The following is a 41,140-nucleotide window of genomic DNA, read 5'->3' on the forward strand; positions in this document are numbered from 1 at the left end:
GCTGACCTCCGCAGTCAGGAGCGCGTTCTCTCGTCCCAGCCGGCTCACTTGGCTGTGGTCCGGTTCAAAGATCTTTCGGGGAAGTGATCTTGAGGAAGTTGAGCGGAGAGAAGTGGTGCGTGTCGCGCGGCGTGTTGCAACCATAAGACTCCGCTCAACTGCGGTGAGCAACCATTTCTCTCCCGTCAATGGGTCAGCAACCATTTCTCTCCGGTCAATGGACGTCAGCAACCACTCGACTACCGCTCGATGGCGGTTCGGGCCAGGCGCTACGAGGGTTGGGTGTTCCAGTCGGGTCATCGGGTGTGAGTCCGGTCCAAAGATCCCTTCGAAGCGATCTTGAGAAAGTTGGCGTGAGAGAAATGGTGCGTGTCGCGAGACGCGTCGCCACCACTTCACTCACGCCAATCAGGTTCAGCAACCATTTCTCTCACGCCAACGAGCCTCGGCAACCATTCGACTACCGCTCGGTGGCGGTTCGGGCCACGCGCCACTTCTCTCACGTCAACGAAGCACGGCAACCAATTCACTCAGGCCAATGTGGGCCAGTAAACCTTGCGCCCGAATCGAATTCACTGATCATCTGCCCCGGGCCGAACCCGTCGAAGCCATCCCTTCCCCTCCGTCCCGGGGAGCAGGCGACCGATCACGTTGTCCGCGTAGTCGATCCTGGACGTTCGCGATGGACCGGACCATGCGAGTCGTCGCAGTGTTCCTCCAGCACCGGGAGTAGGCGGTCGGCGGCCGAGGTGACCGCGTTGGTGACCGGCTGACTGTGGTCGACTTGCAAAGTGGTGTGGGTGATTTCGTAGTCGTGGTCGAGCAACCGCTCGATTTGTTGACGCAGGCCGTGGCAGTCGGCGCCCGGCTGGACCAGGACATGGGCGGACAGCGCAACGTTGCCGGAGGTGATCTGCCAGACGTGCAGGTCGTGCACCTCGTCGATGCCGGGCATTTCGACAAGTCGCCTGCCGAGCGCGTCCGGGTCGACGCCTGCGGGCGCCGCCTCCAGGAATATGCGGCCGGATTCGGAGACCAGGCCGAGGCCTGCCTTCACCATCAGCGCGACGACCACCAGGGTGGCGATGGCGTCGGCGCGGGCGAATCCGGTGAGCAGCACGACGATGCCTGCAACGGCGGTGGCGATGAAGCCGTACAGGTCGTTGAGGACGTGCTGGAATGCACCCTCGACGTTCAGGCTGGTCCGGTTCGCCTTGCTGATCGACCAGGCCGCGGCCACGTTCACCACGATGCCGACGAGCGCGGTGATCACCACGAGCCCACCGGTCACCTCGGGCGGGGACAGCAGGCGGCGGATCGCCTCATAGGTCAGCCAGCCTGCGAGCACCAGCAGCGTGATGCCGTTGGCCTGGGCGGACAGGATCTCGGCCCGCTTGAAGCCGTAGGTGTATTTGCCGCGGGCGGGCCGAGCGGCCAGCCGAATCGCGGTGAGCGCCAGCACGATCGAGGCCGCGTCGGTGAGCATGTGCGCGGCATCGGAGAGCAGCGCAAGCGAATTCGCCAACAGGCCGATCACGACCTCGACCGTCATGAAGCTGACGATCAGCCCAAGCGCGAGCGTCAGCCACCTGCGGTCGGCGTCACCGGACACACCATGCGAGTGCGCGTGCCCATTGCCGTGCCCATGTCCGTGCTCGTGTTCGTGTCCCATGCCGCCCGCTTTCATCACCGCCATGTATGCGCATGTCTGCATCAATCGTACCCACCTTAGCCCACCCTATGCCGCCCGCAACCCGCTACCCCGGATGACCTGAATCACAGCCCACAACCGGGCGCGTCCAAGCCGCGGGCGTCCACCGGCCAGGAGGTGCGCTCAGCCAATAGCCCAAAACGCGCCGATTGGCCCGACCACGAGACGCCTGTACGTCGGTCCGATGCCCAAACCACAGGCATGCACCGGCTATCAGACGCGTTCAGCCAGCAGCCCTGGAATGCGCCGACGGACCAACCATCAGATGTCCAGACCGCGGGCAAACACTAGCCACTAGGCAGGTCCAGCCAATAGCCCCCCGACGCACCGACGCACCGACGCACCGACGCACCGACCACGAGACACCCCGCACATCAGTCCGATGCCCGAACCACAGGCGCCCGCCCGCCGGAAGACGCGTTCAGCCAGCAGCCCTGGATGTGCAGGTGAACCGACGACGCCGAGATCTCCAGGCGCGGGCAAGCACCCCAGCCACTGAGCAGGTCCGGCAAACAGCCCCCAGGTGCGCCGACTACGAGACGCCCACACGTTGGTTAGGTGGCTGAACCGTAAGCGTGCATCAGGCGTGTTCGACCAGCCGAGGAGCGCACCGATCTATCGCGCGATGCCGCATGACCATCACTAGTGCCGCAGGTCAGATACCCGAGGCCATTACGGATACAACCTCACGGGTTGTCGTGGACGCGCCGGACCAGTTCGCGCATCTGCGCGGTGCTCAGCTCGCCGCGGGCCCACTGCTCGACTACTGCGGCTGCGGCGGCGTTCGGTGCGAACCCCTCTAGTCGCACCGTGGCGAATGCGTGTAGTCGTCCACGTCCGCGGTCACTCATCGCGCACCTTCGGCGCCTCGCCGGGCCACCGAATCGATGGCGACGGAGATGGCGAGGACGGCGCCGGTCACCATGAATCGGACCGACGAGTCGACGTTGAGCAGCAGCATGCCGTTGGTGATGGACTGGATGACCAGGATGCCGAGCAGGGCCGCATAGGCGCGGCCACGGCCGCCGAAGAGGCTTGTCCCGCCGATCACCGCGGCGGCGATGGCGTTGAGGAGGATGTCGCTGCCGCCGGAGCTCTGGTTCACCGCGACCAACCGGGACGCGGCCAGGATGCCGCCGAGGGTGGCCAGCGCCGAGCAGCCGACGAACGCGGCGATACGAATCCCGGTGACGTTGATGCCTGCCCGCCGCGCCGCTTCCGCATTGCCGCCGACCGCATAGATGCGGCGCCCGAAGACCGTTCGGCGCAGGATCAGGCCGACGACGAGTACAAGACCACCGAAGATCACCAGGGTCAGCGGCACTCCGCGATCGGTGTTCAGCACCAGCACGACACCGCCGAGCAGCGCGGCCAGGCTCCCCGAGCGCACCACGATCCACACCGGCGTCGAGGCATCGAGCCCCGCACCCACCCGTTGATGCCGGGTGACCAAGCTCGCGGCGAGGTGACCGCCGGCCAGCAGCGCCACGAGCAACCAGCCGAGCACGGCAGGCAGCCAGGTGTCGCTGATGGTGGCGATGCCCCGATCGAACGGCAGGTTGACCGTGCCTTCCTTGCCGAGCAGATACAGCATCAGCCCCTGCCAGCCGATCAGCCCGGCCAGCGTCACCACGAACGACGGCATGCTCAGCATCGTCCGCATGAGCCCGTGCAGCAGACCGATCGCGGCGCCGACAGCAATGGCGGCGAGCACCGCGAACACGGTGTTCCACCCGTGCCGCACATAGAGCAGCGTCATCACCACGGCCGTCAGACCGCTGACCGAGCCGGCCGAAAGGTCTATTTCCCCGAGCAGCAGCACCAGCACGATGCCGAGCGCGATGGTTCCGGTCGCGGCCATCTGCAGTGCCAGGTTGGTGAGGTTCTCCGCCGAGAGGAAGTGCGCGTTGAGCCGATAGAACACCACCGCGATGATGACGAGCCCGATCGCGACCGGCACCGAGCCGACCTCGCCGCGGCGCAGCCGGTCCAGCCCGGCATCGACCAGTCCGCGTGCCTGATTCGCTTGCCAGATAGGTCTTTTCACCACAATGTCACTCATGACGGCACCTCGCCACGGTCGATTCGGCCTGCTGCGGCGCACGCTGGGACATGAATCGATTCGCTACGCTCTCTCATCGCCGCACCTCGTCGCGCACTCTCCGGTGATGTCCGATGCCATCTGCGACATGGTTGGTTCGCTGCGCTTTGTCATGCGGCCGCTCCTGTAATCGCTGCCACGATATCTTCTTGAGTCGCTTTTGCGGTCTCGAACTCGCCTGCATTGCGACCGAGGCGCAGCACAACCACGCGATCACTCACCGAACGAACATCGACCAGATTGTGCGAAATCAGTAGCACCGCAAGACCTCGCTCACGCAACCTGCCGATCAAGGCAAGCACCTGAGCGGTCTGTTCGACGCCGAGCGCGGCCGTCGGTTCGTCGAGAATCACCATCCGCGGCCGCCCGAGCAGCGCCCTGGCAATGGCGACCGACTGCCGCTGCCCGCCGGAGAGCGCGGACACCGGCGCGCGCACATCCTTGATCCGTACGTCGAGCGAGGCGAGCAGGTCGCGCGCGCTACGCTCCATCTCGATCTCGTCGAGCACGCTCAGAATCGTGTTCTCGGCGCCGAGATGCAGGTTCGCGACGACATCGAGGTTGTCGCACAGCGCGAGGTCCTGGAACACCGTGGTGATGCCGAGCGCTTGCGCGTCCTGCGGGCGGGCGATCCGCACTTGCTCGCCCGCGAAGACGATCTCGCCCTCGTCGGCGACGGTCACTCCCGAAATCGCCTTCACCAGTGTCGATTTGCCCGCACCGTTGTCGCCGACCAGCGCGACCACCTCGCCTGCGCGCACCTCGAGGTCGGCACCGGCAAGCGCCTGCACCGCGCCGTACCGTTTGGTCAGCCCCTTCGCCGCGAGAACCGTTGTGGTAGCCGTCATTTGATGCCTGCGGCTTGGCACGCCGCCGCCACGTCCGGCGTGCAGATATCGGCGACCGAGTAGAGGCCGTCCTTGATGATGGTGTCCTTGATGTTGTTCTTGCCGACCGCGATGGCCTCGAGCAGATACGACGGGATGTCGGCGACACCGTTGTCGGTGCGCGCCGGCGCCGTCGGCTTCTCGCCCCTGGTGAGCGCCACGGCGAGCTCGGCCGCCTTCTCCGCCTGCGCACGGTAGTCGAGGTAGATGGTCATGGTCTGCTCGCCGGTCAGAATCCGTTGCACGCCTGCGAGTTCCGCGTCCTGGCCGGTCAGCGGCGGCAGCGTCGCGTAGCCCGCCCGCTTCAACGCGGCGATCGCGCCGCCGGCCATGCCGTCGTTGGCGGAGTAGACGCCGACGATCGCGTCCTTGCCGAGCGCGGTGATGGCCTGTTCCATCTGCTGCTGCGCCTTGTCCGGCGACCAGTCGGGAGTGTCGAATTCGCGCCCGACCTTCACCTTGCCGTCGAGCGCCTCGTGCGCGCCCTTCTTGTAGTCGCCCGCGCTCGGGTCGGTCGGCGAGCCGTTGATCACCACGACCTGCCCCTTCTCCGCGGTGCCGCGCTTGTACAGCTCCTCGAGCAGTGCCTGGCCCTGCACCTTGCCGACCTTCACGTTGTCGAACGACACGTAGTAGTCGTAGTCGATGCCGGAGATCAGCCGGTCGTAGGCGATGACCGGGATCTTCTTCTGCCGCGCCGTGTTCACTTGCGGCGCAACGGCATCCGCGTTGACCGCGTCGAAGACGATGACGTCGGCGCCCTGGGTGAGCGCGGATTCGAACTGGCCCTGCTGTTTTGCCGCATCCTGATCGGCATTGAAGTAGAGCACCCTGCACTTGTCGCAGAGTTGCTTGACTTTCGCCTCGAACAGCGGACGATCGAAGGCTTCGTAACGAGTTGTCTTGGATTCCGGGAGCAGGAGTGCGATCGTCGGGTTGTCGCCACCCGACTTCGCATCGTTCGCGCTGTCGCCGGAGCTACAGCCTGCCACCAGGACGAGTGCGGCCGTCGCCGCGCTGAAGAGCTGAATACGACGCATGAGGTCACCGTGCCGAGAGGAGAGCGAGAGCGCCCGGTTGAGCGTTGGTAAGAAAGGTAGTTTACTAACAACGACGTGTCCAGTGGTACGAGCAGGAGGATTGATGAGTAGGGTCGGCAATCCCCAGCTCCTTCGGACGATGAACGAGCGGCTGCTCCTCGACTACCTGCGCGTCAGCGGACCGGCATCGCGTGGCGAGCTGGCCAAAGCCAGCGGGCTCTCGAAACCTACCGTGTCAGCGGCACTTTCGGGTTTGGAACAGGCGGGGCTCGTGCAACTCGTCGGCTCGCTGAGCGGCAGGCCCGGCCCGACCACCGCGCTATACGACGTCAACGTGCGCGCGGGCGTGGTGGCAGGCATCGACATCGGCAGGCACTGGATCCGACTCGCCGTGGCCGACCTGCGCGGCGAGTTCATCGCCCGCCGCGACGTGCGCAACACCGCGCGTTCGGCCCCCGATCTGGTGCGGCGGGTGCGCACACTGGCCGACGAGGTGGCCGACTCGGCTGGAATCGATTGGACCGCAGTACATTACGCGGTGATCGGAAGCCCGGGCGTGCTCAATGCCGACACCGGCCGGTTGGACTACGCCCAGAATCTGCCGGGCTGGGGCCGCGCCGGACTGGTCGGCCAGCTGCGCGACGCACTCGGCGTCGAATCGACGATCGAGAACGACATCAACCTCGCCGCCGTCGGCGAACTGACCTTCGGCGCAGGAGCCGGACTGCGCAACTTCGTGCTCATCTCGATCGGCACCGGCGTCGGCATGGGCATCGTGATCAACGGCGAACTCTACGTCGGCAACAGCGGCGCGGCGGGCGAGGTGTCGTTCCTGCCCGCCACCGAGGTCGACGCTCCCCCGCTCGATGCCCGCGAACGCGGCATGACCGAAACCGTCGCCGCCGCAGGCGGAGTCGCGCGCACGGCCGAGCAAATCGGACTGCCCGCAGCCTCCGCGAAGGAGATCTTCGCCGCAGCGGCCGCAGGCGATCCGCGCGCCATGGCCGTCGTGGAGGCGGAGGGCCGCAGGATCGGCGCGCTCGTCACCGCGGTCGCCGCGATCCTCGATCCCGAACTCGTCGTGCTTTCCGGCGGCATCGGCAACAACCTGGAGCTGCTCGGGTCGGCCATCGCGCGGCGGATGGCGGAGCTCGGTCCGCTGCGGCCGCGCATCGTCGCCAGCACGCTCGGCGACGACGGTGTGCTCACCGGCGCGGTGTCGCGCGCGTTGTCGGTCGCCCGCGATCGACTCTTCGAAAGGCGTTCAGCGGGAGTCTGATTCAAGCGGTCAGCCGGCTGGCGCCGGTCGTGTTCAGCGGGAGTCTGATTCAAGCGATCGGTCGGCTCGCGCCGGTCGCATTCAACGGGAGTCTGATTCGCGCGGTCAATCGGCTGGCGCCGGTCGCGTTCAACGGGAGCCTGATTCGGGCGGACAGCCGACTCCCCACCGATCGGCCTCAGCGGGGGCGGCACTTACGCGAGCAGCCGACGCACGCCTGTTGATTCTGCGTGCGTCGGCTGACGGCGGTCGTCAACGGGCGGTGAGCGGTGGCCCGTATGCGGGCCCCTTCGGCTCTGCGAAGACGACGGGGCAGGCCCGCTTCATCCGCTCCATGGACCCGTTGAGCGAGGTCAGCGCCGCGCTCACGGCGTCAGCGACCGGTTGGGCCGGGCTGTTGTTGTCGATGGCGGTGTTGAAGTCCGCCAGCGCGGTGTTGAGTTGGCCGCCCGCGGCGGCGACATCGCGGTAAGCGCCGCCGATGAGCTTCGAATCCATCTTGTCGGCCACCGGATTGATGGTCGCCGCGACCTGATTCGACAGCGCCATCCCCTGGGACGCACGAGATTTCACTTCGGCGATATCGCCGCGCTGGGCGGCGGGGCCTAGCCCGTCGAGCTGTTCGGACAGCTGCCGGAACGTCTCGCGCAGACTGGCGACGGCTTGCCCGCCGCTGGTGCAATCCGCGGTCGCCGGGTCGGGCGGGCTGTTGCGGTCCGCGTCGGCGGATCCCTCGCTCGAACACGCGCCGAGCAGCGCGGCGCCGAGCAGGAACAGGAGCGCGAGGGAGGTCACGCCGAGGGAGGTCTTCCCTCGGCGTGCCGTCCGCTGACCTCGTGGGTTACCCATGAGTCAGCACCGTGAGGATCGCGTTCTGCACGGCAGGCAGGAAGACGAGCGTCAGCACGACCGCCATGCCCACCCCTGCCTGGATCTGCCGATGCCGGTTCCACCACCCGATCGGGGCGGTGCGGGACCGGGTATTCCATGCGACGCCCGCGGCGGTGGCCACCTCGTTGCTTTCGTAGTAACCGAACGCGACGGGCGCCGACCGGACGTCGAGCAGACCACCGAGCGCGTCAGCGGAGCCTACGCCGGAGCCGATAGTGCGCGAATCGAACATGCTGCCAACCCTTTCGGTGGTCCTGGATCTTCGGTAACCGGCGTCAGCCGATGATGTTGCTGCTCCACGGCTGCATCAGCTCGTCGTAGACGGCCTGGGTGAACTCACCCTGGCCGACCAGGTCGCTGAGCACCGCGGCGGTGACCGCCTGGCCGACAACCGTGACCGCGCCGATCGAGCCGAGCGACTCGAACAGGCTGGTCAGATCGCCGGGGGCGGCGGCAGCGCTCGGCGCGGTGGCGTGGCCGGCGATCATGCCCGCGACCTGGATGTTGCGCGAGCGGCCGAACGCCTTGGCGGTGGCGGCCGCGATGTTCATCGGCTGCGCCGCGGCGGCCTGCGAGTTCATGCCCTGGCCGAGTCCGGCGAGCAGTCCGGCGAGACCGCCCTCCAGCCCGGCGCCGAAGCCTGCGCCGTTCGACATGGCCGTGACCTTGTCCTGGGCCAGCTTCGACGCGGCGGCCTTGAGCTTGTCCTTCTCCTCGGCGGTCAGCTGGGCGGACCGCTCGATGATGCGGACCACGTCCTGCCACTGCGGGCCGTAGAGGTACTCCAGGTGCAGTGTCTCCATCGCGTGGGTCATGTCGATCTCCTCGTGTTCGGTGTATCAAGTGGAATGACTTGGAGCAGTTCAGGATTCGTCAAAGCTCAGTGGTCAAAGGAAACGCTGACCAGCTGCGGTGTTCGGTCGTGCGTCACCGCGTCGGTGGCCCCCTTTCCGGTGTAGGGCAGCTCCGAGTACGCGACCGGCTGCGGCGCGGACGCCTGCTGGCTCGGCAGCGGGGCGAGCAGTTGCTGCAGTGAGGCGGCCAGCTGCTCGAGGCTCGGATCGTCGGGAATGTCGTCGAGGAACTGCGTTCCGGTCGTCGCGGCGCCGCCGCCGACGCCACCGAGCGGACCGTTGCGATCCAGCGCGGCGCGAATGCCGGAGATGATGCCGACGCGGGCGCCTGGGGTCAGCAGCACCGCGATCGCGAGGGCGAGTGCCGCAAGCGCGGCCGCGCCCACCACGGCGAGCGGTGTGCCGATCAGTGCGGCGAGTGCGGCCAGTGGCGAGAGCGCCAGCGCGATCGCACCGACCGCGGCGAACGGCAGCGCGATGGCGAGCGCGGGCAGGACGACGGCGAGCACTGCGGCCAGCGCCGCTGCGGCCGCGGCGGCGATGGCACCGCCGAGCAGCAGCTTCGGGATCTCGATCAGCGCGAACAGGCCGAGCGCCGCCAGCGGCAGACCGACCAGCGCGGCCAACGCACCACCGGCGAGCAGCACCGGAAGGGCAAGCAGCGCAAGCGCACCCACCACGGCCAAGGCGCCGACGGCCAGCGCGCCCAGTGCCAGCGCACCGCCGACCAGGCCTGCCACGGCGAGCGCACCGAGCGCAAGCGCACCGCCCACCAGCAAGACCGGAAGGGCAAGCAGCGCAAGCGCACCCAGCGTCAGCGGCAGGCAGATCAGCAGCTTCACCGCGACGAACGCCGCGGCCGCCAAGGCAAGACCGCCACCGACCAGCAGGACCGGGAGTCCCACCGCCGCAAGGGCGAGCGCGCCGACGACCAGCACCGGCAACGCGAGCACCGCCAGTGCGCCGAGGGCGAGCGCACCGACCGCCGCCGCCGCGATGCCGCCGATCACCAGGACCGGAAGGGCAAGCAGCGCAAGCGCACCCACGGCGGCCAACGGCACACCGATCAGTGCAGCGAGCCCGGCCAGCGCACCGCCGATCAACACCACCGGCAGCGCGAGCAACGCGAGCGCACCGAGCACCGCCAACGGAACACCGACGGCCGCGGTCAACGCCCCGCCGATCAGCAGCACCGGAAGCGCAAGCAGCGCAAGCGCACCGACGGCGGCGAGGAGCAGCAGCGGCACGATCGCCAGGAACGCCACCGGAATGCCGATCGCCAGCGCACCGAGCAGGATCACCGCGCCGACAGCCACCACCGGTGCGGCGAGGACTGCGAGGACGGCGAGCGCACCCAGCGCGGCCAACGCCAGCAGCGGCACCACGACGAGAGCGAGCAGCGCAAGCACCGGCAACGCAAGCACGGCCACCGCGAGCGCACCGAGAGCGAGCACCGGCAACGCGACCACGGCGGCAACGGCCAGCACCGGAAGTGCCACCAGCGCAAGCGCACCGAGCCCGGCCAGCGCAAGCACCGGCACCGCCAGCAGCGCGAGCACCGGCAACGCAAGCAACGCCAGCGCACCGAGCCCGGCCAACGCGACCAGCGGTGCGAGCACCAACGCAACCACGCCGAGAGCGGCGAAGTCGAGCAACAGGCTTGCCGCGAACAGCGTCACCGCGAGTGCACCGGTCACCACGGCAAGCGCAACGCCGATCACCGCCGCGAGCGCGGGCAAGGCGAACAGACCGATCAGGCTGACGCCGACGCCGAGTGCCGCGACCACCAAACCGGCCACCAGCACCGGCGACCACACCGCGAGCAATGCCAGCGCGATGACCGGTGCGAGCGCGGTCGAGACCACCACCGCGAACGGTCCGAAGACCAGGAACGGCAGTGTCAGCACCGCGGCGAGCACGAACCCGACCACGGCCACCGCCGCCGTCGCGACCACCGCGACCAGGGCGAGCGCTGCGGCGATCACCCAGCCCGCGAGCACGATCGCGCCGAGGCCGAGGCCGCCGACCCCGATGGTCGCCAGCGCGAGCACCGCCATGATCCCGAAGGCCGCCGCCGCGAGCGGCACGGTGACCAACAGCAACGGCGGGAACACCGCGGACACGGCGACGAAGACACCGAGCGCCAGCACCCCGAAGAACACCCACGCGGCCACCAGGCCGAGGCCGATCGCCCCGACGAAGCCGGCGAGCAGCGTGCTCACCACGGCGACAACGCCGATGGTGCCGAGCACGCTCAGCAGCAGCCCACCGAAGATCAGCGGCAGCGCGATGAGCGCGAGCGGCGGGTTGATCACGATCAGCGCCAGCGCGGCGAGCGCGAGCATGACGAACGACAGCGCGGAGATCACCAGCCCGCCCGCGAACACAGTGGCGACGGCGGCAAGGCCGAGCGCGAGCAGGCCGAGCACGATGGCGCCGCCGCCGAGCCAGGTGACCACCACGAACGCCGCGGCGACCACCATCAACGCAGCCCCGGCGATGATCGAGAAGGCAAGGGCGCCGAGCAGAATCAGCGGGATCGCGTACGGCATGGTGACCATCAGGAACAGCGAGGCCACCAGTGCGGCGCCGACCAGGCCCGCGATCGCGAGCAGGACCGTGCCGGTCAGGGCGAACACCGAGAACGCGGCCAGCGCGAAGCCGCCGAACAGGACCGTCAGCCCCAGCGCCACTGGAATCGCGACCAGGCCGATGAACAGCAGCGGCGCCAACAGCGGGCCGAGGATCGGAATGCCGATCACCAGCGCCGCGGTGGCGAGCAGCCCGCCGACCACTGCGAGGGCGACACCGACCGCCGCGAAGGCGGCGAAGACGATGGCGCCCGCGGCAAGTCCGCCCCAGAACACGGCGGCTGCGACGAGCTGAATCGCGGTGGCCACCAACGCCAGCGCGAACAGTGCGATCACGGCAACGCCAGAGACGACCGAGAGCACGAGGAGCCCGGCGAGGGCGACCACCGCGAGGAGCACGCCACCCGCGAGGCCGACCGCACCGAACAGCACAGCGGCCACCACCGCGAGCGCGAGCACGATCGGCACCAGGACGAGCCCGAGCGGAGTGAGCAGCGACAGCAGCCCCGCGCCGACGATCAGCCCGGCGGTGACCAGTCCGGCGACACCGAGCACGCCGAAGAAGGCGGCCGCGGTGGCGATCAGCGCGACAACGCCGAAGGCCAGCGCGCCCGTGAAGAGCACCGGCGCGACGATCAGGCCGAGGAACGGCACGAACACCGTGGCAAGCAGGGCCGCAACGGTCAGCACGACGAATCCGACGACGCCGAGCACCAGTCCACCAGCCAGCACCGCGACGGCAAGGGCGATACCACCGACAGCGGCCACCGCGATCGCGGCGATCAGGCCGATGACGACGACCGGCGCCAGCACCGCGAGCGCGATCAGCACGACCGGAATCGCGATGAGCAGCACCGGAATCGCGATCAGCGCGAGCACGATCAGCACCGGGATCGCCAGCACCGCGAGCGCCAGCCCGCCGATCACGAGCGCGCCGAGTACCAAGGGCGCGAACAGGATTGCGCCGAGAACCACCGCGCCGAGCGCGAGCACCGCCGCGACGCCGAGCCCACCGACGAACAGCAGCGGCACCACCGCGAGCACCGCGACCACCGGAATGGCGAGCAGGCCGATCGCGGTGGGGTGGCGGGCGTCGGAGATCATCGCCCGCACCGATTCCCGGATCTGGGTGAAGACCGCGCCGATGGCGGCGGCCGGGTTCGACGCGAGGGCGAGCAGCGGCGCGAGGAACGCGAGCGCCCCCGCGTTGCCCGCAAGCTGCGGCGCGAACAGGCCGACCACCGGCGCCGCGAGCGCGAGCAGGCCGGGCGGCAGCTGTGCCACCGAATCCTGGTGTCCGGCAGCGGGTTCGGTGAGCATGTCCCGCAGCGCCTTGGCCGGGTCCGGTCCGTCCTTGGGGAAACCGAACAGCGTCCGCGCCTGATCGATGAGGTCGTCGATGGCCGGTGCGCCCGCGTCGCGGCGGGTGCCGGCGAGTTGGGTGGCCTGCTCGACGAAGTTCAGTAGGTCGTTGACCGGGCCACGCAGCGGGCCGTCGGGGAACGTCGTGTCCGCCCAGGTGGCCAGCTTGTCGAGCTGGATGCCGGAGCCGTTGATCTGCGCGACGTTCGCCGCGAGGTCGGCGAGCGGCGAGGGGGCAGCGGCCTGGCCCGCCGCGTTCGTCACGGCCGGTCCGCCCTGCCCGCCGAACCACGGGGCAGGCGGTGCGTCCGCGCCACGGAAGGTGTCGATCGCCGAGTTCACCTCGTCGCCGAAGGGCGTGTACTGGTTGGCCGCGCCCGCGGCGTTGTTGAGCGCGCCGTCGATCGCGTCCTGCTGCGCCGGATCGAGCAGCTGTCCGGCCACGTCGCCTGCGCCGGACAGTAGACCGTTCAGGTCGCTCGGCGGTGCCGGAAGTTCGAAGTCGGCGGAGGCGTTGCCTGCGCCGATCATGGCGGTCGCCATCGAGGCGAAGGTGGCTGCGGCGTACAGGCCGCGACGATTGCGTACAACCTCTTTGCGATGGCGGCCTGCCGCCTTGGTTTCTCTGGTTTGTTCCTTCGTGACTACGCGCATTAGCTCAAGCCTCTCCATACACCCGCCCGGTAGGACGTTCTGGTTAGGACGCGCGCTTGGCCCTGCTGGGATGTGAAGGCTCTCGGCGCGGAAGGGCATGCCCGGGGAAGTCCGGCGTCCGGATCTAGACCGGACCGTTTTCGGCCAGTGCACACACCGCGGTCGAACCGCCGCCATCGCGACCGATGGTCGGGCCGATGTGGGTGTGTGGCATGCCGAGAATGTCGCGGCAGCGGATGAAAGCGTGTGCGCCGTCGCCCGCGCCGGGTTCACATGTGAGCGTTAGTTGATTGGTAACAGAGGTATCGGTCGTGCATCCGGAAAGGGCGGGGTCCGCGGCAGCGTTGCCCGGTCCGACAAGCAGTCCGCCTGCCAGCACTGTGCACAGCATCAGCAGCACGGCCGTCAGGGCACGACTCGACGTGAGCCGCACCCTTTGCTGAACGTTTGCTAGATGTGCCATGGGGTCCATGGTTCGCGCCAAGCAGAATGACAGTCAACATAACGGAGATCACTATCGGTCATTTCGCCAGGTTGAATGGCAGTTTTTTCTTTAGACACGGTGTAGCGCATAAATGAAGCGTTAACGCCTCTGTACTCGACCCAGCAACCAGTCTATGATTCGACGCCCAAATTGGGCGAATGACCAGTTCATGAAGATGGCCGGTCAGAGCTATGAAGTCCGCACCCGTCGATGCCTCTATCTCTTGTGTCTGCGGACGCTACAGACCGCGCAACTGTTTGCTACGCCATTCTCCGGTCATCGTGCGCCATTCTCGGTCAGCGGCAGAAAGTGACCGGCGCCACGAACACCCGCATCGATTAGCTAGGCAACGGTGGCGGCCTGCTGTGCCGCGATGACTTCCTCGGCGGTCCGCTGACCGGACCGGATCGCGCCCTCGATGTACCCCGACCACTCCGTTGCGGTCTCGCTGCCCGCCCAGTGGATCGCACCGATCGGCTGCCGCAGCGCCGACCCGATGCTCGTCAGCACCCCCGGCGGGAAGAACGCGCCGTAACCACCCCTGGTGTAGGGGTCGTCGGCCCACACCTGCTCGCGCCAATCGATCGGCTCGCGGGCTGCGTGCCCGAACGCGCGGACGAGCGAGCCGACGATCATGGCCCTGCGCTCCGCGGCAGGCAGCGCGGCCAAACGATGGGCGGCACGGCCAGGCACGAGGACCCCGAGACACCCAGGACCGCCGGGACGGGTGGCGTCGAAGGTGACCGGGACCGGGTCGTAGAGATTCAGCGCCTGGCCGGTGAGCTTGTCGTCGCGCCAGAAGGGTCGCTCGTAGACGGCGAAGGCCTTCAGCACCGAACCCATCGGCATCCGCTGGGTCAGCTGATCGCGGGCGGCAGGCAACGGCGGGTCGTAGGAGATCCGCCCGGCCAGCGTCGGCGGCACCGCGACGATCACGTGCCCGGCCCGAATCTCACCGAACGATCCCGCCACCGAAAGACCCTGTGCCACTTCGCGAATCGCCGTCACCGCGGACTCGAGCCGCAGCGCATCACCGAGCTCCGCGGCCATCGCACGGGCCGGTCCGTCGGCGCCGTCGACGAACAGCCGGGTCACCGTTTCCGCCGTCACGCCCGCCTCGACGCCGCCGGTGCCCCTGATGGTGGTGAGCAGCGCGAGCATCGAGACGCTGCCGACGTCGACGCACAACTCCTCACCGATCATCACCTCGGCCAGGTGCCTGGACCTGCGCTCCGGCAGATTGCGGCGCAACCAGGTCGCCGCGGTCATCGCGTCGAGCCGATCGGCGCCGGGCGACGCCCACGGGCGCGTCAGATCAATGCGGGCCGCCATCCGCTCGATCCGCCACATGGCCTGCCCGAGCACGAGCAGCACGAGTGGCGACAGCGGCGGTGTCGTTCCGGCGAACGGCCGCCGGGCCGCGCCCTCGACCAGGAGATTCGCGCCGTCGGACGGCGAAGCATAGGTGTCGGCGCCATACGCCGCCGCGAGCGCGGCGAACTCGGTGTGGCCGCCCGAGATCCATTGCCCGCCTAGATCAATGGCCCAATCACCGGCGAGCCGATCGGACCGCACCCGGCCGCCGACGCGCCCGCTCGCCTCCAGCACGATGACCGTACGGCCCGCCGCTCGCAAGGCGCGTGCCGCGCACAGCCCCGCATATCCGGCACCGACCACAACCACGTCAGCGTGGTCCATGCCGGCCCTCCCGTCGCTCAGGGTTCGTTGCACACCACTGTTGATCACCCTCGGCCGATGCGCAACCGTTCGGACGTCGACCACCGAACCTGATGTCGCGGTATCGATCCGGCGGCCAGCTCCTCCGGACGATGGCCCGGTCAAGACGCGAAACTCCGGAGAATTTGCTCGCAAATTGCCCGGAAGTGACAAACTGGCGCAATGGCGGACACCTTGGCGATCGTTGAACCGGGCTCAGCCGAAAGAGGACGGCGGGCCAGGAAACGGGTCGGACGGCGAACGCTCGGCGTCTGGGAATCGCCCGCCGATCGTGGCGATCCGATCGCCGTTCTCGAACGCCAAGCCGCGACCAGGGTCCCCGAACTGGTCCCGATTCGCTACGCCAGAATGGCGGCGGGACAATTTCCGTTTCTGCGGGGCGCGCCCGCGATCATGGCGGCCGACCTCGCCGCCTCGCCGAACAGCGGCCTCACCGTCCAATTGTGCGGTGATGCGCACCTGTCGAACTTCGGCCTTTTCGCCTCGCCAGAGCGCACGCTGGTGTTCGATCTCAACGATTTCGACGAGACGCTGCCTGGCCCGTTCGAATGGGACGTCAAAAGGTTGGCGGCCAGCATCGCGGTCGCCGCACGGTCCAACGGCTACCCGGACGCCGAGGCCGAAGTGGCCGTCGCCGGCGCAGGCGCGGCCTACCGGGAGGCGATGAACCAGCTGGCAGGCCTCGGCGAGCTCGAGGTCTGGTACGAGAAGGTGGACGCCGACCAAATGATCGCGCCCATCCAGAAACCCAAGCGCCGCAAGAACGTTGAGCGAACCATCGCCGACGCACGGGCACACACCCACCTGCACGCCCTCGCCAAACTGACCGAACCGGACGCCGATGGTGTCCCGCGCATCCGGCACCGCCCGCCGCTGCTGATCCCGATCGAGCAGTTCCCGACCGGGCAGATCGACTCCGAGGTGATCCAGCAGGCGTTCGCGGATTACCGCGGCACGCTGCCCGAGGAACGCCGAGTGCTGATCGACCGGTACGAGCTGGTCGACTGGGCAGTGAAGGTGGTCGGCGTCGGCAGCGTCGGCACCCGCTGCTTCATCGCGCTGCTGGCTGGACGGCCGAGCGGCAGCCCGCTGTTCTTGCAGATGAAGCAGGCTGAGCATTCGGTGCTCGCGCCGCACACCGCGGCGAGCAGGTTCCGCAATCAAGGCCACCGAGTGGTGCACGGACAGCGGCTGATCCAAGCCACGAGCGATATCTTTCTCGGCTGGGGGACGGGCGCGGATGGTCTGCACTACTACTGGCGCCAGCTCCGGGATATGAAGGGCGGCGTAGTGATCGAGGAGATGTCGCGCTCCTATCTCCGTGCCTATGCGGCACTCTGCGGGCACACCCTCGCCCGCGCGCACGCCCGCTCCGGCGACCGCGTGGCTATCGCGGCCTACCTCGGCACCAGCGACACCTTCGACCGTGCGATGGCCGATTTCGCGATCGCGTACGCCGACCAGACCGCCGCTGACTACGAAACATTGCTTGCCGCAATCGAATCCGGACGCGTGGTGGCGGCAGCGAAGGCGTATTGAGCCTTCAACTCGCGCGGCGGGAGCGGTGCTCGGCCACGTGCACCCGGTTCGAGCAGCGCGTCGAACAGAAGCGGCGTCTGCCGTTACGGGAGGTGTCGATGAAGACGTCCTCGCACCCGTCCCTGGCGCAGCGGCCGATGCGATTCGGGTCGTCACAGAACAAAGTGGCGAGCCCGACAGCGGTGTAGGCCTTGACGCGTTCATGTACAGGTGCACTTTCATCTGCGAAGTGCAGGTGTGGGTTACGTCCGTCGTGTACTGAAATGTATGGCCTGCTCGTGGTTTTCGCGAGCAACGCGTTGAGCTGAGCGACCGTCGGGTTGTCGAACATCGCGTCGAGTTTTCGGATCCAGCGCCGGAGCTCCACAGTTTGCGCGTCGGATACCGGGCCGAGAGGTTTGTAATCCGAGGCCGCGAGCAGCGCCACGAGATCCGCGTCCCGATCGGCGTTGACCAGCCGAGCAGCCAGTTCCGCCGCCGCGCCGCCGTAAGGGTTGAAATGCATAAAGCCATTACACCAGGCTTGGCCTCATGAGCGTGAATTGCCCCTCCTGCGACTGGCCTGCACCGACAGTCGTCTCCGCGCACGGCACCGTCCGCTATCTGCGCTGCGTCTGCGGCCAGTGGCTGATCGTCGACGATGGTCTCGTTGTGGCCACAACCGGAAACAGCCTGTTCGGTAGGCGCGATACATCACAGAGGTGAAGATCCCGAAAGACTGTGGTGTGCCCGGTTGTTCGAGCTAGCCTCGATGGGCAGTCTCATGTGGAGGGATCGACATGACCACGGCTACCGCCATCCGGCCGTTGGCACCGAGCGAGGAGATTTTCGCGGGTAGCGAAGTTCTCGTCGGCTATTCGGTGCGGCTGTCTGGCCGGTTGAACCTATCCGCGTTGGCCGCGGCATTCGACGCCGTCCTCCGGGCCTACCCGGCGCTCGCGGCCCACCTGGAGCCTGCCGGACGCGGTCATATCCTCGTCGGCGCCCCCGGCGCCCCACCGGAAATCACCGTCGTCGATGGCGATCCTGAACAGTTGCTGGCCGGGGCACGCCTGGACCAACGCACCGCGCTCGCCGCGCTGTGCGTAGTCCGCGACGGCGACCACGTCGGGGTGACGCTGGTGACCCACCACAGCATCGCCGACGCGTGCCACTCGCTGGCCGTGCTCGCCGAGCTATGGTCCTGCTACACCGATATCTGCCAGGGACGTCCGCCGAATCCGGCGATGCACGGATATCCGGCCGCGGTCGAAGACCTGCTGGTTTCGCGTGGCGTCGAAAAGGTCATCGGCGCGCCTGCCGTCGTGCGACCGTTCGCGGTCGCCGAACCACTCACCGCCGCCCCGCCCGCAGTGCCGGACGCGGCCTATCTCCTGCCGCTGACGGCACGGTGCAGGCTGACGAAACCGGAAACCGCCGCACTGGCCGACCTCGCGCACCACGAAGGAACAACGATCAACGGCCTCGCGTCGGCCGCGATCCTGCTCACCGAGGCCGAACTGCGTGAACTACCGCTGACCGAACTCAGCTACACCTACTCCGTCGACCTGCGCAACCGGGTCACCCCCGTGATCGGCAGCACCGAAGGGACGAACATCCTCGGGTTCGCCGACTTCGTGCCCACCCGTGCGGTGGGTACCACACTGATCGGGCTGGCCCGCGGCATCAGCGAAGCCCTGCGGGACGGCCTCGCCACCGGAGCCGTGCAGCAGTCGCCACTGCACATCCCCGATATCGCGTCCACCCCGCCGCCGCGCGCCCCCGGCATCGTGCTCGCGACGAACTGGGGCAGGATCAGCCCGCCACGGATGCCGGACAACTTGCGCATCAACGACTTTCGCTCCGTGATGCTCGCCAAACCGGACAAGGCCGGGCATCGGCTGCAGCAGCCGAGCGGCACCATCATCATCAGCACGTTCGACGATCAGTTGAGCATCGAGATCCATCATCCCGAGGAGACCACGGCGCAACAGCGGCTGCGGGTGCGTTTGCTCGCGTCGCACTTGGACGCGGCCCGCGAGGTCGGGGCCGCGTAACCCCGTCCGGCCGGATGGTCCGTCGGCGCATATCCTGTGCTCGAGTCGGCAGCGAGGGGTTCGGGTGATGGTGGAGACGACGGTGATCGGCACGTCGGCGAGTACGCGTTGGGCTGAGCATGCGCGCTTGCGCGGAGCGGTGCGGAGAGCGGAAATTCCTGGTGGACATCAAGTTTGGGTTGTCGCCGGGTACGAAGAGGTGTCCGCACTACTCGCCGATCCACGGCTCAGCCTCGACAAGCGGCACTCGGACGGCCAGTACACCGGTTACGCACTTCCGCCGGCACTGGACCGGAACCTGTTGAACATGGACGGCGACGAGCACGGAAGGATCAGAAGGCTTGCTGCGCCTGCCTTTTCCCGACGCTCCGCCGACAGTCTGCGCGCGGCGGTCGACAGAATCGTCGGCGAGGTGTTCGCGGCGCTGGCCGAAAATGACGGCGCCACTGTCGATTTGCTCGATCAGCTGTGCGTTCCGGTGCCGGCGCTGGTCATCGGGGAACTGCTCGGCGTACCCGATGACCTGTACCCGGCGCTACGCGATGCCGCGAACACCATGTTCACCTTCGACGGATCGAAAGAGTCCGGCCGACAGCTTGTTCAGGCCATCGGCTGGCTGACCGAAACGTTCAGCACCCTGGTTGCCGCGAAACGCGCTGCCCCGGCCGATGATCTGCTCAGCGGCTGGGTTCGAGCCAGGGACGACGAGGAGGCACTCACCGAAGACGAGTTGGTGTCGCTGGCCTTCCTGATGATGATGGCCGGCCTGGAAAACGCGGTGTTCACCTGCGCCAACATCATCGTCGCGCTGATCGGTTCCGGTGCGGCCGCACAGGCAGTTTCGGCGTGGCCGCAGCAACGCGGCGGACTCATGGAGCAAGCGAACCCGCTGCCGTTCGCCTTCCGGCGATTCCCGGTCACCGACCTCACCGTCGGCGAGACCATCATCCCCAAGGGCGACACCGTCTTGCTGTCACTCATCGGCGCCGACTCGGACCCGGCCCGCGGCGACCGGCCGAGTCTGCTGTTCGGCCGTGGCCCGCACTACTGCCTCGGCGCCCAGGTCGCCGATCTGATCGTCGACGCCGTCGTGCCCGAACTGTTCGTCCGCCATCCCCGGGTGCAACTCGCGATTCCGGAAGCCGAACTCGTCTACCGCTCCTCGTGGCGCTCGCACGGCCTGCTCGCCCTCCCGGTGATCCTCACCCCCTGAGCACGAAACCGGTCTGAGATGGCGGTGAAACGCCGCTCCAGGAGGGTGGTTCCCGGCCGGAAAACCGTTTGCTCCGGCGTGCGTGCGGCACTTTGATCGTCCCTGGCACGCAACTCGTCACAGATGAAGGGGAGCTCTATGACCACGTCCACTGTTGTCCGCCCGCTCGCGCCGAGCGAGCAGATGTTCGCGATGATCGGCGTCTACGTCGGGTATGCCGTCGGGGTGTCGGGGCGCCTCGATCTCGGGGCACTGTCGGCGGCCTACGAGGCTGTTCTGCGTGCGTATCCGGTGCTGGCCGCGCGCCTCGAACCGTCGGAGGGCGGTGGCCATGCCATCGTCTCCTCGACCGGAATCACGCCGGACATCGTGGTCGTCGACGGTGATCCCGATCGTCTGGTCGGGGACCAGAAATTCGATCAGGGCACCGCGCTGAGTGCGGTGTGCGTGGTCCGCGACGGCGAGCGCACGAGTGTGACCTTGCTTACCCATCACAGCATCGCGGACGGCTACCACTCCTTGGAGGTGCTCGCCGAACTGTGGTCTTTCTACACCGATGCGGTGCACGGCCTTTCGCCGGAACGGGAGGTGCGCCCGTACCCGTTCCCAGTCGAGGAACTGCTCGCGGAACGCGGCATCGAGAAGATCGCGCTTCCAGTTCCGGACGCGCCACCGCCCGCTACGGAGACCGCCGAACCAGTGGTGCCGGCGTCGACCGCCGACGAGGACGACTGGCAGCTGGCACCCTTCAGCTCACGGTGCCGCTTCTCCGAGGCCGAGACGGCGGCGCTGGTCGACCTCGGGCATCGCGAGGGCGTCACGATCAACGGCCTGGTCTCCGCGGCTGTCGTGCTCAGTGAGGCCGAGCTCCGCGGCCTGCCGTTGACCGAGATCGTCTACACCTACCCGGTCGATCTCCGTACCCGCGTCACCCCGCAGGTCGGCAACACCGACGGCACCAATCTGATCGGCTTCGCCAACTACCTCCCCACCGGCCCCATCGAACTGGTCGACCTGGCCCGCAGCATCTGCGAGTCGCTGCGGGTCGGCCTGGAGACGGGCACCGTGCACCAGACGCCACTGCACATCCCGGACATGATGGCGGCTGGCGCGCCCGCCCCGGTTCCCGGCATGGTCATCGTGACCAACTGGGGCCGGGTACCGGAACTGCGCAGCCCGGAGGAGTTGCGGTTCACCGACTTCCGCTCCACTCTCGTCGCCACCCCGAATCCCGATATGCCGCAGCCGACCCCGCCGGGCGGCGGCGCCTGCATCCTCAGCACCTTCGACGGCCGTCTGAGCATCGAGGTCCACCACACGAAATCGGCTGCCGCACAGCAACAGCGGCGGGTAGACGCCTTCGCGGCGAAGCTGCGCGCCGCCATTTCATAGCCGGGACAACAGTTCCGGCGCGAGCAGGAGCTGGGCCAGGCTCTCGGCCACCCAGTTCTCCGCGTCCGCGCCGGACCAGCCCCGGTCTTCGATGAGCGAGCGGTAGACATCGTAGGTCGTCATCGCGTACAGCATGTCCGCCGCTCGCTCCGCCGAGAGACCTTGGCGCAATGCATTTTTCGCTGCCAGGTCGGGGGCGATGTGCCGAGGTCCCTCGTACCGGCCGCGTTCGGCCTCGGCCAGAAAATTGCCGACCTCGGGGTCCGCCGACGCGGTCATCCGCATGACATCGAGCAACCCCATGTAGCGCTCCGACACCTGCCGCATATGCCTGGCGTAGCGAGCCAGCTGCTGGACCGGATCGGGTTCGGCGAACAGTTCGCGCACCCACTCCCGCTCCGGCGGCGGGGTGCCCGCCTCCTCGTCGGGCCCTGCCACCAATACCGCGGCGGCCTCGGCTAGCACCGCGACCTTCGTACCGAATGCCTGATAGATCGTCTGCACGTGGACGCCTGCCGCGTCGGCGATCGCCTGCAGTGTTGTTGCGGCATAGCCGCGCTCGGCGAACAGCGCCGCGGCGGCCTCAGCTACCCGGCGGCGGGTGGCACGACGACGGCCACCGCGGGGCTGGATCGGTCTTGACATGCTCGCCATCATATCTATAGTTCACTATATAGTCAGCTATAGGTGAGGGGTCATCTGATGCGTGTTCTCTGCTCGACGACGCCGATGGAGGGCGTGTTCGCGCCCGTTCTTCCGTTGCTTACCGAGCTGGTGCGGGCGGGGCACGAGGTGTTGGTCGCGACCGCGCCGGACCTGGCCGATCGAGTGCGGTCGACCGGGCTGCCGACCGTCGTCGCCGGTCCGGCGGCGCCCGTCGCGGCCGGGCGCGCGGTGGCCGATCCGGTGTTCGCCGAGGGCGGGCAACCGTGGCGGATCGGCGCGGTGATGTTCGCGCGGATCATGGCGCCGGAGAAGCTGCCCGAACTGCACCAGATCGCGGCGGAGTTCCGGCCCGACCTGATCCTGCAACCACCGGTCGATCTCGCTGCGCCGATTGTCGCTGCGGCACTGGGGATTCCGTCGATCACGTACGGCACCGGCCTGCTGCTGGAGCCAGAGCTGATGACGGCGATGGCGGGGTGGGTTGCCCCGCTGTGGGAGGCCAGCGGCTTCGCGCCGGATCCGCACGCCGGGATGTACCGGAACGGTTACCTGGATCCGGTTCCCGCTGCGCTGCAACCGGATCGGGGACCGGCGACCGCGTGCACGCGGCCGATCCGACCGCATGTGCCCGGTGCGCCCGACGACACGCTGCCGGACTGGGCGCGGCGACTCGGCGATCGTCCGGTGGTGTACTTCTCGCTCGGCACCGTGCCGATCTTCAACCAGCCGAGCATGTTCGAGCCGGTGCTCGCGGCGCTGGCCGACCTGGACGTCGATGCGATCGTCACGGTCGGGCGCAGCAATGATCCGGCCGCCTTCGGCCCGCTGCCCGCCAATATCCATATGGCGCAGTGGTTGTCGCTCGGCGCGGTGCTGCCACGGTGTAGCGCGGTGGTCTGTCACGGCGGTGCGGGTACCACGCTGGCCGCGCTCGCGCACGGCCTGCCGCTGCTGCTACTCCCCCGTGGCGCGGATCAATTTCCCACCGCCGCGGCCTGTCGTTCCGTCGGCGCCGCCACGCTGCTCGGGCCGGATGCCAGCACGCCGGATGCGGTCCGAGCCGCGATCGACGAGATTCTCACCGACCCGGCGTTCACCACCGCGGCGCAGCGCCTGAAATCCGATATCGACGAGATGCCGCAGGCGACGGTTGTCGCGAGCGAGCTGATGAGTCCCCCTGTGCCTTCTCCATGATAACGGACCCAGCGCGGAAAGAAATCGGTCGAGAGGAGGATGTTTCCGCAGGTGGGACGTCCTTATTCTTTATGCCTCTATCCGGAGGAACCCTGTGCGGAGGAATCTTGGACATCGTGGGGAACACCGCCACCGCCCGGTCCGGGGTGGCGAGCGATATCAGCCGTTGGGCGTTCGACGTCCGCGGGAGTGCTACCGAGGCGGCGATCGTGTGCCGGGTCCTCGGACCGATCGAGGTCGAGATCGACGGGGCACCGCTCGAGCTGCGTGGCGCGCGGTTGCGGCAGCTGCTTGCCGCATTGTCACTGGCCGCAGGCGCTCCGGTATCCAATGACGCGCTTGCAGAACATCTTTGGGGACACTCGCCGCACGGCGAGTCGGGACCGAATGTCCGCGTTGTCGTGCATCGGCTGCGCGCTGCGCTCGGGCCGCACGCGGGCCGCATCTTCGAGCTCGACCGATGCGGGTATCGGCTCGTGCTCACCCCGGAGCAGACCGATCACGGCCGTTTCGCGGGCCTGGTCGGCACCGGCGTGCAAGCGCTGCTGGCCGGGCGTGCCGCCGAGGCGACGCACACCTTGCAGGCGGGCCTCGATCTGTGGCGCGGCAGACCGTGGGCCGAGCTCGGGGACGCACCCGATGTGCTCGGGGCACGTACGAAGCTGGTGGAGTTGCGCGAGCTGGCGATCGAGGAATTGCAGGCCGCCCGGCTGGCCTGTGGGGACACCGCGGGCGCCGTCGCCGCCTTGAGCGAGGCGGTCATTCGCGCGCCGTATCGCGAACGTCGGTGGGAGCTCCTGGTGGTAGGGCTGTTCCGCAGTGGAAGGCAGGCGGACGCGCTCGCGGCATTACGAAAGGTGCGGGCGCTGCTGATCGAAGAGATCGGCGTCGAGCCCGGTCCGGCACTACGCGCGCTGGAGCAGCGACTGCTCGACCACGATCCGGGGCTCTTCTTGTCGGACAACACGATCGACACTGCCGGCAGCCGAGCTACCGGGCCTGCGCGCGACTTCCTGACCTACCCGGGCGGTCAACGGGCCAGTTGATCAGGACGATCCGGCGGTGGCGCCGGACACCAGCATCGACATCACCCACGCGAAAGCCTGGCCGAGACCGGTCATCCAATCGCCGACGTTGAACGATCCCATGCGTATTTCCTTCTGGTTGTGGGCATTTCACCGCATGCCCGCGTCGGGGCGGACCTCGTCGCCGGTGGCGGTCAGGTCGCACGAGTGATCGTTGCTGAGGTTGCCGCCGGTGGACAGGATGTTGGCGAACACCTTCTTGCAGTTCTGTTCGCCGAGGCCTGCGGTGTTCTGCGCGATGGTGGTGCCGCGCAGGATCAGATGGGCCATGCCGGGATTGAAGACGTCGGTGAACTGATACGGCAGCGTGTCGAGGTAGGCGGGGGCGATATTGATGCCGCCGCCACCCTCGTCGGCGCTGTTGCGGAGCACGCGGCTGTCGATGAGGACCACCTCGCCGACGCCGCGGATGTCGAGTCCGCCACCGCGCCCGGCGAATCCGCCGAACCGGTACCACTTGACGCGCGGGTTGACGACGACGTTGTCGGTGATCTCGGTGCGGGTGAAGGTGCAGGTGTTGTCGCAGCGCACGCCCCCGGCTTCGCCTGCGGCGTTGGCGGTGATGATGCTGTCGGTGGCCTTCATGTCGGCGACCGGGATGTTGAAGATGCCGCCGCCGTAGTCCGCGGCGTTCCCGATGACCGTGACGTGATCGAGGATCAGCTTGCCGGAGTTGGCGATTCCGCCGCCACCGGTTTCGAACAGCGGGATCTCGTGCTGGCTCGCGTTGCCGCCGGTGATCGTCATCCCGGACAGCGCGACGCGCGCCGTGGTCAGCATGACCCGATCGCGGTGCCCCGCGTCGATGATGGTCAACTCCTGGCCTGCGCCCTCGATGGTGGTGTCGGTGTTGACGTCGAGGTCGCCGGTGGCGGCATCGATCAAAGGGCCGTTGGTATTCCAGAAGTTCGGCGGGATGGTCAGCTCGTAGCGGCCCGCTGGCACCCGAATGGTGCTGCCCGGCCGGATATTCGCGGCCTGAACGGCCGCGCGCAGCGTGCACTCGCCTGCGTCGGTGCGACAACGACCATCGAACGGGTTTGCCGCAGGCGCGTCGGCGGTGGTCGTCACGGTGAACACCTCGGGCCCTGCCGAGCCGGTTTGGGCGTCGGCGCGCAGCGGCGACACGCACAGCGCGCCGAGAACAACGGCGCCGATCATCGACATCGTCGAATTCTTCATCTGACCAACCACTCTCGGCGTGACTACTGGGTCTGAGTTCTAACAGACCGGAAACGCGAGCACCGGCGGGTCGGACAGTTCCTTCACTAATGCACAATTTGGCTGGGCATGTCGACAGGCCTACGGATCAGCGCAGCATGGAGCGCGCGGTGGGCGCCAGCAGTAGCTGCTCGGCCGGCGCCGACAGCCGCTTCGTCAGCTCCGGCAGCACCTGCTCGGTCCACGCCGGGTCGGCGGCAAGCCGATCGAGGTGCTCGCCGCGCCGTGCCGCGCTCTCGAAGTGAGCGAAGCAGACGAACACCGTCGCCGTCCGGACCGGCAACGGCGCAAAGGTATTCGGCGACGGATCGGTGACGTAACAACCGATCGGCGCGGCGCCGGTCCGCTCGAACAGCGGTCGGACCGTGCTCTCGAAGAACTCCGCGAATTCCGCTGTCGGCGTGTCGATGTAGTAAATCGTCGCCAGCACTCGCGACTCCGGCAGCTCCGTCGCGTCCACGTCGGGTCGGGTGCCGGACACCACGAACCCCGAGTCCGCCGAGGCCGGTTGCAGCAGCAACGCATTCGTGGTGTCCACCATGGTCGCCCGCGCCGCAGGGGCATGCGTACGCCACACCTCGCCGTCGATGTAGAACGCGGTCAGCGCGTCGCCTCGGGTGGCGAGGTCGGGGAAGGCGCGCATCCACACGAACCGATCCGGATCACCCTCGTCCCTGAACTGCGCGACGATGCGCATGCCGACGGCTTCCTGCGTTTCGACGAGCTCCCGATCGAAGAGCTCGATCATCACGTCGCGGGTGCCGGGGTGCAGCGTGTACTGCCTGAGTTCGACTATCGGCCAAATGTTTTCAGTCATGCGCCTACGGTGCCAGCACCCACCGACAAACCACCGTCCACCACTTCAGTGGATCGGATACGGCGGCGTGCTCTTGCCCATGATCCGGTAGCGGTTCCACAGGTCGCGGTCGCCGACGACCGCGGGCTTTGCGGCCGTTTCGGTCCGGACCACGCATGGCGTGCGTTGCTCGTCCCCGAGCACCTCGGTGAGCGCGGCGTTGGCCTCGACCCGGCCGACCCACCGGTACACGCCGTCCGTCGGCTCGGGATAGCCCCGGAGTTCCACGCGCACCGGCACTTCCACGCCGCGCACGACGAGGGTCGCCGTGCCGTAGTAGTCGGCGCCGTCGTGCGGGCTACCGCCACCTCGCTCGGTCATGGCGTCCTCTTTCCCGCACTGACGAAACCGTGTCTCAGACAATCTTGACAATACTGATCCTTGGTTCCAGACTCAAGGTATCGGTACCAGCGGTACCGGATACACCCTTTCGCGATCGTGCGCCGTGGCGGATCGACACCGGCGACGTGCGTGCGCGACCCGGAAGAGAGCCCGATCACGATGGGAACGCCGAGCCCCGACCCGATCGAATTCCACTCGCCAACGACCACTTCGGGCACACCGGTGCGGCGCAGACGCACCGTCGCCGACCGCGCGCTCAGCGCACGGCGGCTGCTGCTCGACGCCGCCGCCGAGACCTACGACGGCGACCTCGACATCGACTGGTCGGCACCGATCGATCCCGAAAAGCACTGGCTGCCCGACCAGCTCAGCACCATCCACGGCACCTGGCTGTGGCACCGGATGGGCACCGAACAGCGCGCCACCCTCGCCAAACACGAACTCGCGAACCTGCTCACGCTGGCCATCTATGCCGACGCCGCCCGGTCCATGCTGCTGTTCCGCGACATCATCGAGGCCTCCGGCCCGGCCGACGACGAGACGCGCGCCGCGCTCGCGGCCATCCACGCGGACAGCCGCACGATGGCCATGTTCGGCAGGATGGTGCACAAGAGCGGCCTCGCACCATACCGGCGGCCGCTACTCGCCCAGGCGGTTTCGCGGCTGGTGTTGCTGACGCCGAGGAATACCGCGACCTCGGCAGTGACCCTGCTGATCCAGCAGGCCATCCACGACATCGCCGCCGTGATCGCCGACGACCCGCAGGTCCAGCCGCACCTGCGCCAGCTGATGAAGATCCACTGCGTCGGCGCCCGGCGCAACCTGGCCTACGCCCACGATCAACTGCTCGCCGAAATCGACGAGCACGGAACGATATCCAACCGACTTGCCGCCCTGTGGGCGGCGCTCGCCACCGTCGCGCTGTATCCCGCGATCATCGCTGCACGCCCCTATCGCGCGGCCGGGGTCAGCCCCAAGCACGCACTACCCACCGCATACGCGAGCGGCCACTACACCGAGGCCGCCGGCGCAATCACCGAATCCTTTGTACGCCAAGGCATTGCCGCCGGACTGTTCGACGGACCGCTGACCACCACCATTCTCCGGCTGGGTCGCGTCTGGCCCGGTTCCATCCCGAGGAGGCATCGATGACCACACCAGCCAGGCACACGGTCAGCACGGCAGGAATGTCGACAACTCGCGCCAGGAACGTCGGTGACCGGCAGAAGACCGCACAGCGCCTGCTGCGCTCGGCCGCCGATCGCGCCTATGACGGTGAGGTGGACATCAATTGGGATGCCCCGCTCGAGCCGGACAAGCGCTGGATGCTCGACCATCGCCAGACCCTGTACGGAACCTACCTGTGGGACAGGCTGACCGACGAGCAGCGCCGGACCCTCGGCATGCACGAGGCGGTCAGTGCGCTGAGCTTCGGCATCCTCGCCGAGACGGCGCTGTCCACCTTCCTGCTGCGCCAGGTGATCGAATATCAGAACCCCGGCGACGACCACAGTCGCTACGCACTGGCCGAGGTCGGCGAGGAGACCAGGCATTCCACGATGTTCAGCAGGCTGATCAACAAGTCAGGCCTGCCCGCGTACCAGCCGTTCATCCCCAAGGCCGCGTTCAAGGCGGTGCGGCTGGTCGGCCTCGTGCCGATGGGCCCTGCCATCATGGCTGGCCTGCTACTGGTCGAGGAGACGCTGGACCGATTGCAGCGGGAGAACATGGACGACCCGCAGATTCAGCCACATATGCGTCAGCTCAACAAGATTCACGTGCTGGAGGAGGCCAGGCACATCACCTACGCGCGCGAGGAGCTGGTGCGCCAGATCGCCAAGCGCGGCAAGGTGGTCAACGCGGCGCATCGACTCGCGTTCGCGGTCATGGTGTTCGGTATCCAGCCCGCCGTGGTGACCCCGCGGGTTTACCGATCGGTCGGCATCCATCCGCTCCATGGTCTTGCCGTCGTACTGCTGAACCCGAACTACCGGGACAACGCCAAGTTCGCCGGAGAGGTGTTGCTGCGCTACGCCTATGAGGTCGGCATGGTCCGCGGCGCCGTAAGCACCCGCATCCTGCGGCTGGCCAGGGCACTGCCCGACGACGTCATCGCCGAACTGTCTCGGACGGCTTGATCATGACCGAGCCGGACACCGCCGCGACGCTGCCTGCCGCGACGGCGAACACCCACGTGCACGAGCTGCAGATCGTCGAGGTGATCCGCGAGACGACCGAGGCCGTCTCGCTGGTCTTCGAGGTGCCCGACCTGCTCGTCCCCCGATTCCGCCATCGCCCTGGGCAATTCCTCACGTTGCGCATCCCGAGCGACCGGACCGGCTCGGTGGCCCGCTGCTATTCGCTGTCGAGCTCACCGCATCTGGACGACGACCTGATCATCACGGTCAAGCGCACCGAGGGCGGCTATGCCTCGAACTGGTTGTGCGACAACGCCGTTCCCGGCCTGCGACTGACCACCCTGTCGCCGTCCGGCGTCTTCACGCCGAAATCGCTCGACGCCGACCTGCTCATGATCGCCGCGGGCAGCGGCATCACCCCGGTCATGTCGATCATCAAGTCCGCCTTGATCGCGGGCACCGGCGCCGTCTACCTGTTCTATGCCAACCGCGACGCGTCCTCCGTCATCTTCGGCACCGAACTCGCGGACATGATGGCCGAGTACCCGGACCGGCTCATCGTCGACCACTGGCTGGAGTCGACCATGGGCCTGCCCACCGCCGAGGCAATGACCGAACGGCTCTGGCCCTACACCGGATTCGATGCGTTCCTCTGCGGCCCAACAGCATTCATGCACATGGCACGGTCGGCCATGATCGCGGCAGGCATGGCCGAACGCCACGTGCACACCGAGATCTACCAATCACTGACCGGCGATCCGTTCGCCGACATCGTGATCGCCAGGGACGACTCCGAAACCCCCGCTACCGCAACGGTGGATCTCGACGGCCGCCGCCTGGAGCTGCGGTGGCCGCGGCACACCCCACTGCTCGATGTGCTGCTTGCCGGTGGCCACGACGCCCCCTATTCCTGCCGTGAGGGGGCGTGCAGCGCCTGCGCCTGCAGCGTCCGATCGGGCGAAGTCCGCATGCTGCGCAACGACACCCTGGTCGAGGCCGATCTCGCCCTCGGACTCACCCTGGCCTGCCAGGCGGTGCCGCTCACCGACCACGTCGACATCGCCTTCGACCAGTAGGAATCGACCATGTCCGACCCCGCCGACGACCACGACTATCAGGGCCAGGCGGTCATCACCGTCGACGGCACCGAGATCCCGGTCGAGCTCACGCTGCGTGGCCATTTCCAGGGCATCGACGGAATCTATCGCTGGTACGGGCGAATTCAGCCGAACCTGGAGCTCGCGGCCGCCGTGGGCGACGCCGCGATCGCGGAGGTCACGACCTCTTTCGGCAGCGCGCCCGCTGCCATCGGCGAGCTCGACTTCTGGGGCCGCTACCGGGTGTCCGGACACAGCACGCCACCGTTCTTCGTGCCGAACAGCTTGGCGGAGATCGAGGACGCACGCTCAGCGCAGTGAACTCCCTTGCGGCCGAACCGCTTCGGAGCTCAGCGCGGCCCGGTGCCGCACGACGTGCTCGCGGAACGACCGGGCGACCCGGCCGGTCACGTCGGGCACCACGGTGGTGACCCGGTCTTCGGCGCCGTGCCGGATGCCGTCGTCGAGATCGGCGAGCATCGCGGCGAACTCGGCGGGCACGCCGGATTCGTTGACCAGCGCAGCGAATTCGATGCGGCCGACACTGCGATGCCGTACCGCGCGGCCGGTGACCTCGGCGATGACGGCCGCGGCCGCCGAGTAGCTCAACGCCTCGGGTCCGGTGAGCACGTGCTCGGTGTTGTGCGGCACCGGATCCAGCAGGGCACGCACCGCGACGGCGGCGATGTCGTCCGCGTCGACGAAGGCGACCCGGCCGGATCCGGTCGCGGTGACGATCTCCCCCGCCTCCCGAATACCGGCCGCCACCGGATGAGCGCCGGTGAAGTTCTGCATGAACCAAGACGGCCGCAGCACAGCCCATTCCGGCACCGCCCCGCGCACGAGCCCATACAGCTCGCCGACCCCCGGCGTCTCGGCAGTGATCGCAGACGAACCGAGCAGCACCACTCGACGTACACCGGCACGCACTGCCGCAGCCAGGAATGGCGCCACGAGCGGAGCCGGATCGATCGCCCCGATCGGCGGGACCAGATAACAACCATCCACACCTGTCAGCGCGGCCGCATGCGTGTCCGGCTCGGTCCAGTCGAACCGAATCTGCCCGAAGCCCTGTGGCTTTCGGCTGGCGACACGCACCTCGGCGCCTTCGGCGCGCAACTGGGTCGCCACTCGACTGCCCGTCGTCCCGGTGCCGCCGGTGACCAGGATGTTCATCCGCGCACCACCGACGAGCCGAAGTCAGCCAGCCCATCGGCACCGCCGAGCGCCTCGGCCGCGGCAAGCGGGCTCCAATAGTCGCGATAGTGCGCGATCTCGCCGTCGCGCACGGTGATCACCGCGATGTAGCGCATCCGATACGGCCGCCCGGTCCGCACCGCGACGCCGTCCACCGAGAACTCGACGACAACGATGTCCGGATCGGCGGTGACGTGCACCGTCGGCGGATCGATCGCCTGGATATCGGCCATCTCGGGATAGCCACGCATGTAGTCGGCGACAGCGGCGCGCCCGATCACTTCAGTCGGATAGCCGGGCGGCGCGAACGGGAACTCGATGCTCCCCTGTTCTGCCCACAACCCAGCGAAGCCTGCCATGTCCTTGGCCAGCAGGAGCCGGAGTGCCTCGTGGACCACGTCACTCGGGGTCCTTACCGATTCGGGCATGAGCCCTCCCATTCCATTTGGACGATACGGTACCGTCCCGTTCAAAGATAGACGGGACGGCACCGTCCCGTCCACCCGTATACTTCGGCCCATGGTCGAGAAGCCTCGCCGCGCACCCACCGGCGCCGCGGTCCTGCAACCACGCATCACCGCCGCCGTCGCCGAGGCAGTCATGGACGAGCTCGCCGAGCACGGGTACGTCCGGCTGTCGATGGAGGCGATTGCCAAACGGGCCGGCGTCGGCAAGAGCGCGCTGTACCGGCGCTGGCCGTCCAAGCAGGACATGGTGATCGCGGTGCTGTCCGAGTTCAGCGTCGAACTCGCCGACGTCGAGGACACCGGCACACTGCGCACCGACCTCATGGCGACGTTGCAGGCAACGCACGCCTGGTTCACCCACCCGAGAATGTCCACGATCCTGCCGGATCTCACGGCCGAGGCTGGCCGCAATCCGGTACTGGCAGAAGCGGTCCGGGCCACCATCGGCGCACCACGGCGCGCGCTCGGCACCCGAATGCTGCACCGTGCCATCGAGCGCGGCGAGCTCCCCGGCGACACCGATATCGAGCTGGCGCTGGATCTGCTTGCCGCACCGATGTTCTGGCGTTTGAACGTCAGGCACGCCGCGGCCGAACCCGGCTATCTGGACCGCCTGGCCGATCATCTGCTGCGCGCGCTGGCCGCCCGCTGAGTCCGGCTACCGCTGGCGAAACCTGGTGCCCGTCGCCTTGTTTCGGTACATCGCGGTGTCGGCGGCATGCATGAGCTGATCCGGCGCGGTCGGGACCTCGTCGAGGAAGACCGTTCCGATGCTGGCCGCCACGCTCACCAGGTGATGCTCGACCTCCATCGGCTCGGTGAGCGCCCGGGCCAACCACTCGGAGATCTCGGTCAATTTGCCTGCGCACGGGCACTTTTCGACTAGCACGATGAACTCGTCACCACCGAGACGCGCGACCAGCCCGTCGACCGTCTCGACTGCGGACTGCAGCCGCTGGCCGACCACGCGCAGCACCCGGTCGCCGACCGTGTGCCCCCACACGTCGTTGATCTCCTTGAAACCGTCGAGATCGAGGTAGCACACGCCGATCGGCGGAACCGCGTTCGCCAGCCGATCGAAGAACAGGCCGCGATTGGGCAGGCCGGTGAGGCTGTCGTGATTGGCGTCGTGCCACAGCCGGTCGGCCAGCTGCTTGCGCTCGGTCACGTCGACGGCGACCCCGATCAGGAACGCGATCTGCCCGGCGCTGTCACGCACCGACGACATCGAGAGGTCGATCGTGGTGGTGGTGCCGTCCGGGCGCAGATGCTCGGTCTCCATCCGGAAGCGATCGGACTCGCCGGCCAGCATCCGCTGCAACTCCTCGAACGCGTACCCGATATTCGCCTCGCCGATCAGCTCGGCCACCGACCGGCCCGGCATGACTTCGACTGGCAGACCAAGCATTTCGGCCATCGCCGCGTTCGCGTCGAGCACATTGCCCGCCACGTCGATGGTGCCGATGCCCACCGACGCGCCCGCGAAGACCGCCGCGAACCTGGCCTCCGACAGCTGGCGCCTGGCCTCGGCCTCTTGCGCCGCCGCCAACGAAGCAACCAGCGTCGCTTCCTGTTCGGCCAGCGCCGCCATCCGCAATGCGGCGGTGAAGCCTGCCGCGAACTCGGCCGCGGCGAGCACCGCACGATCGCGGATGCGCTCGTATTCCTGGCCTTCCCTGGTCGGACAGAGTTCGTCGACCAGGTCTCGGCAGATCACCACCACCGAACGGCTGACCGCCACCGCGTCCCGATAGTTGGCCGCCACCAGCACGGTGGCGGCGTCGCGGGCCACCGCGAGATCGGTGCTGCCGCGCACCACGTTCATCAGCGCTGCGCCGAGGTCGGCGAGCATGGCCTCGATCTGGGTCCGCGTGAGGGTGGGGGCCACCGCGCCGTCGAGCGCGTCGGCCCACCGCATCGCTAGCTCATGCGACCCCACTCAGGGACCCCCTGCTGGCTCGTGTTCGCGCTTCAGACCTTTCGGCCGACCCCGGCCAGACCGAGCGAACGGCCCGGTGCCTCGTGCAGATCCCGCTCGGACTCCGGGCGCCAGACCGGCAACTCGACTACGCCGGGCTCGACCAGCTCCCATCCATCGAACATAGCGACGATTCCGTCGCGATTACGGAAATGGATGCCAATTCGATCCTGTTTGGTCGCATTATCACCCAATTTATTCGCATCTTCCGGACGCATTTCCGATGTCAGGTGCGAGATGGCGACATAGCTGCCCGGTTGCACGGCGGCGCGCAGATCGGCCACCTTCGCGACGGGCTCGTCGCTGTCGGCGAGCAGGTGCAGCACCGCGACGAGCAAGAGACCAACCGGTTGATCGAAGTCGATCAGTCCGGTCGCGGCTGCCTTCGCCCGAAGTTCAGCGGGCTTGCGCAGATCGGCCTCGATAGCGCCGGCCTTGGTGTTGCCCTGCAGGATCGCCCGCGAATGCGCCACCGCCACCGGATCGATGTCGGCGTACAGCACCCGGATCTCCGGATCGATGGCCTGGACCACCTCGTGCACGTTTCCTGCCGTCGGAATCCCCGACCCGATATCGAGGAACTGGCGGATACCGGACTCGGCGAGGAAGCGCACCGCCCTGCGCAGGAACGCCCGGTTACTCAGCGCCAACCGGGGCAGATCGGGCACCAGCATCTTGCCCATTTCCGCTGCCTTGCGGTCGATCTCGAAATTGTGCGAGCCACCGAGCAACGCGTCGTACATCCGCGCCGGGCTCGCCTGCTCGGTATCCACGCCTTCGGGCGCCCACGCCGGCCTCTCCATCACAACCCCTTATTGCTCACGCTCGAACTACCGCAGACCGGCCAAGCACCCCGGTGTGGTGTGTTCGATCACCCGAACGGTGCTGAGCGCATAGTAGTCGGGTTAGGTGATCAGCGGGAAGCTCACCGCCGACGAGGGTTGGCCCACACGCGGTTTCACGTGCGGTAGGTCACTCGAGTCCGGCGGAGATCCTGGCCAGCGTCTGCAGCGGATCGGTCAGCACGTCGGCGAAGGCCAGCTCGGCCGCGCCGATCAAGGTCGCGTCGCCGCCGAGGGTCGAGGTGCGCAGCCGGACCCGCTCGCGGACCGCCTGCAGGCCGTCGACCGCGACCCTGCTGCGCACCTGCGCCGCCGAGGCCAGGTAGATGTCGCGCAGCACACCGCCGAAGACGACCATCGACGGGTTGAAGATGTTGACCAGGTTGGCGACGCCGTAACCGAGCCAATCGCCGACATTGTGCAGCGCGTCCCGCGCGGTGGCGTCGCCGCGCGCGGCGGCCTCGACGATGGCTTCCACCGCGGCCCGGCCTGCCCGGTCGGTGCGGCCTGCCGCGGCGATCAGGCCGAGCTCGCCCGCCTCGGCTTCCAGACACCCGCGCGATCCGCACGCGCACGGTCGGCCGTCCCGGTTGACGATCATGTGGCCGACCTCGCCCGCGTAGCCGCCCTCGCCGCCGAGCAGCTGGCCGCCCATGATGATGCCGCCGCCGATGCCGACGTCGCCGTGCAGGTAGATCAGGTCGGACAGGCCGACGCCGACACCGCGTTCGCGTTCGGCGAGCGCACCGAGGTTGGCGTTGTTGCCGACCGCGACCCGCAAGCCGAGGTCGAGTTCCCGAGTCAGGCTGGCGCCGAACGGCACATCGACCCAGCCGATATTGGGCCCGTAGCGGACGACGCCGTCCTCCTCGCGCACCATCCCGCAGAAGGCGACGCCGACACCGACGCACACGGCATCGGCGGCCTTGCCGATCATCCCGCGCGCCATCGAGGCCAGCGCGCTTATCACGTCCTCGGGATCGAAAGTGCCCATGGGCCTTGCGGTTTCGATCTGATCGAGGACAAGGCCGCCGAGCCCGACCCTGGCCGCAGCGAGCCGGTCGGCGCCGACGTCGAGCGCGACGACGTAGACGCGCTCCGACTCGGCCCGCACCACCAGCGACGGACGGCCCGCCTTGCCGGTCTGACCAGGCAGCTCCTCGCGCACCAGGCCGGCAGCGGCCAGGTCAGCGGTCAAGGCCAGAATGGTGCTGCGGTTCAGCCCCATTCGCTCGGCGAGCGTGGCGCGCGAGGCCGCGCCGTCCCGATGCACATGCCGGAGCAGCGCGGCCAGGTTCCGCTTGCGAATCTCCTCGGGCGAGGGAGCAGCGCGCACGGTCACCTGCCTCTCCAGATCTCTGGCCTCGCTGACGTCGGGCTCCTTCGAAGTCGCTGATCCTCCGCTGTCTTATCCGCTCAGTCGCGTGCGTTTGCGCGACAAGGCGTCCACGCCGGCCGCCAAGAGCAGCACAAATCCTGTCACAACGAATTTCGTGCCCGCGCTGTAGCCCATCAAGCCCATGCCGTTGTCGATCACCGCGACCACCGCGGCGCCGAGCACCGCGTCGAGCATGCGGCCGCGCCCGCCGAACAGGCTGGTGCCGCCGATGACTGCCGCGCCGACCGCGAGCAGCAGCACGCTGCTGCCGCCGGTGTTGGGGTCGACGGAGTTGGCGCGCGAGGCCGCGATCAGGCCACCCACCGCCGCCATCGTCGAACACAGCACGAACGCGGTGATTTTCACCCGATCCACCGCGATGCCGGCGCGACGGGCCGCCTCGGCATTGCCGCCGACGGCGTAGATGTGCCTGCCGAAGGAGGTGCGGTTGAGCACAAAGGTCCACAGCAGCAACAGGATCGCGATCAGCGGCACCACGATCGGCATGCCCTTGAGCGAGTGCAGGTCCGGGTTGCGGCTGCGTTCACCGTTGAGCACGAGCACGGCGATGCCGAGCACCACCGCGACCGCGGCGATCCGCAGCGCGATCACCGGCGCCGTCTCCCCGGTGAGCCCGAGTTTGGTGCGGGCCCGCAGTTTTCGGTATTGCACGAACGCGAACCCGGCGATGAGCACCGCGTACAGCACCCAGCCGAGCATGGGCGGCACGTTCTTGTTCGCGATGGCGAGGATGGTGTCGTCGCGAATCGAGATGTTGCGGCCGTTGTCCATGATCTTCAACGCGACACCTTGCAGCGCAAGGAAAGCCGCGAGCGTCACCACGAACGACGGAATACCGACCTTCACCACGATGGTGCCGATCGTCAACCCGATCAGTACGCCGGTGAGCAGCGAAACCAGCACCGCCGCATACCAGGGCCAGCCGCGGTCGGTGAGCAGCACCGCGAGCACCGCGGCACAGACGCCGCTGGTGAAGCCAGCCGACAGGTCGATCTCGCCGAGCAGCAGCACGAAGATCAGGCCCATCGCGATCACCGCGATCGCCGCGCCCTGCGTGAACAGGTTCGCGAAGTTGGCCTCGGACATGAAGACCGGGCGGGCAATCCAGAAGACAACGGACAGCAGGACCAGCGCGAGCACCGAAGGCAGCGCGCCCATGTCCCCGCTGCGCACGCGGCCCACGTAACTGTGCACCATCTCGGAAACTGGTGCAGTGTCGGGTTTTTCGGTCAAGGTGGCGCTCATCCTTTGGCTCCGTTCGCGTCCAGGCCCAGTGCGCCGCTGCGACCTGCCGTAATCAACTCGACGACCTGCCCGTGGGTCACGTCGGAGGTGCGTACCTGCGCCGCCATCCGGCCCAGATACAGTGCCGCGATCCGATCCGAGACCGCGAAGACGTCATTCATGTTGTGCGAGATCAGGACCACCGCGAGGCCGCGGTCGGCCAGCCTGCGCACCAGCTCCAGCACCTGCTGGGTCTGGGCGACGCCGAGCGCGGCGGTCGGCTCGTCCAGGATCACCACCTTGCTGTTCCACAGCACGGCTTTCGCGATCGCCACCGTCTGGCGCTGGCCGCCGGACAGGCTGGACACCTGCTGCCGGACGCTCTTGACCGTGCGAACGGACAAGCTGGCCAAGGTCTTTCCGGCCAACTCCTCCATCGCGTACTCGTCGAGCACGATCCCGGTCTTCTTCTCGCGGCCGAGGAACATGTTCTGGACGATGTCGAGGTTGTCGCAGAGCGCGAGATCCTGGTAGACGATCTCGATGCCGAGCGCCGCCGCATCGCGCGGGCTGTGCACCTGAACGGGCGTGCCCTCGAACAGGAACTCGCCCGCATCGATGGGGTGGGTGCCGCCGATGCATTTGACCAGCGTGGACTTTCCGGCGCCGTTGTCGCCGACCAATGCCGTCACCTCACCGGCATAGGCGGCGAAGGCGACGTCGTGCAGGACATGGACCGGCCCGAAACTCTTTTCCAGGCCGCGTAATTCGACTACCGGCGTATCACTACGCGATGCTTCACTCATTTGCTGCTCCTGAGAAGGCACCCCCTTCCGCCGTCCCCTCATCGAGTCGGCGGAAGGGGTTTGGGCGATCAGATGCCGTTGGACGCGCAGAGTGCGGCGATCTCACCGGTGCACAGCTCGGCCTTGGTGACATAGCCGTCCGCGACAACGTCTTTCACGTTCGCCGCGTAGATCGGCTTGGGCTCCAACAGCACCGAAGGCACGTCGGTCTTGCCCTCGGGGTCGCGCACGGTGCCGTTCGCCTGGCCCTGCTGGCCCTTGGTCAGCGCGATGGCCAGCTCCGCAGCGGCCTGCGCTTCCTTCTTGATCGCCTTGTACACGGTCAGGCACTGGTCGCCCTTGAGCACGTTCTGCAGACCCTGCACCGTGGCGTCCTGGCCGCTCACCGGGACCTGCCCGTTGAGCTTCTGCTTCTTCAGCACCGCGATCGCGGCATTGGCGAGGCCGTCGTTCGCGGCGACAACGCCGCCGATGTTCGGCTGGCTGGTGAGCATCTGCTCGAAGATGGTGCCCGCCTGGGTGTTATCCCATTCCGGCACGGCCTGATCCGGGCCCTTCGTGTACTGACCCGCGTCGAACTTCGGCTTGAGCACTCCGTCGTAGCCGGTCTTCAGCAGGGTGGCGTTGTTGTCCGTCGGCCCGCCATTGAGGTAGGCGACAACAGGATTGGCCGCGTTCTTGTCGGTCAGGCATTTCGCGACGCCCTCGCCGAGCAGGCTGCCGACCTTCACGTTGTCGAAGGACACGTAGAACTGGGCGCCGCCGCCGAGCGTCAGGCGGTCGTAGTCGATCACCGTGACGCCTTGGGACTTCGCCTTCTGGATCACCGCCTTGCCGGTGCCGCTGTCCAGGTTGGTCATCAGCAGCACCGAGGCGCCGTTGGTCATCATCTGATCCGCGATGGTCTGGAAGGCGTTCTTGTCGCCCTGCGCGTTCTGGATGTCGGCCTTGACCCCGGCACCGTCGAACGCCTCCTGCAGGTACTTCCGGTCCGCCGTCTCCCAGCGTGCGGAGGTCTTGCTGTCCGGCAAGATCACCCCGATCTTGGCCCCACCACCCCCTGAACCCTTCGAGTCGTCACCACAAGCAGTCAACGAACCGAGCAACGCGATCGAGACGGCCGCGATGCCGAGAATGCCCTTACGCATGAGGGGGCCTTTCGTGGAACCACCGCCCCGGGAGTGCCCCGGGCGGTCGAGGTCGAGCGAATGTTGTTCGCTGCAACATATTCGACTGTGACTCAGCGCACAACCTGTTCGGGCGACCAATTTGTTGTTCCAGATAACAATCAGGACACGCGCCGACCGACTCACCGCCCAAACGCGCCCGTTCTAACGATCGATGACCAGTGCCGCAGCCAGCTCCCGCGCCTCCTTCAGCCAGGTCTCGCGCTGGTCGGCGGTCGAATTCGTGACCATTCGGAACACCTTGCGGCGAATGTCCTCGACGCCGACGTAGGGCAGCACGCAGGCCGCCCAGATCTGCGCGAGCGGATCGCCGAACACGTCGCGTTCCCGCTCTACGGTCGTGTCGGACGTGTTGAGCACCAGAGCCCGCCGCACCCGGAGCAGTCCGGCAGGTTCGCCAGAGGCTTCGTCCAGCTTGTAGGCGACGGCCGGAGTGAGCACCCGCTGCACCCAACCGACCAGGATCGCCGGCGGCATTCCCCACCAGTTCGGATGCACGAATGCCGACGCGTGCACCGAGATGTGCTGGAAGCAGCGTGATTCAGGCGTCGCGGGAATCAGGCATAGCAAGAATTTGAGGGGCACGGGTTTGTGAACAAGGCTATTCGTGGAGGTGCGGGGTGTTTTAGATTCGCCGCGGGGACCAGCAGCACGGGAGGAGTCCCCGGAGGAAAGGATCGACCGTTGTCCAGACTCAGTCGGCTCATCGCCGCCGCAGCCACCGTAATCGCAAGTCTTGCTATTCCTTTCGCGGTCGAGGCACCCGCCGACGCCGCAGCGGGCACCGTCCGCTGGGAGACCAGGGTCAGCGATCGCATCCTCGACATCGGCGTCTCGTCGACCAACCTCGAAGGGCCGGACTGGTCCGTCAAGGTCGTCCGGCTCCTGCTGCCACCCGGCTGGACCAAGGAGACCTCGCAATCCTGGCCGACCGTCTGGGTACTGCACGGCGGCTTCGACGACCACAAGTCGTGGACCGACAAAGGCAACCTCGAGGCGCTCACCGCAGGTAAGAACGCGATCTTCGTGCTGCCCGAAACCAGCTGGTGCAGCGCCTATTCCAACTGGTACAACGGCGGCAGCTACGGACCACCCGCCTGGGAGAAGTACCTGCTCGACGACGTCCGCGGCCTGCTGGAAGCCCGCTATCACGCCAACGGCACCCGCGCCATCGCAGGCAATTCCATGGGCGGCCTCGGCGCCATGAAATTCGCTGCCGCCCACCAGGGTTGGTTCAACTCCGCCGCCTCGTTCAGCGGCAACGTCGACCCGCTGCACGCCTCCGGCGCACCCGGCGACCCCGACAAGCCAGGCCAGGGTTGCGCCGCCGAATGGGAAAGGGTGTGGGGCGACTACCGAAACGCCGAGGAACGCAAGATCTGGGTCGCCAACAACCCCTACAGCCAAGCCGGAAAACTCACCGGCATCCCCCTGTTCGTCTCCTACGGCAAATCAGGGGCCGTCGAATCCAAAGTCTACGAACAGAACTACCGCTTCGTCGACGAACTGCAACGCCTCGGCGCGCAGGTCGACGAGCGCTACGTAGCCACCCAAGGTCACGACTGGACCGCCTGGAAGGCGCAAATGCAGAACGCCCTTCCGATGCTGCTCTCCTCAGTCGGCGCCTGAACACCACCCACCATCGAGACCCACAAGCCCTGCTCACTATT

39 protein-coding genes are annotated in these 41,140 nt (G+C 67.7%); 14 read left to right on the top strand and 25 right to left on the bottom strand.

The features are described from left to right. Positions 1–646 precede the first annotated feature (646 nt). The 3 genes from NA11_RS38330 to NA11_RS38335 all read right to left on the bottom strand — a co-directional run bounded on the left by NA11_RS38330 (position 647) and on the right by NA11_RS38335 (position 3,773). The gene (locus NA11_RS38330; protein ID WP_141718084.1) at positions 647–1,672 is read right to left on the bottom strand and encodes a cation diffusion facilitator family transporter; all 1,026 of its coding nucleotides are present in this window, start codon (positions 1,670–1,672) and stop codon (positions 647–649) included. A gap of 725 nt (positions 1,673–2,397) precedes the next feature. Next, a complete protein-coding gene (locus NA11_RS46020) occupies positions 2,398–2,562 on the bottom strand; it encodes an antitoxin VbhA family protein (protein ID WP_167837821.1) in 165 nt (54 codons plus the stop codon). Beyond that, a complete protein-coding gene (locus tag NA11_RS38335; protein ID WP_141718080.1) occupies positions 2,559–3,773 on the bottom strand; it encodes a sugar ABC transporter permease in 1,215 nt (404 codons plus the stop codon). Before NA11_RS38335 ends, NA11_RS46020 begins: the two co-directional genes overlap by 4 nt. Between NA11_RS38335 and NA11_RS46025 the strand changes: the two genes are divergently transcribed. Then, entirely contained in the window at positions 3,772–3,942 is a 171-nt protein-coding gene (locus tag NA11_RS46025) for a hypothetical protein (protein WP_167837822.1), read from the top strand. The two genes, NA11_RS38335 and NA11_RS46025, sit on opposite strands and share 2 nt — an antisense overlap. Here the strand turns inward: NA11_RS46025 and NA11_RS38340 are convergent. Together NA11_RS38340 and NA11_RS38345 are read right to left on the bottom strand one after the other, a co-directional pair. Beyond that, positions 3,923–4,660: an ATP-binding cassette domain-containing protein gene (locus tag NA11_RS38340; RefSeq protein ID WP_069166998.1), complete on the bottom strand. Its 738-nt coding sequence runs from the start codon at positions 4,658–4,660 to the stop codon at positions 3,923–3,925. The two genes, NA11_RS46025 and NA11_RS38340, sit on opposite strands and share 20 nt — an antisense overlap. Beyond that, the gene (locus NA11_RS38345) at positions 4,657–5,739 is read right to left on the bottom strand and encodes a sugar ABC transporter substrate-binding protein (RefSeq protein ID WP_069166999.1); all 1,083 of its coding nucleotides are present in this window, start codon (positions 5,737–5,739) and stop codon (positions 4,657–4,659) included. Before NA11_RS38345 ends, NA11_RS38340 begins: the two co-directional genes overlap by 4 nt. 103 nt (positions 5,740–5,842) lie before the next feature. Between NA11_RS38345 and NA11_RS38350 the strand changes: the two genes are divergently transcribed. Further along, on the top strand, positions 5,843–7,018 hold the full coding sequence (locus NA11_RS38350) for an ROK family transcriptional regulator (RefSeq protein WP_069167000.1): 1,176 nt from the start codon (positions 5,843–5,845) through the stop codon (positions 7,016–7,018). Positions 7,019–7,270: 252 nt separating this feature from the next. Here NA11_RS38350 and NA11_RS38360 read toward each other — a convergent pair whose 3' ends face one another. From NA11_RS38360 to NA11_RS38385, 6 genes are all read right to left on the bottom strand, one after another. After that, entirely contained in the window at positions 7,271–7,867 is a 597-nt protein-coding gene (locus NA11_RS38360; RefSeq protein WP_141718081.1) for a hypothetical protein, read from the bottom strand. Then, complete coding sequence (locus tag NA11_RS38365) at positions 7,860–8,141, bottom strand: hypothetical protein (RefSeq protein WP_069167003.1); 282 nt, start codon at positions 8,139–8,141, stop codon at positions 7,860–7,862. Before NA11_RS38365 ends, NA11_RS38360 begins: the two co-directional genes overlap by 8 nt. Before the next feature lie 43 nt (positions 8,142–8,184). After that, positions 8,185–8,724 carry a hypothetical protein gene (locus tag NA11_RS38370; RefSeq protein ID WP_069167004.1) on the bottom strand — a complete coding sequence of 180 codons (540 nt, stop codon included), beginning with the start codon at positions 8,722–8,724 and terminating at the stop codon, positions 8,185–8,187. 65 nt (positions 8,725–8,789) lie between these two features. Beyond that, positions 8,790–13,370 carry an MnhB domain-containing protein gene (locus NA11_RS38375; RefSeq protein ID WP_069167005.1) on the bottom strand — a complete coding sequence of 1,527 codons (4,581 nt, stop codon included), beginning with the start codon at positions 13,368–13,370 and terminating at the stop codon, positions 8,790–8,792. A gap of 124 nt (positions 13,371–13,494) precedes the next feature. Then, the gene (locus NA11_RS38380) at positions 13,495–13,833 is read right to left on the bottom strand and encodes a hypothetical protein (RefSeq protein ID WP_245746516.1); all 339 of its coding nucleotides are present in this window, start codon (positions 13,831–13,833) and stop codon (positions 13,495–13,497) included. Between the two features lie 363 nt (positions 13,834–14,196). After that, on the bottom strand, positions 14,197–15,552 hold the full coding sequence (locus NA11_RS38385) for a flavin monoamine oxidase family protein (RefSeq protein WP_069167029.1): 1,356 nt from the start codon (positions 15,550–15,552) through the stop codon (positions 14,197–14,199). A gap of 201 nt (positions 15,553–15,753) precedes the next feature. On the opposite strand from NA11_RS38385, the gene NA11_RS38390 reads away from it, so the two are divergent. Next, positions 15,754–17,130, top strand: a complete 1,377-nt coding sequence (locus NA11_RS38390; protein WP_069167007.1) for a DUF2252 domain-containing protein — start codon at positions 15,754–15,756, stop codon at positions 17,128–17,130. Between the two features lie 4 nt (positions 17,131–17,134). On the opposite strand, the gene NA11_RS38395 is transcribed toward NA11_RS38390, so the two are convergent. Beyond that, complete coding sequence (locus NA11_RS38395) at positions 17,135–17,635, bottom strand: CGNR zinc finger domain-containing protein (RefSeq protein ID WP_069167008.1); 501 nt, start codon at positions 17,633–17,635, stop codon at positions 17,135–17,137. A 274-nt stretch (positions 17,636–17,909) separates the two neighbouring features. On the opposite strand from NA11_RS38395, the gene NA11_RS38400 reads away from it, so the two are divergent. The 3 genes from NA11_RS38400 (at position 17,910) to NA11_RS38410 (ending at position 21,771) form a co-directional block, all read left to right on the top strand. Beyond that, a complete protein-coding gene (locus tag NA11_RS38400) occupies positions 17,910–19,166 on the top strand; it encodes a phthiocerol/phthiodiolone dimycocerosyl transferase family protein (protein WP_069167009.1) in 1,257 nt (418 codons plus the stop codon). 199 nt (positions 19,167–19,365) lie between these two features. Further along, a complete protein-coding gene (locus tag NA11_RS38405) occupies positions 19,366–20,379 on the top strand; it encodes a cytochrome P450 family protein (RefSeq protein WP_084655441.1) in 1,014 nt (337 codons plus the stop codon). 138 nt (positions 20,380–20,517) lie between these two features. Continuing rightward, complete coding sequence (locus NA11_RS38410; protein ID WP_069167011.1) at positions 20,518–21,771, top strand: phthiocerol/phthiodiolone dimycocerosyl transferase family protein; 1,254 nt, start codon at positions 20,518–20,520, stop codon at positions 21,769–21,771. On the opposite strand, the gene NA11_RS38415 is transcribed toward NA11_RS38410, so the two are convergent. Further along, on the bottom strand, positions 21,766–22,416 hold the full coding sequence (locus tag NA11_RS38415; RefSeq protein WP_167837823.1) for a TetR/AcrR family transcriptional regulator: 651 nt from the start codon (positions 22,414–22,416) through the stop codon (positions 21,766–21,768). The genes NA11_RS38410 and NA11_RS38415 overlap by 6 nt on opposite strands. Before the next feature lie 57 nt (positions 22,417–22,473). Between NA11_RS38415 and NA11_RS38420 the strand changes: the two genes are divergently transcribed. Further along, positions 22,474–23,631: a glycosyltransferase gene (locus tag NA11_RS38420; RefSeq protein WP_141718083.1), complete on the top strand. Its 1,158-nt coding sequence runs from the start codon at positions 22,474–22,476 to the stop codon at positions 23,629–23,631. A gap of 116 nt (positions 23,632–23,747) precedes the next feature. Continuing rightward, positions 23,748–24,677 carry an AfsR/SARP family transcriptional regulator gene (locus NA11_RS38425; RefSeq protein ID WP_245746518.1) on the top strand — a complete coding sequence of 310 codons (930 nt, stop codon included), beginning with the start codon at positions 23,748–23,750 and terminating at the stop codon, positions 24,675–24,677. Positions 24,678–24,806: 129 nt separating this feature from the next. On the opposite strand, the gene NA11_RS38430 is transcribed toward NA11_RS38425, so the two are convergent. The 3 genes from NA11_RS38430 to NA11_RS38440 form a co-directional block, all read right to left on the bottom strand. After that, the gene (locus NA11_RS38430) at positions 24,807–25,898 is read right to left on the bottom strand and encodes a CSLREA domain-containing protein (protein WP_084655444.1); all 1,092 of its coding nucleotides are present in this window, start codon (positions 25,896–25,898) and stop codon (positions 24,807–24,809) included. Positions 25,899–26,025: 127 nt separating this feature from the next. Beyond that, complete coding sequence (locus NA11_RS38435) at positions 26,026–26,754, bottom strand: NIPSNAP family protein (protein ID WP_069167015.1); 729 nt, start codon at positions 26,752–26,754, stop codon at positions 26,026–26,028. A 45-nt stretch (positions 26,755–26,799) separates the two neighbouring features. Further along, the gene (locus NA11_RS38440; RefSeq protein ID WP_069167016.1) at positions 26,800–27,114 is read right to left on the bottom strand and encodes a DUF4873 domain-containing protein; all 315 of its coding nucleotides are present in this window, start codon (positions 27,112–27,114) and stop codon (positions 26,800–26,802) included. 150 nt (positions 27,115–27,264) lie between these two features. On the opposite strand from NA11_RS38440, the gene NA11_RS38445 reads away from it, so the two are divergent. From NA11_RS38445 to NA11_RS38460, 4 genes are read left to right on the top strand one after another with little or no spacing between them, the layout of a single operon-like run. Next, positions 27,265–28,287 (top strand): diiron oxygenase, encoded by a 1,023-nt coding sequence (locus NA11_RS38445; RefSeq protein WP_084655445.1) that lies wholly within the window; start codon positions 27,265–27,267, stop codon positions 28,285–28,287. Then, positions 28,284–29,273, top strand: a complete 990-nt coding sequence (locus NA11_RS38450; protein WP_069167017.1) for an AurF N-oxygenase family protein — start codon at positions 28,284–28,286, stop codon at positions 29,271–29,273. Before NA11_RS38445 ends, NA11_RS38450 begins: the two co-directional genes overlap by 4 nt. Before the next feature lie 2 nt (positions 29,274–29,275). Then, positions 29,276–30,349, top strand: a complete 1,074-nt coding sequence (locus tag NA11_RS38455; protein WP_069167018.1) for a ferredoxin--NADP reductase — start codon at positions 29,276–29,278, stop codon at positions 30,347–30,349. Positions 30,350–30,358: 9 nt separating this feature from the next. Continuing rightward, the gene (locus tag NA11_RS38460; RefSeq protein ID WP_069167019.1) at positions 30,359–30,691 is read left to right on the top strand and encodes a DUF4873 domain-containing protein; all 333 of its coding nucleotides are present in this window, start codon (positions 30,359–30,361) and stop codon (positions 30,689–30,691) included. On the opposite strand, the gene NA11_RS38465 is transcribed toward NA11_RS38460, so the two are convergent. After that, complete coding sequence (locus NA11_RS38465; RefSeq protein WP_069167020.1) at positions 30,680–31,546, bottom strand: NAD(P)H-binding protein; 867 nt, start codon at positions 31,544–31,546, stop codon at positions 30,680–30,682. The two genes, NA11_RS38460 and NA11_RS38465, sit on opposite strands and share 12 nt — an antisense overlap. Beyond that, complete coding sequence (locus NA11_RS38470; RefSeq protein WP_069167021.1) at positions 31,543–31,995, bottom strand: nuclear transport factor 2 family protein; 453 nt, start codon at positions 31,993–31,995, stop codon at positions 31,543–31,545. The genes NA11_RS38465 and NA11_RS38470 overlap by 4 nt, the downstream gene beginning before the upstream one ends. 91 nt (positions 31,996–32,086) lie before the next feature. On the opposite strand from NA11_RS38470, the gene NA11_RS38475 reads away from it, so the two are divergent. Further along, positions 32,087–32,686 carry a TetR/AcrR family transcriptional regulator gene (locus NA11_RS38475; RefSeq protein ID WP_069167022.1) on the top strand — a complete coding sequence of 200 codons (600 nt, stop codon included), beginning with the start codon at positions 32,087–32,089 and terminating at the stop codon, positions 32,684–32,686. 6 nt (positions 32,687–32,692) lie between these two features. Here NA11_RS38475 and NA11_RS38480 read toward each other — a convergent pair whose 3' ends face one another. The 7 genes from NA11_RS38480 to NA11_RS38510 all read right to left on the bottom strand — a co-directional run bounded on the left by NA11_RS38480 (position 32,693) and on the right by NA11_RS38510 (position 40,055). Further along, positions 32,693–33,952, bottom strand: a complete 1,260-nt coding sequence (locus NA11_RS38480; RefSeq protein ID WP_084655446.1) for a sensor domain-containing diguanylate cyclase — start codon at positions 33,950–33,952, stop codon at positions 32,693–32,695. Positions 33,953–34,005: 53 nt separating this feature from the next. Beyond that, positions 34,006–34,815: an SAM-dependent methyltransferase gene (locus NA11_RS38485; protein WP_069167024.1), complete on the bottom strand. Its 810-nt coding sequence runs from the start codon at positions 34,813–34,815 to the stop codon at positions 34,006–34,008. A gap of 169 nt (positions 34,816–34,984) precedes the next feature. Further along, positions 34,985–36,196, bottom strand: a complete 1,212-nt coding sequence (locus tag NA11_RS38490; RefSeq protein WP_084655447.1) for an ROK family protein — start codon at positions 36,194–36,196, stop codon at positions 34,985–34,987. 66 nt (positions 36,197–36,262) lie between these two features. Beyond that, entirely contained in the window at positions 36,263–37,498 is a 1,236-nt protein-coding gene (locus tag NA11_RS38495; RefSeq protein WP_069167025.1) for a sugar ABC transporter permease, read from the bottom strand. Next, complete coding sequence (locus NA11_RS38500) at positions 37,495–38,283, bottom strand: ATP-binding cassette domain-containing protein (RefSeq protein WP_069167033.1); 789 nt, start codon at positions 38,281–38,283, stop codon at positions 37,495–37,497. Before NA11_RS38500 ends, NA11_RS38495 begins: the two co-directional genes overlap by 4 nt. A 68-nt stretch (positions 38,284–38,351) precedes the next feature. Beyond that, positions 38,352–39,431, bottom strand: a complete 1,080-nt coding sequence (locus NA11_RS38505) for a sugar ABC transporter substrate-binding protein (protein WP_069167026.1) — start codon at positions 39,429–39,431, stop codon at positions 38,352–38,354. Positions 39,432–39,614: 183 nt separating this feature from the next. Next, positions 39,615–40,055 carry an NAD(P)H-dependent oxidoreductase gene (locus NA11_RS38510; RefSeq protein WP_245746517.1) on the bottom strand — a complete coding sequence of 147 codons (441 nt, stop codon included), beginning with the start codon at positions 40,053–40,055 and terminating at the stop codon, positions 39,615–39,617. Between the two features lie 99 nt (positions 40,056–40,154). On the opposite strand from NA11_RS38510, the gene NA11_RS38515 reads away from it, so the two are divergent. Further along, positions 40,155–41,099 carry an alpha/beta hydrolase gene (locus NA11_RS38515; protein WP_069167027.1) on the top strand — a complete coding sequence of 315 codons (945 nt, stop codon included), beginning with the start codon at positions 40,155–40,157 and terminating at the stop codon, positions 41,097–41,099. Positions 41,100–41,140: the final 41 nt, after the last annotated feature.

This window comes from Nocardia altamirensis NBRC 108246, assembly GCF_001612685.1.
Lineage (GTDB): Bacteria > Actinomycetota > Actinomycetes > Mycobacteriales > Mycobacteriaceae > Nocardia > Nocardia altamirensis.

What these genes read in the sequence shown, in the direction of transcription:
- NA11_RS38460 (WP_069167019.1), top strand. Translation starts at nt 30,359, where the DNA reads ATGTCCGACCCCGCCGACGACCACGACTATCAGGGCCAGGCGGTCATC.
- NA11_RS38495 (WP_069167025.1), bottom strand. Translation starts at nt 37,498, where the DNA reads ATGAGCGCCACCTTGACCGAAAAACCCGACACTGCACCAGTTTCCGAG.
- NA11_RS38365 (WP_069167003.1), bottom strand. Translation starts at nt 8,141, where the DNA reads ATGTTCGATTCGCGCACTATCGGCTCCGGCGTAGGCTCCGCTGACGCG.
- NA11_RS38480 (WP_084655446.1), bottom strand. Translation starts at nt 33,952, where the DNA reads ATGCGGTGGGCCGACGCGCTCGACGGCGCGGTGGCCCCCACCCTCACG.
- NA11_RS38430 (WP_084655444.1), bottom strand. Translation starts at nt 25,898, where the DNA reads ATGAAGAATTCGACGATGTCGATGATCGGCGCCGTTGTTCTCGGCGCG.
- NA11_RS46025 (WP_167837822.1), top strand. Translation starts at nt 3,772, where the DNA reads ATGACGGCACCTCGCCACGGTCGATTCGGCCTGCTGCGGCGCACGCTG.
- NA11_RS38375 (WP_069167005.1), bottom strand. Translation starts at nt 13,370, where the DNA reads ATGCGCGTAGTCACGAAGGAACAAACCAGAGAAACCAAGGCGGCAGGC.
- NA11_RS38415 (WP_167837823.1), bottom strand. Translation starts at nt 22,416, where the DNA reads ATGTCAAGACCGATCCAGCCCCGCGGTGGCCGTCGTCGTGCCACCCGC.
- NA11_RS38475 (WP_069167022.1), top strand. Translation starts at nt 32,087, where the DNA reads ATGGTCGAGAAGCCTCGCCGCGCACCCACCGGCGCCGCGGTCCTGCAA.
- NA11_RS38485 (WP_069167024.1), bottom strand. Translation starts at nt 34,815, where the DNA reads ATGGAGAGGCCGGCGTGGGCGCCCGAAGGCGTGGATACCGAGCAGGCG.
- NA11_RS38440 (WP_069167016.1), bottom strand. Translation starts at nt 27,114, where the DNA reads ATGACCGAGCGAGGTGGCGGTAGCCCGCACGACGGCGCCGACTACTAC.
- NA11_RS38470 (WP_069167021.1), bottom strand. Translation starts at nt 31,995, where the DNA reads ATGCCCGAATCGGTAAGGACCCCGAGTGACGTGGTCCACGAGGCACTC.
- NA11_RS38400 (WP_069167009.1), top strand. Translation starts at nt 17,910, where the DNA reads ATGACCACGGCTACCGCCATCCGGCCGTTGGCACCGAGCGAGGAGATT.
- NA11_RS38340 (WP_069166998.1), bottom strand. Translation starts at nt 4,660, where the DNA reads ATGACGGCTACCACAACGGTTCTCGCGGCGAAGGGGCTGACCAAACGG.
- NA11_RS38370 (WP_069167004.1), bottom strand. Translation starts at nt 8,724, where the DNA reads ATGACCCACGCGATGGAGACACTGCACCTGGAGTACCTCTACGGCCCG.
- NA11_RS38435 (WP_069167015.1), bottom strand. Translation starts at nt 26,754, where the DNA reads ATGACTGAAAACATTTGGCCGATAGTCGAACTCAGGCAGTACACGCTG.
- NA11_RS38330 (WP_141718084.1), bottom strand. Translation starts at nt 1,672, where the DNA reads ATGGGACACGAACACGAGCACGGACATGGGCACGGCAATGGGCACGCG.
- NA11_RS38450 (WP_069167017.1), top strand. Translation starts at nt 28,284, where the DNA reads ATGACCACACCAGCCAGGCACACGGTCAGCACGGCAGGAATGTCGACA.
- NA11_RS38350 (WP_069167000.1), top strand. Translation starts at nt 5,843, where the DNA reads ATGAGTAGGGTCGGCAATCCCCAGCTCCTTCGGACGATGAACGAGCGG.
- NA11_RS38465 (WP_069167020.1), bottom strand. Translation starts at nt 31,546, where the DNA reads ATGAACATCCTGGTCACCGGCGGCACCGGGACGACGGGCAGTCGAGTG.
- NA11_RS38380 (WP_245746516.1), bottom strand. Translation starts at nt 13,833, where the DNA reads ATGGCACATCTAGCAAACGTTCAGCAAAGGGTGCGGCTCACGTCGAGT.
- NA11_RS38420 (WP_141718083.1), top strand. Translation starts at nt 22,474, where the DNA reads ATGCGTGTTCTCTGCTCGACGACGCCGATGGAGGGCGTGTTCGCGCCC.
- NA11_RS38390 (WP_069167007.1), top strand. Translation starts at nt 15,754, where the DNA reads ATGGCGGACACCTTGGCGATCGTTGAACCGGGCTCAGCCGAAAGAGGA.
- NA11_RS46020 (WP_167837821.1), bottom strand. Translation starts at nt 2,562, where the DNA reads ATGAGTGACCGCGGACGTGGACGACTACACGCATTCGCCACGGTGCGA.
- NA11_RS38455 (WP_069167018.1), top strand. Translation starts at nt 29,276, where the DNA reads ATGACCGAGCCGGACACCGCCGCGACGCTGCCTGCCGCGACGGCGAAC.
- NA11_RS38345 (WP_069166999.1), bottom strand. Translation starts at nt 5,739, where the DNA reads ATGCGTCGTATTCAGCTCTTCAGCGCGGCGACGGCCGCACTCGTCCTG.
- NA11_RS38360 (WP_141718081.1), bottom strand. Translation starts at nt 7,867, where the DNA reads ATGGGTAACCCACGAGGTCAGCGGACGGCACGCCGAGGGAAGACCTCC.
- NA11_RS38335 (WP_141718080.1), bottom strand. Translation starts at nt 3,773, where the DNA reads ATGAGTGACATTGTGGTGAAAAGACCTATCTGGCAAGCGAATCAGGCA.
- NA11_RS38505 (WP_069167026.1), bottom strand. Translation starts at nt 39,431, where the DNA reads ATGCGTAAGGGCATTCTCGGCATCGCGGCCGTCTCGATCGCGTTGCTC.
- NA11_RS38395 (WP_069167008.1), bottom strand. Translation starts at nt 17,635, where the DNA reads ATGCATTTCAACCCTTACGGCGGCGCGGCGGCGGAACTGGCTGCTCGG.
- NA11_RS38385 (WP_069167029.1), bottom strand. Translation starts at nt 15,552, where the DNA reads ATGGACCACGCTGACGTGGTTGTGGTCGGTGCCGGATATGCGGGGCTG.
- NA11_RS38410 (WP_069167011.1), top strand. Translation starts at nt 20,518, where the DNA reads ATGACCACGTCCACTGTTGTCCGCCCGCTCGCGCCGAGCGAGCAGATG.
- NA11_RS38500 (WP_069167033.1), bottom strand. Translation starts at nt 38,283, where the DNA reads ATGAGTGAAGCATCGCGTAGTGATACGCCGGTAGTCGAATTACGCGGC.